We start from the raw sequence: 57,671 nt of genomic DNA, 5'->3' as shown, positions 1-57,671 counted from the left end.
AAAGTCGAGTTATAAAAAAAGCTCTGTTGCTAGTTAGCAACAGAGCCATTTTATTAAACCATATTGCTTAATGTTGAATTGGTATTACTTAACCTGAACTCAGGTTACTTATTAAATAAGGCAACAACAGCGTTACTCATTGCTTTTATTCCGGTAGGGATAGCAACTTTATAATCTGGTGCAAATTTACTAGAGTGTAGGGAAGGGAGTACCTCACCTGTTTTTATCGAATCTGCATATTGTGCTTGGTTTACGCCACCTAGCCAAAATAAGGTAATAGGGATGTTTTCATCGGTGCGTCCGTATAGGCCAAAATCTTCACCCGCCATTACAGCTTGTGTTTCAAGTACATTAGTATCGCCAATTGCGCTGGCAATAGAGTTTCTAACAATGTCTGTTTGTGCAGGGTTATTATAAGTAGATGGAATCGATTCATCTTCATGTACATATACTACAGGGTAGTTTGATTCATCCAATCCAGCGCTTTGTGCTATCCCAGCTGTAATACGTTTGATAGCAGCTATTTGAGCGCTTCTTACATCGGGGTTATAGCTTCTGAGAGTGAGTTGTAATTTTACTTCATCCGAAATCACATTATGTTTTGAACCACCATGAATAGACCCCACTGTAATAACAGAAGGCTCAAGCGGTGAAAGCTCTCGGCTTGTGATTGTTTGTAGAGCAAGTACAGTGCGTGAAGCTATAACCACTGGGTCTATAGTTGTATGCGGATAAGCACCATGACCACCTTTACCTTTAATTGTAATATCGACAGAATCTACACTTGCCATCGTGTATTCATTTTTCATTGATATCTTACCAGCGGGGACGCTAGCGCTTACATGTAAAGCAATTATATGATCAGGTTTTGCATATTTACTAAATAGTCCTTCGCTTAGCATCGCTTTAGCACCCCCACCTACTTCTTCTGCAGGCTGTGCAATCATCATTAATGTACCTTGCCACTGTTTTTTATGAGTAATTAACTGCTCTGCAGTTCCAATAAAAGAACTCATGTGGATATCGTGGCCACAGCCGTGCATTACACCTACTTTTGCACCGTGCTCGTCTGTTACTTTAACTTTTGAGGCATAGGACTTTCCTGTCTGCTCTATTATAGGTAAGCCATCGGTATCAGTACGGATCATTACTGTCGGCCCCTCACCATTTTTATAAATACCAACTACACCAAAGCCACCTACATTACTTGTTACTTTAAAACCCAGCTGAGTTAATCTATCTGCTATCTTTTTACCTGTTTCTTGTTCGTGATAAGAGAGCTCTGGGGATTGGTGTAAATCGAGGTAAAACTTTTCAATAGCTGGCATGGCTTTGCTTAAATTCAGATCGAGTCCATTTGCTTGTACTAATGAGCTTGCTAATAAAAGTATTGCACTTAGGTAAGTTAATTTCATATTTTCCCTTATTGTTGAATATGTATACCGAGTGATTTAGGTATATGACTTGTAATTATTATGTTCACCACCATATAAAAACCTAAATAGACGAATATGGCAATCAATTCAATGAGCAACATAGTTAGTATTAATGCGCAAAACCTTCAACAAGTACTCGGTGAAACATCACAACAAAAATTGGTGTTGCTTAACTTTTTCTCTCCTCAAAGTCCTGACTGCATCGGACAGGCTGCAATTTTAGATAAAGTAGCAGCAGAATATGCAAGCCATATAGTAGTAGCAAACCTAGATTGCGATGCAGAGCAAGCACTCGCTTCTCAACTTGCGCAACAAGTTGGTCTTCAAACACTGCCTACGCTTGTATTATTAAAAGACTCTGCACCAGTAGATTTACTTGCAGGTGTTCAAAGCGAAGTACAAATACGCGAAGCCCTAGCAAAGCATTTACCTGCGCAACAAGACTTACTGTTAGAACAAGCAAAGCAAGCGTTATTAAAGTCAGATTTAAATGCTGCATTTAATTATGCAAAGCAAGCTTATGAAATAGACAGCGGGAATGCACGTATCAAATTAGTGCTAGCAGACATATGTATTCAAATTCACAAGGTAGATGAAGCGCAAGCGCTTATAAATACAATAGATGCACAAGAGCAAGATGCTTACTTTAATAATATAAAAGCAAAATGCGAAGCCGCGCTTGAAGCAAAAGATTCACCAGAGATTAAAGAAAAGCAACAACAAGTAGAAAAGTACCCAAATGACCTAGAATTAAAAGAAGAGCTCAGTATTTTACTCAATGAAGCAGGCAGAAAAGAAGAAGCATTGGATGTACTATTTAAAGTGCTGCAAAAAGATCTGAATTTCAACGAAGCAAAACCAAGCTTTTTAGCCATTATTGCCTCTTTACCTGATGGCGACGCACTCGCAGCTAAGTATCGTCGCAAGTTATATAGTATTTTATACTAGGGTCTGTTGCTCTTTGCGGATTAAATTTGTTCAAACTAGGGGTTGTTTAATCGCGGCGCGAGATTTGTAACCTAGTGGGCTCGGTAACTGCTCCTGCGTTACCCTACTGGCTTACATCCATGTAAGAATAAGTAAAAACCGAGTAACAAAGAGTAAATAGCCCCTAGAAAGAACCCTTTGGGCAGCGGCTGTTTGGCATTAATGCTACGTTATCGCCTATTTATGGGGAGTAACCACACTACATAGGCTCTGCCTTGCCTGAATACCAAACAGGCTGCTGTAAATTTAACCTTGAAAGATAAACAGACCCTAGATTCTAATAACTATTACTTTTGAGAAGCACCTATATAAGGTGCTTTTTGTATTTTTAGGGTTTTAATTAAAAGCTTTAGTATGGTTTAGCTATGTAAAAACAAGAGTTATCAACAGGGTTTTGTGGGTAACTTGTGCTTATCGTGTGCGCTTGCTTGGGGCTTAATTTTAATTACTATTTTATGCAAATAACGCTTGCGTAAAATCCGCCGCTCCCTATAATGCGACCCCACTGAGACGGGAAAGGCAAACGCATAGCGAGGCACGAACTACTCAGAGAGTTAAATAAAACTTCGGTTTTGAATCTTCTAAAAAGAAAGTTTAAAACTAAGTATTGACTCGAAAAATAAAGGGTGTATTATTCGCATCCCTTGAGACGCTAAAGCGACTCAAAACGTTCTTTAACAATATAAAGCAATCATCTGTGTGGGCACTCGTACAGATTGAGTTCTAACAGCCAAACTACTTAGGTAGCGAGGCAAACAAATTAGAGTCTCAATTGAAAACTGAGTGACCAACAGAATAGTTATTTCGGTAATTATTCGGCACAGTCAATTCAATATCGAAAGATATTAAAAAATTCAGAATTCATTGAGCTGTCGAAAGACATAAAACTTTTTAATTGAAGAGTTTGATCATGGCTCAGATTGAACGCTGGCGGCAGGCCTAACACATGCAAGTCGAGCGGTAACAGAAAGTAGCTTGCTACTTTGCTGACGAGCGGCGGACGGGTGAGTAATGCTTGGGAACATGCCTTGAGGTGGGGGACAACAGTTGGAAACGACTGCTAATACCGCATAATGTCTACGGACCAAAGGGGGCTTCGGCTCTCGCCTTTAGATTGGCCCAAGTGGGATTAGCTAGTTGGTGAGGTAATGGCTCACCAAGGCGACGATCCCTAGCTGGTTTGAGAGGATGATCAGCCACACTGGGACTGAGACACGGCCCAGACTCCTACGGGAGGCAGCAGTGGGGAATATTGCACAATGGGCGCAAGCCTGATGCAGCCATGCCGCGTGTGTGAAGAAGGCCTTCGGGTTGTAAAGCACTTTCAGTCAGGAGGAAAGGTTAACGGTTAATACCCGTTAGCTGTGACGTTACTGACAGAAGAAGCACCGGCTAACTCCGTGCCAGCAGCCGCGGTAATACGGAGGGTGCGAGCGTTAATCGGAATTACTGGGCGTAAAGCGTACGCAGGCGGTTTGTTAAGCGAGATGTGAAAGCCCCGGGCTCAACCTGGGAACTGCATTTCGAACTGGCAAACTAGAGTGTGATAGAGGGTGGTAGAATTTCAGGTGTAGCGGTGAAATGCGTAGAGATCTGAAGGAATACCGATGGCGAAGGCAGCCACCTGGGTCAACACTGACGCTCATGTACGAAAGCGTGGGGAGCAAACGGGATTAGATACCCCGGTAGTCCACGCCGTAAACGATGTCTACTAGAAGCTCGGAGCCTCGGTTCTGTTTTTCAAAGCTAACGCATTAAGTAGACCGCCTGGGGAGTACGGCCGCAAGGTTAAAACTCAAATGAATTGACGGGGGCCCGCACAAGCGGTGGAGCATGTGGTTTAATTCGATGCAACGCGAAGAACCTTACCTACACTTGACATACAGAGAACTTACCAGAGATGGTTTGGTGCCTTCGGGAGCTCTGATACAGGTGCTGCATGGCTGTCGTCAGCTCGTGTTGTGAGATGTTGGGTTAAGTCCCGCAACGAGCGCAACCCCTATCCTTAGTTGCTAGCAGGTAATGCTGAGAACTCTAAGGAGACTGCCGGTGATAAACCGGAGGAAGGTGGGGACGACGTCAAGTCATCATGGCCCTTACGTGTAGGGCTACACACGTGCTACAATGGCGCATACAGAGTGCTGCGAACCTGCGAAGGTAAGCGAATCACTTAAAGTGCGTCGTAGTCCGGATTGGAGTCTGCAACTCGACTCCATGAAGTCGGAATCGCTAGTAATCGCGTATCAGAATGACGCGGTGAATACGTTCCCGGGCCTTGTACACACCGCCCGTCACACCATGGGAGTGGGTTGCTCCAGAAGTAGATAGTCTAACCCTCGGGAGGACGTTTACCACGGAGTGATTCATGACTGGGGTGAAGTCGTAACAAGGTAGCCCTAGGGGAACCTGGGGCTGGATCACCTCCTTATACGATTTAGAACTTATTTGTTCGTAGTGTCCACACAGATGATTGTTAATTAGTGCTTGTTCTTCGGAATAACTAATTAATATGCTCTTTAAAAATTTGGAAAAGCTGATAATAAAATTCTGATGAATACAGTGTATTTATCAAGAGTTTTCAAAAGTAAAAAAAACAATGGTAGCAGTACCATTGAGTGCCATTTAGTTAACTCTTATGAGTTGATTGATTGGTATCTACTTTAGTATTCAATATTGACTTCTGGCGAAGTTAAACTGTCACAAAACAAAGACCCGTTTGGGTTGTATGGTTAAGTGACTAAGCGTACACGGTGGATGCCTTGGCAGTTGGAGGCGATGAAGGACGTATTAACTTGCGATAAGCCTAGTCAAGCTAGTAAAAAGCGCTTGAGACTAGGATTTCCGAATGGGGAAACCCACCTGCTTGCAGGTATCGTTAACTGAATACATAGGTTAACGAGGCGAACGCGGAGAACTGAAACATCTAAGTACCCGTAGGAAAAGAAATCAACCGAGATTCCGAAAGTAGCGGCGAGCGAAATCGGAACAGCCCTTAAGCTTATTATGTGTTAATGGAAGGCTGCTGGAAAGCGCCACGATACAGGGTGATAGTCCCGTACATGAAAAGACATTTTAAGTGAAATCGAGTAGGTCGGAGCACGTGAAACTTTGACTGAATATAGGTGGACCATCATCTAAGGCTAAATACTCCCAACTGACCGATAGTGAACCAGTACCGTGAGGGAAAGGCGAAAAGAACCCCTGTGAGGGGAGTGAAATAGAACCTGAAACCGTGTACGTACAAGCAGTAGGAGCCCACTTGTTGGGTGACTGCGTACCTTTTGTATAATGGGTCAGCGACTTATATTTTGTAGCGAGGTTAACCGAATAGGGTAGCCGTAGGGAAACCGAGTCTTAACTGGGCGACTAGTTGCAAGGTATAGACCCGAAACCCGGTGATCTAGCCATGGGCAGGTTGAAGGTTGAGTAACATCAACTGGAGGACCGAACCCACTAACGTTGAAAAGTTAGGGGATGACCTGTGGCTAGGAGTGAAAGGCTAATCAAACCGGGAGATAGCTGGTTCTCCCCGAAATCTATTTAGGTAGAGCCTCGGACGAATACTTACGGGGGTAGAGCACTGTTAAGGCTAGGGGGTCATCCCGACTTACCAACCCTTTGCAAACTCCGAATACCGTAAAGTAATATCCGGGAGACACACGGCGGGTGCTAACGTCCGTCGTGAAGAGGGAAACAACCCAGACCGCCAGCTAAGGTCCCAAAGTCATAGTTAAGTGGGAAACGATGTGGAAAGGCCCAGACAGCCAGGAGGTTGGCTTAGAAGCAGCCATCCTTTAAAGAAAGCGTAATAGCTCACTGGTCGAGTCGGTCTGCGCGGAAGATGTAACGGGGCTAAACTATGCACCGAAGCTGCGGATTCAGAATTTATTCTGAGTGGTAGGGGAGCGTTCTGTAAGCGGTTGAAGGTGTACCGGGAGGTATGCTGGACGTATCAGAAGTGCGAATGCTGACATGAGTAACGATAATGGGAGTGAAAAACTCCCACGCCGGAAGACCAAGGGTTCCTATCCCATGTTAATCAGGGTAGGGTAAGTCGACCCCTAAGGCGAGGCCGAAAGGCGTAGTCGATGGGAAACAGATTAATATTTCTGTACTCGATATAATTGCGATGGGGGGACGGAGCAGGCTAAGCAAGCATAGCGTTGGTAGTCTATGTGAAAGTGAGTAGGGCGTTTGTTTAGGTAAATCCGGACGAACACTAAACCTGAGACACGAGACGAGTCACTACGGTGATGAAGTTGCTGATGCCATACTTCCAGGAAAAGCCTCTAAGCTTCAGATTATATGGAATCGTACCCCAAACCGACACAGGTGGTCAGGTAGAGAATACTAAGGCGCTTGAGAGAACTCGGGTGAAGGAACTAGGCAAAATCGTACCGTAACTTCGGGAGAAGGTACGCTCCTATCTGTGATGAGACTTGCTCTCTAAGCGGACGGGAGCCGCAGTGACCAGGTGGCTGGGACTGTTTATTAAAAACACAGCACTGTGCAAAATCGCAAGATGACGTATACGGTGTGACACCTGCCCGGTGCCGGAAGGTTAATTGATGGGGTTATCCTTAGGGAGAAGCTCTTGATCGAAGCCCCGGTAAACGGCGGCCGTAACTATAACGGTCCTAAGGTAGCGAAATTCCTTGTCGGGTAAGTTCCGACCTGCACGAATGGTGTAACCATGGCCACGCTGTCTCCACCCGAGACTCAGTGAAATTGAAATCGCAGTGAAGATGCTGTGTACCCGCGGCTAGACGGAAAGACCCCGTGAACCTTTACTACAGCTTGGCACTGAACATTGAACCTACATGTGTAGGATAGGTGGGAGACTTTGAAGATGAGACGCTAGTTTTGTTGGAGTCAACCTTGAAATACCACCCTTGTAGTTTTGATGTTCTAACGTTGGCCCCTGAATCGGGGTTACGGACAGTGCCTGGTGGGTAGTTTGACTGGGGCGGTCTCCTCCTAAAGAGTAACGGAGGAGCACGAAGGTTGGCTAAGTACGGTCGGACATCGTACGGTTAGTGTAATGGTAGAAGCCAGCTTAACTGCGAGACAGACACGTCGAGCAGGTACGAAAGTAGGTCATAGTGATCCGGTGGTTCTGAATGGAAGGGCCATCGCTCAACGGATAAAAGGTACTCCGGGGATAACAGGCTGATACCGCCCAAGAGTTCATATCGACGGCGGTGTTTGGCACCTCGATGTCGGCTCATCACATCCTGGGGCTGAAGTCGGTCCCAAGGGTATGGCTGTTCGCCATTTAAAGTGGTACGCGAGCTGGGTTTAGAACGTCGTGAGACAGTTCGGTCCCTATCTGCCGTGGGCGTTTGAGAATTGAGAGGGGTTGCTCCTAGTACGAGAGGACCGGAGTGAACGAACCGCTGGTGTTCGGGTTGTCATGCCAATGGCATTGCCCGGTAGCTACGTTCGGAACTGATAAGCGCTGAAAGCATCTAAGCGCGAAGCAGGCCTCGAGATGAGTTCTCACTAGACTTTTAAAGTCTCTGAAGGGCCGTTGAAGACTACAACGTTGATAGGCAAGATGTGGAAGTGGTGTGAGCCATTAAGCTAACTTGTACTAATTACCCGTGAGGCTTAACCATACAACGCCAAACGCGTTTTATGTGATAGTGAAACAAGCGAAGAAGTTAATATAACTAAAGTAGATATTACTTAGAAAGACTTAAAAAATATTATCAGATATTTTCCAAATTCAAGAGGTGACTCTTAGCGCGTAGCGTTAAAGTTGAAGCACCTTGCGCAAAGAAAATGGTAGCACTACGTGCTTGTCATTAATTCTTTGCACCATATTTGCTTGGTGACAATAGCGTTTTGGACCCACCTGACTCCATGCCGAACTCAGTAGTGAAACGAAACAGCGCCGATGATAGTGTAGCATTTGCTATGTGAAAGTAGGACATTACCAGGCTTCAAATTCAGTCGAAGGACTTTAATCTTAATAATTAAAATAAGAAAATTGAAAAGAATTTTCTTGGTGACAATAGCGTTTTGGACCCACCTGACTCCATGCCGAACTCAGTAGTGAAACGAAACAGCGCCGATGATAGTGTAGCATTTGCTATGTGAAAGTAGGACATTACCAGGCTTCAAATTCAGTCGAAGGACTTTAATCTTAATAATTAAAATAAGAAAATTGAAAAGAATTTTCTTGGTGACAATAGCGTTTTGGACCCACCTGACTCCATGCCGAACTCAGTAGTGAAACGAAACAGCGCCGATGATAGTGTAGCATTTGCTATGTGAAAGTAGGACATTACCAGGATTTAATTAAAAGAAACCCGTTACAGCAATGTGACGGGTTTTTTGCTTTTTGAAATTAGTAGAACTCTGCACACTAAGTGACGACAAGGTTAATAATCGTGTAGCATTTGCTATGTGGCTTTCCACCGCTGTGGCACTACGACATTACCAGGATTTAATTAAGAGAAACCCGTTACAGTAATGTGACGGGTTTTTTGCTTTTTGGAATTTTGTAAATAGTCCATGCCGAACTCAGTGGCGAAATAAAATAGTTCTAAGGCGAGTCCCACAGAAGGACGCCCCGGCACAAAGATAGTGTAGCATTTGCTATGTGCCTCTCCACAGCTGTGGCACTACGACATTACCAGGATTTAATTAAGAGAAACCCGTTACAGCAATGTGACGGGTTTTTTGCTTTTTGGAATTTTGTAAATAGTCCATGCCGAACTCAGTGGCGAAATAAAATAGTTCTAAGGCGAGCCCCGCAGAAGGACGCCCCGACACAAAGATAGTCTAGCATTTGCTATGTGACTCTCTACCGCTGTGGGCACTACGACATTACTAGGATTTAATTAAGAGAAACCCGTTACAGCAATGTGACGGGTTTTTTGCTTTTTAAAATTAAGAAAAACATCCCCCTTTAAATTCAACAACAAAACTAGTTGCGTCTATTCGCGCGTGCTAAAATCCAATTTTTATGAATGATGATATAGAGGTCTAGTTTGCCTACAGCTGATTATCAAAAGGTGCTTGATGAAATAGCACATGAAGTACGCCCTTTATTATCACAAGGAAAAGTAGCTGATTATATACCGGCCCTAGCAGAGGTCGATCCTGAGCAATTTTCTATTGCTATTTATACAACTGATGGTGAGACTGTGTGTGCGGGGGATTGTTCTCAACGTTTTACTATTCAATCAGTTTCTAAAGTTATGACACTTACTATGGCACTGCAACGTTATGGTGATGAGCTTTGGCATCGAGTTGGAAAGGAACCTTCAGGGACTGCCTTTAACTCGCTTACACAGCTTGAGTTTGAAAAAGGGATTCCTCGTAACCCTTTCATAAATGCAGGCGCAATTGTAACGTGTGATGCGTTGTACAGCCGCTTATCTGCACCAATGCACTCTATGCTCGAGACCTTTAGGTTGTTAGCTGGTAATAGAGGGATAGTGATTGATAAAAAAGTCGCTAATTCTGAGTATGAATTTAGGCATCGTAATGCTGCTATGGCACATTTAATGAAGTCGTTTGGTAATTTTGAAAATGAAGTCGATGATGTTTTATGGTCTTACTTTAACTTTTGTTCTATTGAGCTCAACTGTATTGAATTAGCCAAAGCTTATAATTTTTTAGCTAATAAAGGTGTTGATAATCGATCGGGCGATCGTGTTTTAAGTAGTCGTCAAAATAAGCAGCTAAATTCGCTTTTATTCACGAGTGGTTTATATGATGCTGCGGGGGATTTTGGTTACAGAGTAGGTATGCCAGGTAAGTCGGGAGTGTCAGGGACTATTTTAGCCGTGTTACCAAATAAGTTTACGGTAGCTGTTTATTCTCCAGGGCTTAATTCGTTTGGTAATTCGGTAGCAGGAATTGCGGCGCTGGAACTACTATCTAAAAAGCTCGATATTTCTATTTTTTAGGAAATCGAGAGGGAGCAATACTTGCTCCCACCGTTATTTACTGTTCCCAATAAACCTGTTCTAAGCAGTCTTCGCGTTCTGGTAAACCGCGAGATAAGCGAGGAGAGTGCTGAACTAACACTTCATAACTAGCTCGGTTAGCATATTTACTAATTTGCGATAGTGATGAGTAAGTAATAGCTTGTTGCTGATGCTTAGCAGAGTTTGCCACGTTAAGTTTATGATAAACATTTGCTGATAAGTCATGTAGTACAGCCGCTAAAGCACAATCGCCTGCACCATTGGTGTTTTTAATTGAGTCAGGTCCACCCATGAATGGGGCTGTATGGCTATATGCTCTGATAGGCTTATCACACTCGGTTTTACGCATAGCACGTGAAAATTCGTATCGATTAAAATCAGGTATTGCTCCTGGTAATAACGGGTATTCGGTTTCGCGCTTTAAACTTTCGTCAACGTAGCCGGCCATAAATAAGCCTTTTTCGCCAGCAGTACAAATTACCAAATCTACCCAATCAAGTGCTTTATCAGCAGCTAGGAGTGGGTCTTCAAAACCCGTAATAGCTAACCCTTCTTCTTCGTTCATAGCAAGAATATCAACATGCTTTTCAACAAAGTTTGCCCACCAGGTAGGGTCTTGCTCAATTAAGAACTTGGTACCGAGTGTAAGAACAACTGGCACACCTGCATCATTAGCGTATTTTACCGCTTGCATAGTCGCTTCAGTCATCGTTTCACTACCTTGCGTACGCATAAGATAGGCACTGATCACTAATGCTGATGAATTTTCAATAAGGTTTTTATCGATAGATTCAGGACGTAAGTGATTCATTAGGCCCGCACTTATTGCAAAAGTACGCTCACCGGTTTCATCAATTAATGTAAAACAACGACCTATAGGCCCATCTACTGGTTGAAGATAGTTTAAATCTACACGGCTTGAGGTATTACATAAAAAGCGGTAAGCATAGCTACCTATTTTTATATTTTCGCTCATTACGCCTAATAAAACTGAGCGATCATCTGCAAGTACAGAGTAGTTGTGCATAGTGTTACCAATGGTCCCACCGGCAAACTCAAAATCAACCATATCGTTTAATTTTAAACGATCGTATAAGGCGTTTGTTATGTCGCTATCAATAACTTGCGACATACCTCTACGTAGTTGAAATTCGTCAAGGAAAGCTTGATCAACTTTTGCCTCTATATCAACAACGATCTGATCGATACCCGTAATATAACTACGTTGTAATCGCTCTGTTGCGTTAAGTTGATTGGTAAGTGGATCTTTGGCTTCCACTGGAAAATAATGTTTATGCCTGCGGCGTCCAGGAAATTTCATTTGCTACCCGTGTTGTGAGCTAAATAAAAAAAGCGTGAGATTATAGCGTAAATCAGCACGAGTGAGCCATTACAAACGGGTAAATATTGTTTTATTTTTGCAATAAAGTAATGAATGACGCACTTTAGAGTGCTAACTAGGTATAATCACAGCATAAAAAGTTATTTAAGTAGAAAGAATGAACGAGCCATTTGATGATTCCTACTGGATGGAGCAAGCGCTTTTGTATGCAAAGCAGGCAGAGTTGCTTGATGAAATCCCTGTAGGAGCGATTGTAGTAAAAGATAACCAGCTAATTTCAGTAGGGTACAACCGTTCAATAACCGATAACGACCCATCTGCCCATGCCGAAATGATCGCAGTACGAGAAGCCGGAAAAGTGCTTAACAACTATCGTTTAATAGATTGTACACTGTACGTAACATTAGAGCCTTGTTCTATGTGTGCAGGAATGTTGGTGCATAGCAGAATAAAGCGTTTAGTATTTGGTGCAGCCGACGAAAAAACAGGGTCTGCTGGTTCAATTATGAACTTATTACAAGAACCGAGGTTAAACCATCAAGTTGAAGTGTGTGGTGGTGTTTTAGCACAGCAGTGTGGCAATACTATTTCAGATTTTTTTAAACGTAGAAGAGCACAAATTAAAGCAGCTAAAAAAGCTGCTCGTGATGCGACTAATCTTTAATTAGTCGCAGGGGATATTTCTGACTCTACCATTTGCTGCATAGCAAACATTCGGCGACGCCAGATAATCTTTTTGTGCAGTTTGCGCAACATAACACGACGACGTGTGGCCGTTGAATAAATTACATTACGTTTTAATCTTTGTGTGCGTCTACGTTTTAGCATGTTTTCTCCTAATGCAAGAGTGAGAAAGGCACGAGGTATATCTTATAAATTAATGATATACAATTAACACACATTAGTGATCATTTGATGACAAGTAAACAGATATTTAATTTACTTAAATTTCGCTTATAGATATGGTCAAAAATAAACACCTAAATTAATCTTAGTTATTTTTTTCACTTGACTGCTCGGGCTCAATTATAGGTAGTTGCTTTTGTATTTGAGCTTCACTTGCCTCAATTTTTATCTCACTTGTTACGTTTAGCTTTGGCTCGATTACAGTGCTTAGCTCTACGATTGATTCAGGTTTTTCTGTAATAGCATTATTTTCATCTAGCCAAACAAGTGCATCGTAATAGCGACGAATATTATCAACATATTTAACCGCTACATCGCCACGCGCATAACCATAGCGGGTTTTACGGTAATAGCGCTTTTTAATTAACAGTGGTAAGCGTTTTTTTACATCAGCCCATTTATCAGGGCTTGCGCCTTGCTGTTCGGTAATTATACGTGCGTCATTAACGTGTCCCCAACCTACATTGTAGGCCGCTAATGCAAGCCATGTTCTATCGGGTTGCGGGATTCTGTCGGGAATACGCTTAATAAGCTTACTTAAATACTTACCGCCACCGCGAATGTTTTGCTCTGGCTCTAATCGGTTAGTAACACCCACTTGTTTTGCTGTACTGCGGGTTAACATCATAATACCGCGAACGCCTGTTGGCGATTTAGCGCGAGGATTCCACATAGATTCTTGATAACTAAGCGCTGCTAGTAAACGCCAATCAAGACTACCTGCATATTGTTCAAACCACGGTTGGTATGTTGGTAGAGTTTCTTTTATCGCTTCTATATAAGCTAGGGTATTTACATAGTTAAATTGGCGTACATGCCCAAAATATTTTTCTTCGAGTACGTAAAGTTGATTACTTTGTTTTATATCACCAAAAAAAGGTACAAGTAGAGCATATAAAGAGTCGTCCTTAGATTTGTTGAGTATCCATGCGATTGGGTCGTTATGGGTAACTGAAAAGCCAATACTTAAATTAGGGTGATACCGACGAAACAGCGACAAGGTATGTGTATCGGCAAGGGTGTAATCTATCTCACCATCAATAACTGCTTGAAGTAACTCTTCTTCGTCAAACTCTTCGCTTTCGGTCCAAGTGAGTTCAGGATTGTTTTTTTTCATTTTTTGTAAAGTAAGCGAATGACTACTTTTAGCTATAACGGTAAAGTTACCATCTAAATCATCAAAATCACGTGGGCGAACGCGCCCTTGTTTATAAACTAACTTTTGGCTAATTGTGCGATAAGTTGGGCCATAGCGATATTGCTCTGCACGGGTTTTATTGTAGGTAAGTCCTGAGGCAATTAAGTCTAAATCCCCCTTTTCAAGGCGTTCAAACATGTCAGATAAGTTAAAGAAAGGGACTATTTCAAGCTCTACACCTAAATAATCAGCAAAGGCTTGAGATAACTCATATTCAAAACCTTGCTCTCCTTGTACTGCTTGATAATAATTACTGGCACTCGCAAGCGTACCCACACGTATTTTGTTTTGCTCTTTTATTTGGGCGAGTTGAGTTGGCTGTTCTTGCATATCACATGCGCACAACAGCATAACTAAAGTAATGATTATTATTAGTTTTTCTTTGAACATTGAGTGCCCCTTAAACTCGCCAGCCACCGTTATAGCAAAACTAAGCCATCACGTCACTTTACCTTTTATTTTATTAACTAAAACAGACTATAAATACAGCTGAAAAGTTAATTTTATGAAAAGCGTAATTTTGAGTTAAATCTGAATGCTAATTGGACTATAATGCGTGCCTAAAATATCGTTCAATCCCTAACCCCGGATGAAATTATCTATGTTGATCCTTCGTGGTGCACCAGCACTTTCAGAGTTCAGAGTTAATAAAATTTTAGCGCGTTGCCAACAATCGCAACTTCCAATCACTAACGTATATGCCGAGTATACTCACTTTGCCGATTTAACATCGCCGTTGAGTAGCGCTGAGCAAACCAAGCTTGAAAAACTATTAACTTACGGTCCAACCATTGCTGAGCATACCCCAGCTGGCAAACTTGTACTTGTTACACCTCGCCCAGGTACCATCTCACCTTGGGCATCTAAAGCTACCGACATCGCCCACAACTGTGGTTTAAAGCAGGTTCACCGTGTTGAACGCGGTATTGCTTATTATGTTGAAGGTAATTTAAACGCAGAACAACTTGCACAAGTAATTGCGTTATTGCACGACCGCATGACTGAAGCCACACACAGTGAGCTTGAAGATGCGGCTCAGCTGTTTCGCAGTGATGCCCCACGCCAAATGTCGTCTGTCGATATTTTAGGTGGCGGACGCGAAGCATTAGCAATAGCCAATGTTGAGCAAGGTTTTGCCCTTGCTGATGACGAAATAGATTACTTGGTAGAAAACTTTATAAAGTTAGGACGTAACCCTAACGACATCGAATTGTTTATGTTTGCACAAGCAAACTCAGAGCATTGTCGCCATAAAATATTTAATGCTGACTGGACAATCGATGGAAAAGAGCAGCCAAAATCGCTGTTTAAAATGATTAAAAATACGTTTGAGTTAAATCCTGAAAATGTATTGTCGGCGTATAAAGATAACGCGGCAGTAATGAAAGGCTCAAAAGCGGGTCGCTTCTTCCCAAATGCGCAAGGTGAATATGCGTATCATCAAGAAGACATTGAAATACTAATGAAAGTTGAAACGCATAACCACCCAACAGCTATTGCGCCATTCTCAGGTGCGGCTACAGGTTCTGGTGGTGAGATTCGCGATGAAGGCGCAACTGGTCGTGGCTCTAAGCCAAAAGCAGGGTTAGTTGGCTTTACTGTATCAAATTTACGTATTCCAGGTTACGAGCAACCGTGGGAAAGCGATTTTGGTAAGCCGGGACGTATTGTAAACGCACTTGATATAATGACAGAAGGTCCACTAGGTGGCGCTGCATTTAATAATGAATTTGGTCGTCCTAACTTGTTAGGCTACTTCCGTACTTACGAAGAAAAAGTAACAAGCCATAATGGTGAAGAAGTACGTGGTTACCATAAACCAATTATGCTTGCCGGTGGTTTAGGTAATATTCGCTCTGATCATGTTCAAAAAGGCGATATTCCTGTAGGCGCTAAGTTAATTGCGCTAGGCGGACCTGCAATGAACATTGGTTTAGGCGGTGGTGCTGCATCAAGTATGGCCTCTGGGCAGTCAAACGAAGATTTAGACTTTGCTTCAGTACAACGCGAAAACCCAGAAATGGAACGTCGTTGCCAAGAAGTTATCGATAAATGTTGGCAGCTAGGCGATGAAAACCCAATTGCATTCATCCATGATGTAGGTGCCGGTGGTTTATCAAATGCGTTTCCAGAGCTTGTTAATGATGGCGGACGTGGTGGTAAGTTCCAATTACGTAGCATCCCTAACGATGAGCCAGGCATGGCACCACACGAAATTTGGTGTAATGAATCACAAGAGCGTTATGTACTCGCTGTTGGCGTAGAGGACTTTGACCGCTTTGAAGCAATTTGTAAGCGCGAACGTGCCCAGTACGCTGTTATTGGTGAAGCAACAGCTGAACCTCACTTAACAGTGTCAGACAGCCACTTTGAAAATAACCCTGTTGATTTGCCGCTGGACGTATTATTAGGTAAAGCACCTAAAATGCACCGCGATGTAACGTCAAAGCAAGTTGTTGGCAAAGCGCTTGATATCACATCAATAAATGCAGCAGATGCAGCGCAGCGCTTAATGCGTTTACCAACCATTGCAGAAAAAACATTCTTAATAACAATCGGCGATCGCTCAGTTACGGGTTTAGTAGCGCGCGACCAAATGGTTGGTCCTTGGCAAGTACCTGTTGCTAACTGTGCTGTAACTGCGGCAACGTATGATACTTACCACGGTGAAGCTATGTCACTTGGTGAGCGTACTCCGGCTGCATTACTTAATTACGGTGCATCTGCTCGTTTAGCTGTGGCAGAGTCGTTAACTAATATTGCTTGTGCAAATATTGGTAGCCTTGAAAACATTAAGTTATCGGCAAACTGGATGGCAGCAGCGGGTCACCCAGGTGAAGATGCTGGTTTATATGAAGCTGTTAAAGCCGTAGGCGAAGAGCTTTGTCCTGCGCTTGGTTTAACGATTCCTGTAGGTAAAGATTCTATGTCGATGAAAACGACATGGAAAGATGAAGGTGACTCACAAGAGAAATCAGTAACGTCGCCGCTTTCACTGGTTATAACTGCGTTTGGTCGTGTTGACGACGTACGTAAAACAGTAACGCCACAACTACGTACAGATAAAGGCGATACATCGCTTATATTAATTGATTTAGGTGCGGGTAAAAACCGCATGGGCGCATCAAGCCTTGCACAAGTTTATAAGCAATTAGGTGATGTAACCCCTGATGTTGATAGCCCAGAGTTATTAAAAGGCTTCTATAACGCAATGCAAGCGCTTGTGGCTGATAGTAAGTTACTTGCTTATCATGACCGCTCAGACGGTGGTTTATTTACCACGGTTGCTGAAATGGCGTTTACGGGTCATACCGGTGTAACGGTTGATTTAGCAGCTTTAACAGGTTCAGACATTGAAGCGCTTTATAACGAAGAGCTAGGTGCCGTAATTCAAGTTGCAAATGCTGATTTAGATGCAGTGAATGCGGTGTTTGAACAACATGGTATAGCAGCAATTAGCCACAACATTGGCACGCTTAACAGTGACGATACGATTATATTTAACCGTGGCGAAAATACGGTACTTAATCATACGCGTACTGAGCTTCGTACTATTTGGGCTGAAACAACGTATCAAATGCAAGCACGCCGTGACAACCCTGAGTGCGCTAAGCAAGAGTTTGATGCTAAATTTGATGCAAAAGATCCAGGCTTAAACGTAAAACTTAACTTTGATTTAAATGAAGATATAGCTGCACCATACATTGCAACCGGTGCTAAACCGCAAATGGCTATTTTACGTGAGCAGGGTGTTAACTCTCATTTAGAAATGGCGGCAGCGTTTAATCGCGCAGGTTTTGCAGCCGTTGATGTACACATGAGCGACATTTTAGAAGGTCGTTTAACACTAGAGCAATTTAAAGGTTTAGTGGCCTGTGGTGGTTTCTCATACGGTGACGTACTTGGTGCGGGTGAAGGTTGGGCTAAGTCTATTTTGTTTAACGACATGGCACGCGATCAGTTCCAAAACTTTTTCCACCGTGAAGATACTTTCAGCTTAGGTGTATGTAACGGTTGCCAAATGTTATCAACGTTAAAAGAGTTGATCCCTGGTACTGAACATTGGCCGCGCTTTGTAACTAATAAATCAGAGCGTTTTGAAGCACGCTTTAGTTTAGTAGAAATACAAGAGAATCCGTCTGTGTTCTTTAACGGAATGGCTGGCTCGCGTATGCCTATAGCGGTTTCTCATGGTGAAGGTCATGCTGAGTTTGCAAACGATGCAGCCACTAAAGCGGCGCTTAATAGCGGCACTGTAGCGGTTAAGTTTGTAGATAACTACGGTAACCCTACAACGCAGTACCCAGCTAACCCTAATGGTTCTCCAGAAGGTATTACAGGTATTACGTCAACAGATGGTCGTGCCACTGTAATGATGCCGCATCCAGAACGTGTATTCAGAAGCGTTGCCAACTCTTGGCACCCAGATGAGTGGCTCGAGGATAGCCCGTGGATGCGTATGTTCCGTAACGCACGTAAAAACGTAGGTTAATTATATTTACGTTTATACAAGTTAGATTCATAATCTTACTGTAAAATAAAAAAGGCTGCATTGTGCAGCCTTTTTTGATTATACCAATCTGCTTATATATGGGGTCTATTTAACGTTAAGAAAATTACGCTAGAACTAGGCAAAAGTTTTTATATCTAGTTGTTCTAAATAAAAAACTTTTAACGACGTTATAGTGCAATTTAATTCGTTAAATTGATCAAAGATTTATGCAGGTTGGTATTAGTATAGCTAAAAGCACAAAGCATTTAAGGATAGTATGTTTAAGCGAATTGGTTTAATTGTTGGAGCTGTATTACTAAGTACCTTGCTGCTTGGTTATGTATTTCGTTTACCTTTATTACAGTGGGTTATAGCGCCTGAGCTCAAAAAAGCGGGTGTCACATTAAACTGCCTTGATTTTTCAATCACGTCTAGCTTAAATATTCATGCTGATAGAGTGTGTTTAAATTATCAAAATCAACAGTTACAACTTACTGGTATTACTGCAAATACAAAGCGTGTAGATATTGAAAATGCAGTGCTAACAGTTAATCCACTCCCTGAAAGTGATAATGCTAATCAGCTTGCTAAAAATCTCGATTTAGCACTTCCCTTAAATCGCCCATTAATCAATATTAAACAGCTTGTAGTAAAAAGTGATGAGCTCAATAAGCCACTTAAAATAAGCATATTAGAGCCTGAACTAAATAAATTTAATGTCTCGGGTGATATAAACGCGAGTGCAATTTTGACTGCTAATAAAGTAAGTGGTCAGTTTTTAATTAATGACACTTTTTTAAAGCAAGTTATAAACACTAAAAACACCTCAATAGCAGATGCTAATTTTAATACCCAGCAAGCGTTTAGCTTTGACGGTATAAAGTTTGAGTTAAATGGCGATATTAGATCCCAGTTTGCTCACACGTATGAGCAGTGCAAAGTTAACGTATTAACCACTGGTAAATTGGCGACGCGTTTTAATTTAAATAGCCAAGCGTTAATATTTAATACCGATTTGCTTAATAACAAAATTAATTTAACACCAAGCTGTACTGAGTTAATTCCACCAAGTGAATATGCAGGCTTTATTAGCAAACAAGTGCCTTTAAATTGGCAACTAAAACTCCCTCAATCAATTAGCTTAGAGGCTAGTGAGTTGAGTGTACCTGTAATTAATTTGGTAAGCGTGGGCGATAAGCAATTTGATATTTTAATAACAGATACAACACTAAATATTAAATCTCCATTTGAAGACTTACAGACAACTTTATCAGCTCAAATAAATACACCCAATATAAATAATATTAGCGTTAATGCTCAGTTAGCTGGCACTGCAATTAAAGGCGATTACGTCGTTATGCTTGAAAGCTTGCCTGAGTTTGCACCTGCAACAGCGAATGGGCTTAGCCTTAGTGGTCACTTTAATATAAGTGAGTTTATAGACTCAAAACCAATTGGGCTTATAAATGCTAAATTAACGCTTAATAGTGTAGATGCGTTTGATATAAGAGCAGTGCAATACCAAGGTGATTTAACAGCAAAAATGGATAAACAGTTAAACGCAGAAGTAGCGTTAACTCAGCAATTAAAAAGCGCAGAATATAAAGAATTTAAAGTCACAGATATAAGTAACACATTAACAGCAAATGCTAATTTAGGCGTAGGTGAGTTATTTGCTGATCTAACAGCAAAAACCAATATAAAGGCTGTTAATAGCCCCGACATAAAACTTAATAATATAAAAGTAGAGTCTACGGGCTTGCAAAGCCGTGCACTAAAAGCCACTCATCACGCATTTATAAACAATGTTGAGTTAGTGATAAATCATCATATGTCGTCGCAAGCTCATCCGTTTGAAGTGGTTATTCCTGAACAAAGTACTCTGCCGTTAAATGCATTTATTAGGCAATTTGAGCCACTTGCACAGCTAACTAAGGGCGAATTTAATGGCTATATTAGTGGCGATATAAACTTACAAGGTGCATCGTTCAATATGGGGATTAGTCATGTAAGTGCACTGTATAACGATTACCTTGCGAGTGATTTAAGCAGTACATTTAGCGGGGAATATAATTCAGGTAAGCTTAATGTAAAACCAACTACCTTTAACTTAAATGAGTTTAGGGCGGGTGCCGTAGTTAAAGTGATTGAAGGTCAATGGCAAGTGAGTAGTAATACCGCGCTTATAAATGATGTAAGAGGAAGTGTGTTTGGTGGCGAGTTTTCGTTAGATCGCTACACAGTAGGGAAGCCAAACCAAGTTGCTAATGTTAAGTTTGAAAATATTGATGCAAGTAAACTTGTTACACTCGACGATAAGTCGGGCATTGTATTAACGGGACGCTTGGCGGGGTCTTTACCGGTTCACTTTGATAGTGGAAAAATTGAAATAATTGACGGTAGCTTATTTAGCCAAGGAACAGGTAATTTAAAAATTACCAATAATGCCGCTTTTGATTCAGTAATGCAGCAACAGCAAGAGTTACAACCTGTGTTAGGGCTATTAACTAATTTAGATATTCAAAAACTTAATAGCAGTGTGGCACTAAAAAATGATGGTTGGTTAAAACTAGGGGTTAATTTGCAAGGCTATAATAAAGCAGAGCAGCAGCAGGTTAACTTTAATTATAACCACGAAGAAAACGTATTTACACTTTTGCGTGCACTGCGTTTAAGTGACGAAATTACACAAAAAGTTGAGCAACAATACTCACAAAAAGGAAACTAATAATGAGACAGTCGTTATTGATAAAAGTACTGCTCGCGCTGAGTGCTATTAGTGCATTAAGTGCCTGCACGCATCGTGTTGAGGTGTCTGCTAAAGAGCCCATTACTATTAATTTAAATGTGAAGGTCGATCACGAAATTCGCGTAAAAGTAGATAAAGAACTCGACAATTTATTTAGTGACGACAGTGAGTTATTTTAAGGAGCTAGAACATGAATACGAAGAAAAAATTAAACATTATTACGTTAGTTAGTGCAGTATGTATGTCGTTCTCTGCGTGGGCTATTAGCCTTGATGACGCTAAAAACCAAGGTCTAGTAGGTGAAGATAGCTCTGGTTATTTAGGGCTTGTTGTACAAAACGCAGAAGCAAAAGCCGTTGTTGATGATATAAATGCAAAGCGTAAAGCGCAGTACTTAAAGTTGGCTAAAAAGAATAACTTGTCACTTTCACAAGTAGAAGCGCTTGCTGCCGCTAAAACAATTGAAAAAACCCAAAGTGGTCATTACGTTGAAGTAAATGGTAACTGGGTTAAAAAATAAGCGTTTGTTATTGTCTTGTTTTGCACAAACCAAAATAAAACCGAGCATTTAAGCGCTCGGTTTTTTACAGCCTTCAAGTAACTGCTGCCAAAAATCAATCCCCTTACGCCTTGCTAGATTTATATTATGCTCAGGAATAGATTCAGGCTCGTTATAACTATCAAGTGCTTCGCTCATACTTGCTTCGCGGATTAAGTGCAATGTAGGAAAGGGCGCTCTATTTGTGTAGTTTGCGGCATCGGTTTCATCACTGTCAGCAAATACGTAGTCAGGATGAAAATTAGCGATTTGATACTTACCTTCAAAGCCTTGCGCGACTAAAAGTGCATTAGCTAAATCGACCAAGTCTAAAAAGTCTTCAAAGTCACTAAAGCCGTTGTCAAACATGATAAGGGTTGTTTCGCGCTCTGGTTCACGGTCAAGCTCAACACATTGCTCAAGCATATCCATTACAGCATCATCCATACTCGTTGCTGAGCTTACTATGTAATGAATACAGTTATTTTCTACTTCTTTTCGAGCAAACGGGCAAAAGTTATATTTAACAATAACAGATGATACCCATTCGCGGGTTTGGCTTATAGCTATGTTGGTCACGGTTTTGGCTCTAAATATTGATTAATAATGGTAAGTGTTTTTTGTATAGCACCTTGGTTTTTAGTTACGCATTGCGCAGCTTTAATACCTAAGGTTTGGCACGCTTTTGTGTTTTGGCTAAACGTTATAAGCTGCTTTGCGAGTTCGTCGTTACTATCAACCACTACAGCACCTTTGAGCTTTGTTAGCTCGGGATAAACATGGTCAAAATTGTATGTGTGTGGACCTGTTATTACACCTACCGAAAACGCTGCTGATTCCAGTGGGTTATGCCCACCTCTGCGAATTAAGCTGCCACCAATAAAGCTCACATTTGCAGCGCCATATAAACACTGTAATTCACCAAGCGTATCAGCAAGAAGTACTTGCTCATTATTATAGTTATTTTGGCTACGACGGCTAAAGCTAAGTGGGCTTTGCGTTAAAAGCTCTGCCACTTTGTCAAATTGCTCTGGATGGCGCGGGGCAATTATAAGTAATGCGTTCGGTTGTTTTTTTAGTAACTCTTGATGGGCTGAAAGTACCAGCTCATGCTCAACAGGATGTGTTGAGCCTGCCACCCATACAAAGCGTTCATTACTACTATAAAGCTGTTTAAGGTTGAGTACTTTAGCTAGTTGCTCTTCACTTGGTGTTATATCAAATTTTATTGAGCCTGTTACATGGCTTTTTGAAGCTTCAAGACCAAGTTCAATAAAGCGTTTAGCATCTGTTTTATTGTGACTCGCAAGTACCGTAATTGAGCGCATAATAATATGCGTTAATTTAGCGACCTTTTGATAGCCCTGCTGCGACTTTTCAGAGAGTCTTGCATTGATGACAAGTACTGGTATGTTTTTTTTGTGGCTTATCGCCATTAAATTTGGCCATAGCTCGGTTTCTAAGATACATAATGCTTGTGGCTTTATACGCTTTAAAAATCGAGCCGTCGCAAACGGAAAATCGATTGGTAAATAGCTACACGCTACAGTATTTTTAAACTGGCTAAGTATTTGCTCTCTGCCTGTTGGAGTATTACAGGTTATAAGTATATTTAAGTTTGGATGCGCTTTTTGCAAAGCTTTAATAAGTGGCGTTGCGGCAAGTACCTCACCAACAGAAGCACAATGAAAAACTAAAGGTTTAGTTTTAACCGTAAATAAAGACTTACTGACAAACCCAAAGCGCTCTTTAAAGTGTGTACGATAGCCTTGGTTTTTTTTACCTCGTAAAATATAGAGATAAAATACAATCAGTGGACTAATAATAATTAATGCAAATGAGTAAAAAATGCGTGCCATACTGATCTTTCTTAAAGGGAGGTGGCGTTAGTTTACCGTGAAATAGCCGTTTTCTAAACATACTCGTAATAAAATATGGTCTGGGTTCAGTTATAACCAGATAAAATACACACAATTAAATAAAATTATGGAATAATGAATTTAATTTTTCCTGCCATTTCAGTTCCAAGAGGAATTTTTTCATGTCAATTATCGATTCAGTGGCAACTAGCTACGTTGAAACATTAAACCGTCATCAGGCATTATTTGAAACGATGGAGGCTTATCATCAAGAATCTATGCAACTGTTAGAAGCATGCCACAGTGCATTACAAGCTGGTGGCAAGATTGTTTGGTTTGGTAATGGTGGTAGTGCAGCAGATGCACAGCATTTAGCAGCAGAATTTGTAGTGCGTTACAAATTAGAGCGTGGTCCGCTTGCCTCAATGGCATTGACCACCGACACTTCTATTTTAACAGCGCACAGCAACGATTATCACTTTGATACGGTGTTTGAGCGCCAAGTTCAAGCGTTATGTAAGCCAGAAGATTTAGTTATTGGTTTAACCACATCAGGTACTAGTAATAATATTAATTTAGCATTAGAAGCTGCAAATAAACTAGGCGCTTTTACTGTGGCATTAACGGGGCGTGATGGCGGTAAAGTAAAAGATATTGCTAAGTTACCTATTATTATAAAAAATGACGAAACAGCACGTATTCAAGAAGCTCACATGTTTATAGGTCACTGGTTATGTGAAGCCATGGATATGGTTGTTGCGGAGCAGCAGTAATGGATTTATCGTTATTAAAAAACTTATCAGCGGCACGAATATTAGTTGTTGGCGATGTAATGCTAGACCGTTATTGGTATGGCGATACTGGTCGCATTTCGCCAGAAGCGCCAGTACCGGTTGTTAAAGTAAGTAAATTTGAAGACAAAGCGGGCGGCGCAGCTAACGTTGCAAAAAATATAGCGCGGTTAGATGCAAAAGTTGGCTTATTGGGTTTAATTGGTGAGGACGAAAGCGGGCAAATTTTAGAGACCATCCTAAAAGGTGAAAAAATAAGCTCACAATTAGTCAGTGTATGTGATTTACCGACTATTTCAAAAATGCGTGTTATTAGCCGCCATCAACAACTAGTCCGACTTGATTTAGAAGAAACGTTTACCGAGCAACACAGCCAGCTTTTATTAAACCGCTTAGAGCTTGTACTTGATGAATACGACTTTATAGTGTTCTCTGATTACAGCAAAGGATCTTTAAGCTTAATTAAAGAGATGGTAAGCCTTGCTAAGGGCGCGGGAAAAACGGTTTTAATCGACCCTAAATCGCCAGATTTACATTTATATGAAGGTGCTGATTACATTACGCCTAATTTACATGAGTTTAAGTTAGCGGGTGGTCAAACCGATTCAGAAGCAGCTTTAGCAGCAAGTGCGCGTGATTTAATAAGCAAAAATGGCATTAAAGCCATGTTACTTACGCGTTCTGAGCAAGGTATGTCGCTTATTAGTGCAGATGAAAAGTTTGATTTTGCAGCGCAAGAGCTTGAAGTAAGCGATGTAACCGGGGCCGGTGATACGGTTATAGCTACACTCGCTGTTATGCTTGGTGCTGGCATGGAACCTAAAGATGCTGTCGAAATTGCTAATTTAGCCGCAGGTATCGTTGTGAGTAAGTTTGGGGCTGCAACTGTCTCGCCAGAAGAGCTAAGCCGCAAGCTTGGTCAGTATTTACATACTACGGGTGAGCATTACCAAACACCATTTGATGATGTACTTCAGCATATTGAATTTGCAAAACAAAACGGCGAAACTATTGTATTCACTAATGGCTGTTTTGATATTTTACATGCTGGGCATGTACGTTATTTAGCGCAAGCTAAAGCACGAGGCGATAGGCTCGTTGTTGGATTAAATAATGATGAATCTATTACGCGTTTAAAAGGGCCAGAACGCCCTATTAACCCGCTAGATGAGCGTGCAATGGTACTTAGTGCACTTTCATCAGTTGATTGGGTTATTCCGTTTGGTAGCCTAGATGAAAACGACACTCCAGCTAAATTAATTGAGCAAATAAGCCCTGATATTTTAGTTAAGGGTGGCGACTACACCGTAGAGCAAATAGCCGGTGCTGAACATGTGCTGCGCCATGGCGGAAAAGTTGAAGTGCTGGAGTTCTTAGATGGGTGCTCAACATCAAAAGTAATTAGTAAAATTAAACAGTAATTACTGATTTAGTTTGCTTAAAAAATACAAAAAAGGGATGAAAACACTGTTTTCATCCCTTTTTTACATTTAATACGTTACTTTATTAACAGTAACTTTAATACGTTACTTTATTAACAGTAACGTATTAAAAGTTATATTCGTACTTGGCAAATGCTGATGTATCGTTTTCAGCACCGTCGTTGTTAGATGCAAAAGCACCTAAAGTGACTCGCCCTCCCATAGAAAGCATTCTGTAACGCATTTCTAGCTGCTTAGAGTTAAACCCTATTTTAGTAATGGTGTTACCTAAGTCAGGATTATTTGGGTAACTATCTCGGTTATCGCTATTGTAATCAACACTGCGCAATTTTACCTGCCAATCGTCTCCATTAGATAACTGACCTAATAGGGTTAAAACAACTGACTGTGCATCGTTATCATAAGTAGAGCCAATAGTGCGACCGTGGTAACGGTAACCCGATTTGTAATCTGAATGCTCATAGTAGCAATTTTCAACTATTGATTCAGCTTGGCATGAAACACCTGTATCTATATACTCTACATTTATTAATAAGTTTTGATCATATACACGCTGTGTTGTCTGTACACCAAATAAGTAGGCTCTATCAGCGGGTTTAAATTGTGAACTGGCATCTTCTCCAATCGTACTGGCATATACAGCATAAGGTTGGTTGAAAAGTGTATCTGACCAGCGAATATCTATGCCTGCTAATTGATTACCTATTTTTGACTCTAATTGGCTATCACAACTATCGCTTCCATCAATACAGCTTGTTTGTCCTGTAACTACATCAATAAAGTCACCAGCAGATCCTGGTTGTCCGTCTCCTGCCCATTGTGCAGACCAGCTAACGGCAATTTCTAATTGTTGTATTGGGCGTATATTTAATCTACTGCTCCAAAGTAAAGCATCAGGAATTACACGTGTAGACTCAAGTTTAGCCATTTGTGCGGTAAAGCCCCATTGACCAATCCAGCTTAGCCACGGTGTTTCAAAAGCAGTACTTTTTTCTCTGGTTACACTTAGTGCAGGTAAAGGTTTCGCGTTACCAGACATAATTAAGCTGTTATCAACACCAGGTCCCCAAAATTGTTCAACAGCACCGGCTCTAAAAATCCAATTGCCTAAACGATAAGCTAAGTAACTATCGTCAAGTGAAGTGTCGTTACAATCTGTTAAAGCTTGCTGATCAGTAACTATATCGTCAGCCGTTTTTCCATCGGCTAAACATTTTTTACCGTCTTTTCTATAATTTACAGCGACTTTAGCAGCAAAGTTATCGCCTAAATAAGCATAAGCTGCTGAAAGCTCTGTTTCTTGTGTATTTGTTGCACCAAAGCTTGTTGCTACAATTGGATCTGTAGCTGCAAAAGCTGATAATTGAAGACTATGCGAGCTACTATTTTCGGATTTATATCGATGTTTAACACGTAACAATGCATCTTGTAGACTTGGTGTTAATTGCTCAAGCGGCATACTATCAACATCGCTTATAAAACTTTTCCACATAAGTGGGTAAGTGGTTACAGGGGCTAAAATAACGCCGGCATCGGCTAATTGTTGAATGTCAGCTCTTAATCCGTAGTCATCTGGTTTTACCCATGGTTCAGCGTTAATCGATACGCTCATTGCGCAAAAAAGAGAAGAAAGAAGAAAAATTCTGTTTCGCAAAGTTCAGATCCTTGTGATTTAGATTGCGGCTAAGTTTATCAACCTCAGGCGTCTATTGCAGCAAATAATAGACAAAATAGGGGGTATTTAATGTATAAAAATGTAACCTGTCTATCGTAATAACGATGTGGTTGATATACTGCGGGTTAAATAGGAAATTGAGAATGCAATGAGCAACAAACGACTTTTATTTATTCCAGTATCATCACCAGAAGGCATTGGTGAGTATATGCGCTCGTTGCTGTTAGCTCAAAGTTTACAGGATGAACTTCACGCTTCTATCGATATTCATTTTATATTAAATAAGCATGCTGCTTATGCAAAAAGCTGCCCATTCGAAACGACACTACTTGATCATTCAGCGACCAAAGAGCTGGATTATGTGTGCGATGTCATTGAAAAATTTAAGCCTAACGTTGTTATTTTTGATTGTGCCGGACGAGCAGGGCATATGAAAGCGGCTAAAAAGGTAGGTGCAAAAGTAGTCTTTATTTCTCAACATGCTAAAAAACGAGCAAAAGGCTTAAAGCTTAATAGAATCAATTTGATTGATGTACATTGGGTTGTCCAGCCAGACTATTGTATAGAGCCATTAACTTGGGCTGAAAATGCTAAGTTAGATATATTTCCTTTAGTGCGTCCACGTAATGTGGGCCCATTTGTTGCTTTTGCATCCAATGAGCAAAAGCAACAGATGTTGAGCCGATATAGTTTAGAACTAAAAAATTATTTTATAGTTAATGCAGGATCTGGCGGTCACACACTAAATGGTCAAAATTGCGCCGATATTTACTTTGAAGCTGCGCTTAAAATTGCTAAACAAACGGGTTTGAGGGGCGTTGTTGTATTTGGCCAAAATTATAGTAAAACGATCCCAAGTTCTGATAGCATTCTTTGTATCAAAAGTTTGCAAAATACTGAGTTTTTAGCATTAATGAGCCAAGCTAAAGTCGCATTGCTAAGTGGTGGTGACACCTTATTACAAGCAATTGCCGTGCACACACCTGCTGTTGCATGTGCAATATCTAAGGATCAAAATGCACGTTTAGACCACTGCATTAATACGGGGGTTGTATTAAAAGCAAATCTTAATATTGATGACATAGTGACTAAAGTAGAGAAAGTTATAGAGGTGGCTTTTTATAATGAGACAACTAGTAAATATGCTCAGCTTGAAAATATACACAGCTATGATGTTATTACTAATGGTGTGAAAAATATGCTTGATGGATCCTCTTTATGAATATCATTATTGTAATTGATTCACTAGTAGGTGGTGGTGCTGAAAAAGTAATGCTTACTTTGGCTGAAAAAATGGCGAAACTACAGCACAACGTCACTATATTATCTCTTGCGAGCAACGCTGAGTATGACATTCCTGATATAGTTAAAGTTGATAGCCTTTTTCCTGATAGAGCATCTAAAGTAGATAGATTCTGGCAGCGAAAAAACAGTATTTTGCGATTAGAAGCGTGGTTTGAAAAAAAACAAAGCGAGATTGGCAATATTGATCTAGTGCTTTCTAATCTTGATAGAAGTAATAACTTGCTCGCGCTTAGTAATATCAAAAATGTTCACTTTGTTATTCATAACTCCGTCAATGCAGAACTTGCCCGTCAAAAAAAGTTAGGTCCATTTTCATATTTATACCTTAAAAAAAGTAAGCAAAACTTAAATGGTAAATCACTTATTTGCGTATCAAAGGGTGTTGAAAAAGAAATAACACAAGGGGATTTAATTAACCCAAGTGCAATCGCGACTATTTATAACCCGTTCGATTTTGAAAAAATAAACCAACAAGCAAATGAGAAAAATAACGACATCCCAAATGAGCCTTACTTAATTCATGTAGGAAGGCTGGCCAAACAAAAACGCCACGATATATTATTTGCAGCATTTGCAAAGCTTGATAAAAAATACAAGTTAGTCCTTTTATGTAATAAACCTGCAAAAGCGTTAAAGCTTGCACAGCAATATGGCATAGATAAACAGTTAGTAGTGCCTGGATTTCAACAAAACCCGTACAACTGGATTCAGCATGCCAAAGCTTTGGTTTTGAGCTCTGATTTTGAAGGGCTGCCAACGGTATTAATTGAGGCTTTAGCAGTGGCTACTCCGGTAGTTAGTACTAATTGTACATTTGGACCAAGCGAGATATTAACAGGCGAGCTGAGTAAATATTTAGTACCCGTTCAACACAGTGAGGCATTAGCCAATGCCGTTAAGCAGGTGCTAGCAGATAAGCCAAATGTAGAAAACGCAGATATTTTAAAACAAGTACAGGCAGAGCAGGTTGCTCTGCAGTATTTAGCATTGGCTAATTAACTTATATTAGGTTAACTGATATTGGCGAGCGCTTTGAGGTAGTTGCTGTGCAGAGTTTGCCAGTCACTCGCTTGCCAATTGAATGGCTTGTTTCGACCTTGTTCCTTTAAAAATGAGCGCTCAAGGCGTGCCATATTACTTTGTTGCCACTGTGGGTTAGGCGCTCTTATTTCACCTCTATCAAAGTCGATAATATACACATCACCAGTATCATTAAATAAAATGTTATTAATGTTTAAATCGGCGTGATACACACCTTTTGAATGAAATAGCGCGATTGTTTTAGCAATGCGCTCCAACCCATCTTCAGTCAATGGGCGTTCAATTAATATATCAAGTACACTTTTAGCGCCTTTAACAGCCTCGGTAATAATATCACCACGGTAAATTAATCCGCTGTGGGTTACTTTAGCTGCAACAGGGGTTGGTACGTTTAAACCAAGCTCTATAAGTTTACTCATTAAGCTAAACTCTTTATACACACGGGTTTGTTCAAGCCCTGGGTATAAATATTGATCGCTTAGTAATTTACCGACTAAACCGCCACGCCAATAATGCCTCAGTACGGCTGTTAATTCGTCTTGTTTAAAAAACCACGCAGTTGCTCGGCCTTTTTTAGCGCCCACAATTTTATTTCGTTGTTGCCAATAATTTGCATCAAACCAATCGAGAGTAATTTGGCTCGTGTATTTAGGGTGGCTTAATACAGTGTGATTGCCTTGCACGTGTTGTTTAAACATAGCTCTGCGTAATTGCTAAATAATGTGCCTATATTAGCGCGTTTTAAAGCGCAGGATAAGTGCTTGCAATAGCGTGATTATAATTTAAGATCGGCTTTTGTATTTAATACCTAAGGGAATGTGTGACTCAAGCTCCTAATTATTCATCTATTTGTATATTAAGACTCTCAGCCATTGGTGACGTATGTCATGCTGTGAGTGCAGTACAAGCTATTCAAAAGGCACACCCGAATGCAAAAATCACCTGGGTAATTGGCAAAATAGAAGCCATGTTACTTGCTGACTTACCGGGTGTTGAGCTGGTGGTATTTGATAAAAAGCAAGGCAAAGCAGCGCTTAAAAGCTTAAAGCAACGCTTCAACAACCAAAAATTTGATGTGCTTCTTAATATGCAAGTTGCATTAAGGGCTGGGTTTGTAGCGCGTTGTGTTCCTGCAAAAGTAAAAATAGGGTTCGATTGGGCTCGTTCAAAAGAATTACATAGCTTATTTATTAATAAACGAATAGAGCCACAAGCTCAGGCGCACGTTCTTGAAGGCTTTAAAGGTTTTGCAAAAGCCATTGGTGTTGCTGATTATAAACCGAGTTGGAACATGCCATATACCGAGCAAGACCAAGCGGTTGCAGATGAGTTATTAACATCAGAATACCTAACTAATAAACTATTAGTAATATCGCCCGCAGCTAGTAAAGCACAGCGTAATTGGCTCGCTGATCGTTATGCCACATTGGCTGATTATGCAAGCGAGCAAGGCTTTAAGGTGGTATTGACGGGTGGTCCAACAGAGCTTGAAATTAACCTAGCAAATAGCATTATTGAGCACAGCAACACGCCGATTTTAAACTTGGTGGGTAAAACAAAACTCAAAGAGTTGTTGTGCGTGTTAAAGCGTGGCAGCTTAGTGCTTGCGCCCGATACGGGTCCTGCGCATATGGCGGTGACAGTTGGTACGCCCGTTATAGGTTTGTATGCACATTCAAATCCAGCACGCACAGGTCCTTACTTATATCAAGACTACGTGGTAGAGGTTTATCATCAAAATTTGCTTAAGCAAACTGGTAAAACGGCAAAACAAGTCTCGTGGGGGACGCGCGTTAAAGGCGATGATTTAATGAGCCAAATTACAGTTGATGATGTAAAAGCGATGTTTGATCATGTTGTACAAAAAGAGTCTTTGTAATGTATACACAACAAAAAAATAAAGCGCTTTTTTTAGACCGAGATGGCGTGGTAAATGTTGATCATGGTTATGTGTATCAAAGCGATAAATTTGAATTTATTGACGGTGTTTTTAGCTCTTGTAAAACATTTTACGATGCAGGCTATAAAATCATAATCGTCACTAATCAATCTGGAATTGGTCGAGGTTATTACAGCGAAGCTGATTTTTTAGCACTGACCGAGTGGATGAAAGACCAATTTAGTGCCCACAGCATTGAAGTTACCGATGTGTATTTTTGCCCGCATCACCCTAAAAAAGCGCGCCCTGAATATTTGAAAGAGTGCAGTTGCAGAAAGCCTGCGCCAGGTATGTTATTACAAGGCATACAAGAGCATAACATCGACCCTGCTTGCAGTATCATGGTGGGCGATAAACTCAGTGATATGCAGGCTGCGAAAAAAGCAGGCATAACGACCCGCGTTTTAGTGCGTTCAGGGCAAAGATTTGATGAAAGCGCTAAGCAAGAAGCTGATTTAATTATCGATTCTATAAGCAGTTTACCTGCACTTTTAAACACATAAATAAACTAAATAGACTTAGCTGTAAACTGGCAGGAATTACTTCCAGTTTAGGGCGTTTGCGACGAACTGCAAACCGTGCATTTTACTCATTAAACTTTTACAATACCCCGCATAATAAACAGCCGCGAAAGTGCGGTTGTTTACCCGTTCAAATAGATGGAGAACCTAGATGAGAGCATCTGCTTTTTTTAGCCAGTTACAACAGCAAATTGAAGACGTAAAAACCGAAGGTTTGTATAAAAACGAACGTATTATTAAGTCCCAGCAGCAAGCTCAAATTGAAGTTGCATCAGGTAAAGTAATCAACTTTTGTGCTAATAACTACTTAGGTTTAGCTAATAGCCCAGAGTTAATTGAAGCGGCGCAAAATGGTTTAAATAATCATGGTTTTGGTGTGGCTTCAGTACGTTTTATTTGTGGCACTCAAGATATCCATAAAACACTAGAGCAAAAAATCAGTGCGTTTTTAGAAACAGAGGATACTATTTTATATTCTTCATGTTTTGACGCAAATACAGGTTTGTTTGAAACTATTTTAGGCGCAGAAGACGCTATTATTTCTGATTCATTAAATCATGCATCAATTATCGACGGTGTACGTTTATGTAAAGCTAAGCGTTTTCGTTATGCAAATAACGACATGGCTGATCTTGAGAAACAACTTATTGCAGCAGATGAAGCAGGCGCTAAAACTAAACTAATTGCTACCGATGGCGTGTTTTCTATGGACGGCGTTATTTGTAATTTAGAAGCTGTGTGCGACTTAGCTGATAAATATGATGCGCTTGTAATGGTAGATGACTCTCACGCAGTTGGCTTTGTTGGCGAAAACGGTAAGGGTACACCTGAGTACTGTAATGTATTAGACCGTGTAGATATTATCACCGGTACATTAGGTAAAGCGCTGGGCGGTGCTTCAGGTGGTTATACATCAGGTAAAAAAGAAATTGTTGAATGGTTACGTCAGCGCTCACGCCCATACTTGTTCTCAAACTCATTAGCGCCTTCAATTGTTACTGCATCAATTAAAGTACTTGAAATGCTTGAAAATGGCGGCGAGCTTCGCGCTAAACTTTGGTCAAATGCTAAATATTTCCGTGAGCAAATGGAAGCTGCTGGTTTTACGTGTGCAGGTAAAGATCATGCAATTATCCCTGTAATGCTAGGAGATGCCAAAGTAGCCTCGTTAATGGCTGATAAGCTACTTGCTGAGGGCATTTACGTAACCGGTTTTTCATTCCCTGTAGTACCAAAAGGGCAAGCGCGTATTCGTACACAAATTTCAGCGGCGCATAGTATTGAGCAACTCGATATTGCTATCGATGCATTTACCCGTATTGGTAAAGAAATGGGCGTTATTTAATTTTATTTTAAACCGAAGCCTCGCTTCGGTTTTTTAGTTGAGTGTGGATTATGAAAGCATTATCTAAATTAAAAGCAGAACCGGGCATTTGGATGACAGATGCACCAAAGCCAGAAGTGGGTCACAACGACTTACTGATTAAAATTCGCAAAACAGCTATTTGTGGTACCGACGTACATATTTACAAGTGGGACGAGTGGGCAAGTAAAACCATTCCAACGCCTATGGTTGTTGGTCACGAGTATGTTGGTGAAGTCGTTGATATGGGCCAGGAAGTTCGTGGCTTTAAAGTAGGTGACCGCGTATCGGGTGAAGGTCATATTACGTGTGGGCATTGTCGTAACTGTCGTGCTGGGCGTGTACATTTATGCCGAAATACAACAGGCGTAGGTGTAAACCGTGAAGGTGCATTTGCCGAATATTTAGTTATTCCTGCATTTAACGCATTTAAAATTCCAGATAACATTTCTGACGAACTGGCTTCTATTTTCGACCCATTTGGTAACGCAGTTCATACCGCACTATCGTTTGACTTAGTTGGCGAAGATGTACTTATTACTGGTGCAGGCCCAATTGGTATTATGGCAGCAGCCGTTGCAAAACATGTTGGTGCTCGCCACGTTGTAATTACCGACGTAAACGAATACCGCCTAGATTTAGCACGTAAAATGGGGGCTTCACGCGCTGTAAACGTTGCCAATGAAAAGCTTGAAGATGTAATAAAAGACTTAGGTATGACAGAGGGTTTTGATATTGGCCTTGAAATGTCAGGTGTGCCAAGCGCGTTTAATTCAATGCTTAATAATATGAACCACGGCGGTAAAATTGCCATGCTAGGTATTCCACCATCTGATATGGCAGTTGACTGGAACCAAGTTATTTTTAAAGGTTTAGTGATTAAAGGTATTTACGGTCGCGAAATGTTCGAAACGTGGTACAAAATGGCAAGCTTGATTCAATCTGGTCTTGATTTAAACCCAATCATTACACATCAATATTCTGTGGATGACTTCCAAGCTGGCTTTGATATGATGATTTCAGGTCAGTCAGGTAAAGTGATTTTAAACTGGGATTAGTTCCTCACTAAATTACAAGAAGGGCGGCTCTAGGGCCTGTTGACCTTTCAGGATTAAAATTTGTTCAATTTAGGGGCTATTTAATCGCGGCGCGAGGTTTGTGACCTAGTGGGCTAAGTAAAAACCGAGCAACAAAGAGTAAATTGCCCCTAGGCAGAACCCTTCGGGCAGCGTATGTTTGGCATTTGTGCTACGTTATCGCCTATTTATGGGGAATAACCACACTACATAGGCTCAGCCTTGCCTAAATACCAAACATACTGCTGCAAATTTAACCTCGAAAGATAAACAGGCCCTAGCCGCCTTTTTTATACTATTAATTAAAGAGACTTCAATGGCATTTAAACATATTTCTATAGCGCAAACGTTAGAGCTTTTAGATAAAGAAGACGTGGTAATTGCAGATATTCGCGATCCTAATTCGTATCAAGCCGGTCGCATTCCAGGCTCAGAAGCACTTTCTAACGGTAATATCGCACAATTTATGATGGAAAAAGAATTCGATCAGCCAATTATTATTGTCTGCTATCACGGTATGAGCTCACAAGGCGCAGCTAGCTATCTAGTTGAGCAAGGTTTTGAAGACGTTTACAGTATGGATGGCGGCTTTACAGCTTGGGAAGCGGCTTATATCGAGAAAGTTGAGCGATGATAGAACTTGGCAGTTTAAATAACCCGCGCGCCGCACAGGGCTTTATAGATTATTTAAAAAGCCAAGGCCTAGATGCAAAGATACACTCAGCAGATGGCAGTAATGTCATTATTAGTGTGCTTGAGGAGGACTTTCATCAAGTTCAGCCGCTATGGGCTGAATTTACACAAAACCCTAATCATGAACGCTATCAACAAGCGTCTTGGGATGTAGGTAGCACTCAATCGCCGCTTAAATATCAAGGGCAATCACTTAATTTAATGGCGCGATTTAAAGCGCTAAGCTGGCTTAATCAAACAGTTAGCATATTGAGTATTGTTATTTATGTTGCTTTTTTATTAGGTGGATTTAATGAAATTTATACCGCTCTGCAATTTAACCCATCACAACCACTTAGTTGGCTAACCCCCGCACTCGTTCACTTTAGCGCCATGCATATAGTGTTTAATTTAATTTGGTGGATGTCGCTTGGTGATAATATCGAAAAGCAATGCGGAAAACTAAGCTTAATAGGTTTGTTTTTAGTGACTGCACTGATTAGTAATTGGGCACAATATTTAATGGTTGGTCCTAATTTTGGTGGGCTAAGCGGCGTGGTGTATGGATTGCTCGGTTTTTGTTGGATACACAGCTTTTTAAACCCTAACAAGCCAGCGCTAGTCAGTACGGCTATTGTTGGCTTTATGTTGATTTGGTTAGTGCTTGGGTTTGCTGATGTATTGTTTGTAGGTATGGCTAATTGGGCGCATTTAGGTGGGTTAGTTAGCGGTATGGCTTTTGCCTACACCGCCAAAATATTTAACGCAAAACGTTAAACACTAATGATATAAATATTTAGTGAACAAGACTTCACGGATGATCTCTTGTCCTGTTTCTTCTTTTAACAGGCTCTTAAGTTTTTCTACACACTTTGCGCGTATTTCTTCACGACCAGTGAGAGATTTTACTTTTTCTTCTGGCTCTTTAGATAAAATCTCTACTAAAGCGTCACGCAGTAATGGTGTGTGGTGTTCGACTACGGCAATATCTGAAGTATCATTAAGCATTAAATCGACAGTGACACGCACATAGCCCATTTTTTTACTTGATGCACCTATATAATTAGTGATTATATCTGGCTCAAAGCCAAAATAACCGACGGTTGATTCCGCACGTGCCGTAAAGCTTATTACGCTTACCAAGAATGTAAAAAGACCTGCGTATACTATTTTTTTCATATTTTAAGCGTTTCCTAAAACCTGTTGTAAATAGTTTATACTTAATAATAGGTAATAAACAGCGCCAAACAATTATTTATATTAGGGTATGTTGATTTTTGCGGTATGAAAAATAAATAGCATGAAGGAAAGGCATAATTGAACTCGCTAAAAAACGATACACCGAATCCTCATACCAAGATTAATGTTTATAGGCGTCATGGAATATCTTATCAAAAGTAATGTGCTTAAGCGGTCGAATTTATAATCAGCTTGATCATAGAAAAACGCTTGAAAGCAAATTATATAATATGTGCACAGGTATTCAATGGCGAGATCTGACTTCTTATTTTAGTGCATGGAGTGCCATATGGAGTCGGTTTAGCTTATGGTCTAAAAAAGATATTTTGAACGAATTGTTTCGCATATTATCTCGCGATACTTGTATGGATCAGGTCTTTATTTATGGCAGTATTGTTATGGCTCAGCAGTATAATTGCGGTGTAAGAATCGCAGAGAATGAATCAATCGGAAAAGTCGAGGTGGGTCTACAAAAAATTCACCTTGCAGTAGATAGCAGAGAGTTACCTGTTTACTATGAATTATCCTGTGTAAATACGCAGATACCTTCCATGCAGAGTCACTCGAAGCTAACTTCCCAGTAAACAGTGCAATACCAATCTGCTTATATATGGGGTCTATTTAACGTTAAGAAAATTACGCTAGAACTAGGCAAAAATTTTTGTATCTAGTTGTTCTAAATAAAAAATTTTTAACGACGTTATAGTGCAATTTAATTCGTTAAATTGATCAAAGATTTATGCAGGTTGGTATAAAGGCTACGATAGTGAAAAACTGAGAGCGTTCGTTTGTAATAACAGCGCTACACCTTTTATTCCACGTAAGTGTAACAGCTTGGTCGGTAATGAAAAGATTGACTGGTGTACGTAAAAATATAGGCACTTGGTTGGCAATGCATTTGATCGAATTAAGCAATATAGAGAAATAGCTACGAAGGTATGACGTGGTCAACTAAATTCAGTCACCCTAGTTAAGAAACCATATCTAATGTTTCGATTCGTTCTTCAAAGTCATTTGGGCTTTGATAATTTAAGTACGAATGTAAGCGACGACTGTTGTACCACATACAGATGTAATTCATTACATCCTGTTGAGCCTCATAACGCGTTGGGTAGTTTTTCCAATGCACGCGCTCTTGCTTCAAACTACCGAAGAAGCTTTCTGCAACAGCATTATCCCAGCAACAGCCTTTCTTACTCATGCTACCAATGAAGTCATTTGACTTGAGCAATTTACGATATTGGTGGCTTGCATATTGAACCCCTTGATCTGAATGGATAATTAACCCTGTTTTGGGTTGGCGTTGCCACATCGCCATAGTCAGTGCGTCACAGACAAGCTGCGCTTTCATTCGTGAGCCCATGCTCCAACCAACGACTTTGCGCGAATATAAATCAATCACTACCGCCAGATACAACCAACCTTCTGCAGTCCAAACATAAGTGATATCTTGTACCCAGGCTTGATCAGCTGCTTCAACGTTGAAGTTTTGCTCAAGTACATTGGGATAAATAGGCTTATTATGCTCACTATTCGTTGTCACTTTGTATCTCTTTTTATAACGCACCCAGACATTTGCCTCTTTCATTAGCTGTGCTGTTTTGTAACGACTCACCGGAAAACCGAGTGCATTTAAGACTTTCTGAATACGCCTTTCACCGTAAGTATTATCACTGAAGTGCGCTATGTCCTTGACACAATCAATCATTTCTTGATGTGTTGGATCCTCTGATTTAGTTGAGAATCGCTTTTGATAACTATAGTAATTGTTACTTTTTACACCCAGTATTCGGCACATTGTCGCCACAGGCCAGGTCTTCTTGTATTGGGTTATGAACGAATATTTCACTTCGTTTCTTTGGCAAAGAAGACCGTCGCTTTTTTTAATATTTCACGCTCCATTTCTAGGCGTTTCACTTGCGCTTTTAGCTCTCTGATCTCTTCTTGCTCAGGGGTTAAATTACCGTTCCCTCTAAAAGCATGCCCATCATCATTTTCAGCTTCTTTTATCCAGCGACCAAGCATGTTGGGATTTACCCCTAAATTTCTAGAGGCTTCTGCTTGTGAGTAGTTTTGCTCAACAACTAATGCGATAGCATCAAGTTTAAATTCTTTGGAATACTTTTTACGTTTTGTCATTATCGATCTCCAGTTAAGTTGATTATCTCTTAACTGGGGTAGTCGAATCCATTAAACCACGTCAGTATGCTTTTGCTGTGCTTACTTATATGGGTTGTTATGTACTATAAAGATAAACTGTATGTTGGCTTTTAGGTAAAGTTGCATGTGGTTATCCCCCATAAATAGGCGATAAAATAGTATAAATGCCAAATATACGCCGCCTGAAGGGTTTCGTCTGGGTTAAGCAAACTTTAATCCTGAAAGATTAAATGGCTCTAGTCTTTTTACCAGAGTGATTATTTTACAATCCCCCAACCTAAAACGACGTTTATTTCTCATTTTACTTCCCCAATATTGCGTCAATGATCCCAATACAAAAATGGCTAGCTAACGCTTCAGTTTTCAAATTCACTGTAAATTACAAAATGATGACTGTGCTCCGTATCGTACAGTTTTTTCACATCTTTATTTGTTCTCAAAAAGTTTGGATTTATTCAACAATAATAATAGGTTAAGTAAACAGAACAAAAAAAATAAAATTAATTCCCAATTTTATTTGTGAATTCCGCGTTAAGTTTTTATTTATTTTATGTTATTTACTTGTTTTAATTTGGTTACTAATGTAGGGTTTTATTCTTAACAGCACTTATTCGCTCGACTGTTTTAATTATTGAGTCATTGCGTTTAAGTGGAAAGGTATCTTCAAATACTTATGGAGTTAATATGAAAGGATTAAAGTCTCTTTGCGTTTTAGCATTAGCGATAAGTATGCATTGCCATGCAACAGAACGTGTATCTTTATTTAACGACACGCAAAAAATTGCGCCTACTTTACAAAAAAAACAATCCATATTTAGTGATGCTTCAGATCAAAACTATCTACTCGCGCTAAAAGTATTTGCAGCGCAATACTCAGGTCACACGCTTACATTTCACCAAAGCAAAATTAGTCAAACCAAGCAAAGCCATACAATTACCCAAAAGTACCAAAATATTCCTATTTGGAATCAAGACCTTGTTGTACTGACTGACGAGAGTGGTGTAGTTGAACAAGTTTATGGCGATCTCATTGTTAACGTTGCTAAAGATATATCAACTCTAACTCCCGCGTCAGAAGAACAGCTAAGTGTAGCTCTAGATTCAATAATTTCTCAGTTTAATAATGAACGCCCCAGAGTTTTTAGGCGTAAATCAGCAGAGGAAGTCATTTATATAGATACTCAAGGAAAAGCACGGCACGTTGCTAAAATTGCCTTTTTCACCGATTTCGAGTCAGGGCCCTTTAAACCACAAAGAATCATCTCTTTTATAGACTTAACGACAAACGAACTCATCAGCCAATCCGATGTGTTACAGCGGATCGTTTATGAGGGAGGAAGCGGCCCATCAGGCAATGACAAGGTTTCACGTCCAGATTATAAGCAAGCGGATTATGTTTCTTATCCACCAAAGACTTTTGTTGTTGCAATGGAAACTGACAATCAGCAAACCACCTGTTTATTTGATGCAAAAAACGTTGAGACTAGAAACTATAATCACGGCACAGCGCAAGTTAATAATCCTTATAGCTACAACTGCTCAGATTCAACTCGTAACAATTATAAAGAATATCACGGTGCTCGCTCTGCCTTGAATGATGCCCATCATCATGGACAAACAGCGAATTTAATGTTTGAAGCTTACCTTGGGCATAAGCCTTACTTTAATAAAAAGATAACTCAAAATGTCCATTATGGTCTTAACATGGATCAGGCATTTTACGAAAACGGCGAGGTATATTTTGGTGATGGTGACTACCTCTTCTATCCTATGGTTTCCTTAGATGTAGTTGCGCATGAAATCGCTCATGGTTTTACTGAGGAATTTGGCTCAAATACGCCAAAGTCAATGCTGACAGGACAGGCTCGTGCTATTAATGAAGCGTTTTCTGATATGGCGGGTGAAGCAGCTAAATTCTTTTACTTGGGAACCAATGATTGGAAAAGCAATCACGAAACATTTCGCCTCGATGATGCACTGCGTTATTTCAAAACACCTACGCTCGATGGAAATTCAATTGATCATGTTGATGACTATGATGACTCAGTAACTTCTCATCATGGCGCAGGGGTATTTAACAAAGCTTTTTACTATCTCACTACAACTGATTTAGATAATGAATCCTCACCTTGGAATACAAAATATTCCTTTATCCTGTTTGCTAACGCAAATAAAAACTGCTGGACCAGCAATAGTAATTATCTTACTGGCGCAGATTGTGTAATGCGACAAACCCACACGGTACGTGATCAGTTGACTCAAGATGGGGTTAAAAAGCAAGATGGTAGCCAATGGCAAATCATTGAATTACAAAACCATGTACGTAAGGCGTTTGCGCAAGTAGGTATTGGTCTGAAAGTTGACCGTGGACTCGAAAGCGAACTTGGTTATGACCGTCAATTTTTGGCCTTTGATTTTAAAAATTTGACCCGTAAAGATGGTCAGCAAGTTACGGCTGCCAACAGCGAGGGCTGGCAATGGCAGTGGAATTTTGGTGATGGCAGTTTGCAAAGTAGCGTCTTTGAGCCTAAACATAACTTTGCTATTGCAGGCGAATACAACATTGAACTTACGGCTATCGACCCTTCTGGTCAATCAGATACTTTCATGCTGCCTATTGACGTTTTTGACGACTATTGTCTAGCGCAAGGCATTAATCATAGTAAGTATTACTTATCGTCAGTTTCGTTAAATAACTATAAAAATGACTCTACTTCAAGCAATTACAGTGACTACTCATACAATATCGTCGACGTGGAGGACGGTAAAGCACTCAATGTAACGCTAACCGCAGCATCACATCCTGATACTCAAGACAAAACAAAGAACTTTTATGTCTGGTTAGACAAAGACAATGATGGTTTATTCCACAAGACTGAAGAGCTCGTTCTCTATGGAAGCACGAAGACACAATTGACTGGCGAGATATCATTGAGTGGCGAGTTAAACCAAACTTACCGCATTCGTACTATGGTGTCATTTGGTTTAGTGAAATCAGCGTGTGGGGATATGTCTTGGGGGGAAGTTGAAGATTACACCGTTAAACTAATTGAAAACAATGACCCTGCTGATTTGAGAATTACCGCTAACCAAGGTGTTAATCAAATGAGTTTTGATAACAGCACGGTAGATGCGCGTGTTAAGCGTTGGCAGTGGAAATTTGGCGACGGCACCACCAGTAGCGAAAAATCTCCTGTTTATAGATATGTGCAGTCTGGTAACTATGAGGTAGAACTAAAAGCGTATGATAGATTCAGCAAAGTGATAGGAAGTTGGAACAAACAAGTTCAGTTTGATACGACAATCACAGCAAAATTTACACCACAAAGATCTGGTAACACTATTTCTGTAAATACAGATCAAAGTATTATGCCTCAAAACAGTAAGATACAGTGGCAATTTGGTGATGGCGATAACTCTTCGGTTAGAAATACTCAGCACACCTACCAAGCCGATGGTGAGTACACTATTACACTCACAATTGAACATGACGATGGTACGCAATCGGCCAGTGAAACGGTAAAAATTGGCGAGAGCAATTTTACTCCTGAAGTGAGCTATACAGTAAACGAACAAGCAGATGGTACGTTTAAGGTAAGCTTTAATAACACTACCACAAAACCTGAAAATGCAGCTTGGGATCCCGATGTTACTCTAGTTTGGGATTTTGGAGACGGCACAACACTTACACAAAGCAGTAATTTTGGCCAAGACACAGAGCATACATATCAAGCTGCTGGAACCTATACCGCTAGCTTAACTATTAGTTACGACAAACCTTTGTGGGATGATTGGGGAAGCCGAGTTACTGGCACCAAAAATATGCTGCTAGAGCTTAAATCAGCACAACCTGTTGAATATTGCACGGCGGTGGATCTCACCGACTATGAACACATAAGTAAAGTGATTTTCAATCAAGATGGTCCGTTTAGCAATGCGCAGCAATCTGGCGTGGTTAACCCGAATAATCCAATCAAACTATATGCCACACAGAGTAATACCTACCGTATTGAAGCCGATTATGCAGGCAGTGAAATATTCGCTGAGAATTACCATGTCTGGATTGATTTAAATAGTGATGGTCAATTTGGTAATGGTGACTGGAGAAACGACAAATCAGAGCTTTTAATAATGGACTTCGACCAGACTAACCAAGACTACGGTAAAGGTTATGTTGAAGGGGAATTTAGCATTTTAAGCAATAAGTTGTCACAGCCTATCACGACGACTCGTATGAGAATTTTGCAGTATTACGGATTTAGTAGAGTAAATAGTATCAATCCTTGCTCTGACTATAGCAGTGCCGCAACCTCGGGGAGCGGAGAAATTGAAGACTACCTTGTCGAAATCTATAAAAATTAAGGAAAATAACATGAAAAAACTAAATAAAAAGGTGCTCATGCCGCTTGCAATCGCTTTAGCAATCAGTAACGCGGTAGCTGCTAGCAACTATATTAATGAACAACAAGTTACCACCGCGTCAAAACAGAAGTCTGGGCCTGCAGCAACGAAGGGCACAGCGGTAACACAGCCGGATCAATTTGGGATCCGCAAGCTAGATATGTCAAATCCACAGCACTATCAATTGGCAAAGTCACGATTGATAAAAGCAAATCGTATTGAGAGTGATTATCCGCAACTACATAAAACGCTAGATATAGCTAAAGGACAGCATTTATCAGCAAAAATGAACATGACAACGTCTGAAGTGCCACCGGTTAGTGAAGCTGAAGTCGATATCATCAAAGAAGCGCATTTCTTCTTGGATATGAACTTAGCCATTTCATCAGATACAAATGAGCCATATATTATTGTACGTGCAAAAAGCTCACGTTTTGGCGGTACAAAAGCGACTTACATCGACTTATTATTAGAAGATGCAAACGGCAATCAGCTTGCTCCTTTAGGCTCTACATTTAATGTGTTGTATGGCAAAGACACGCTTGCAACTTCGACTATTTCACTGAAATCATTGAAGGCAAACTTCCCAAATTTAGATACCATTTATGCCAGTTCATATGTGGAACTTGAGCAAGAAGATGGCACCATCAGTACAACGATGAAGTATACTGAATACCCCTTCTCATGGGAGCATTTTGAAGCACTTTATGGCTCTGCTTCACCAGCTGCAAAGGGCGACGCTCCAGTATCTGCACTTAACGTTGGGATCAGTTCATCATTGGACACACGTCCAAAATACAATGCAACTGCACCTATCGATAAAAACAATGATGCTGTTATTAAAATCTGTCTAAACCGTAGTCATGCAGACTGTGACTACGCCGCTGATCAAATTGGAGATCCTAACGAAATTACGGATGTAAACATCCCATTCAACGGTGAATTACGCATTCCTCACGAGATCACTGATATTTATCCAACTATAGGTGATTTACCAAACGGTATAGATGAGCCAACAAATATCTATTTACAAGAAGGTATCTATGGTGGCGCGACAAAGCAAAGCTACAAAGGACTCGAAAATACAGTTAAACAATTTTCTGACTATTTAGAATTTGAAGTTGATAGTGCAAACCAAGAGTCGATCATCCGTTGGAACATCCCGCGTTCAGAAGGTCGTTTTGGCAATGCCAAACTTTTCTCGAATATCGCCCAAGCAAACTGGTATATGACATTTGCTGTTAAAGGTTATCCGTACTTTAAAAAGGGACGTGGTGGCGCGAATGCATTCCAAGTATCGTTAACGTCAGAGACATCAGCGCGTTTTGGTAACTTTTATAGTGAAGTGTTGCCTATGATGAAGCTTGGTTACAGTTGTTTAGCAACCGGCACAATGATCACTATGGCCGATGGCAAGCAACGCGCTATTGAAGATATTGCGAAAGGCGATTTGGTGTTAGGTGCACTAGCTTCGAATACTCAAGTTAAAGAACCTATGCAAGTTATTGATGTGTCAGTAGGAATTGAAGCGATTAAGATGTATCGCATAAAAGGCGCTGATGGCTCTGATATCTTAACAACTGAAACCCACCCAATTTCTACCTCTAATAAAGGTCTTATTTGGGCGAAAGAACTGCAAATAGGTGATCGTATTCTTACGGAAACAGGTTCTGTGCTTGTTACTAATGTAACAAAAGAGAAGTACAAAGACAAAATCTACAATTTGAAACTGGCGCCTACAGAAAATTCGAAATTCGCTGAGTCTCGTAATTTTGCAATGTTTGCAAACGGCATGGCGGTAGGGGATTTGGCTACTCAAGACGAATTGAACTACAAAGATCAGAATATTCGCATGTCAGAAGAAGAGATTCTTCAACGCCTTCCTGAAAAGTGGAAAACTGACTACATCAACAGTTTGGATTAATCAGGCCACTAGGCCTTTCTATTCGAAAGGCCATACTTCTCTGTAAGGAATTAAATATGAAATTTACATATTCTCCATTGGCACGTGCCATGGGGGTAGCGGTTTTTTTTGCCTGTAGTTTTTCAACCGCAGCTGAGCAAATAGGCAATTTTAACTTTGCTACTCAAGCAAGTAACTCTGACTTAGATTCAGTCACGCTAGGTACCGCTTACCACAGTGAAAAAGAAGGTTTTTATGCACTGCAAAGTGTACTTGGTCAAGTAGATGAAACCTATGGTAATACTGAAATGGATTTTGTTGTCGGTGTTGACATGAGTTATAGCCAACTATCGAGTATGCTTGATGGTAACTTAGGAGCGGCCCTTGATGTTCCCGTAATAAAAGTGGGGGTTGGCGCAAGCTACGCAAAACAAAATACTGCAGATAACTACACCGGTACTTACACACTATTTCTCTCCTTAAAGCCAAAAAAACGGCTGTTAGTTGCAGATCCTCAAACAGGGTTTAAACCTACACAAGCCGCGCTTGATTTGGCCAATGCTAATCCAGGAGACAAATTCAATAATATTGGTAATGAGTTCGTGTCAGCGATTGAATATGGATCTCAAGTGATGATCAACCTCAAGTTCCAATATAAAAATGACGAAGACAAAGTAAAATGGGGGGGGCAGCTTGGTGTAGATTGGGCTGGTAAAGTCAATGTCAGTGGTAAATTGCAAAAAGTAGACGAAGACGTGAAACGTAATATCAAAATTACGGTTTCAGCATTACAGTTTGGTGGCGACCCGATAGAGCTTTTGAAGGTGATCCCAAATCAACTCGTCAACTGTACTATGGAAAACCCGACACCATGCTTTGATGTTTTTAAAAACAGCATCGATTACATCAAAACCAACTACGTTGCTCAGTTTGATACCTTGGATAAATATAACGTCGGTAGAGTATTGACACAAAGTTACACCGATTCAGGGCCAAGTCTATCTCCTTTAATACCTGATGATGTGTACCCAGCTAAAAGCATCTTGACTAAATTGGCGCTCAAAAACATGAGTGATGATTGGGTGCAGGCAATTCTCGATAATCGTCGTGCGGATAACGTACTCAATTACTACGCCAGTGAGTTGAATAACTCACATCGAACTGCATTAGAAACCATTCGCGATAATTCACTCTTTAACTCTTTTATTTTGGCGGACGCCGTTGATTTTTGTAAGCGTAATCCAATAGGCAATTATTGCCGTGATAGAGAGCTACAGACTCGTGGCCGCGTTCATCAATATGACCGTAAATGGCTAGAATTATAAGGAATAAGACTATGTTAAAAGTCATGCTAACCAGCACATTAATTACCTCGTTTGCTGCCATAATATTGCCATCAGTACAAGCGAATACGACTTTATTTGAATCTCGAGATGTACTCACACCACAGCAAGCGTTAGGTCGCTTTCAATGGTTGGAAAAGTGCTATTCAGGATTATTGGTTGAGGTCTCTGATAATATTTTCGACCCCACAACCCCCATTCCAAACGATGAGAAAATAACGGATCTTAAAAAAGTGATGTTATACGAAAATAATACCCTTAGGGGAGATGCTAAATACCTCACCTTTGGTGACGAAGATAATGCGAATCCTAAGAATTGGTTTGCGGGTAAATTACCAACTACCTCTTGTTTTCAGATCCCGTCTGACTATCGGATCAGTGCTGTTATGGTCACCCCTACAATGCCAAACTATTGTACGACAAAGTCTCGTGAGCGAACCTACGAATTCATCCAATCGGTGAAGTTTTCCAATATTGAGAACGCCAGCAGCAACACCTTTTACAGTAACTATGTTGGCGATACCGCGAAAATATATGCAGATAAAAGCTACCAGTTAACATTAACCCCGGGATTTAGTAGTGCAGAAGCATACCCTGAAACTTGGCATGTGTTTATTGATTGGAACCAAGACGGTGATTTCAACGATACAAAAGAAACCTTGTTTGCTGGTGTTTCTGAGCAAGCAACTCAGGTCGAAATTACCCCACCAACAGGTGCAAAAAAGGGCATGACGAAAATGCGCGTTACCATGGATTACTTGGGTGGCAGCAATGATGCATGTAAAGAAGTAGACTCCGGAGAGGTAGAAGATTACCTCCTTTACGTGAAGTAATAGGTGGCAACATGAACTTATACAAACAGACTATCGCGGCACTTATTGCCTGCACTACACCTTTCGCATTCGCAGATTCAAATTTTGTGAATGAAGCACAGCTAATGCAAAAAGCACTGAATGTGAATACCTTCCAAAGTGAAATACCTGGATTGGTGAACGATCACATTGTGTTGGGTACAGCCTATAACAGCGATCAAAAACGCTTTTTGAATGTTCAAACTGTCGCAGGTGAAACCATTGAAACCCTTGGTAATACTCGTGTGCAATTTGAATTAGTAAACAATGGCAGCTACGACGCAGTTCTTCGTCAGCTAAATGGTAATGTTGATGTAGATGTTGGCTTTCCTGTTATTCGTATTAAAGCGGGTGGTCATTTAGCCAAGGAAATGTCCTCTACTGAGTTTTCGAATACTTATACCTTCCAAGCATCGTTGACACCCAAAAAACGTGTTCTTATGCCAACAGATGCCAACATTGGTTATACATTGACACCTTCAGGTAATACGCTAGCAAATGAGTATCAAAGTAAACTAATGAGCATGGCTGGTGATGCCTTTATTAGTGAGATTGAATACGGTGCTCAGTTACTTATTAACATGAAAATTGAGTACTTAAGTGAGCAGCACAAAAGTGAAATTGGCGGTTATTTAGGCGTTAGCTATGGCGCAGGAAATATTGGTATTAGCGTCGATGGTAAGCTTAATTATATTGACGAAGATCTTAAGAAAAGTGTGCGTATCACCGTCAGAGCATTGCAAAAAGGGGGGGATCCTAAGCAGCTGCTAAGTATAATTCCTAACAATATTATCACTTGTTCACTTGATAACTATGAGCCTTGCTTTACTTTATTTGAGCAAGCGGTGAACTATGCGAAGAACGACTTTGGCAATCAGTTTAATGCACTCTCTGATTATAATGTTGTGCGTTACAAAGCAACTCCTTACGAGATCAGTTCACAGGATTTACGTCGCTTAGACTCCGGTAATAAAGATATTCGCTTTGAAACTACCTACCGTACTTTATGGCTTGAAGATCAATTCAAAAAGTCGGTTAATCATGAGCACCGTGCTCGTGGTGTGCTTGCACAATACGCTAGCTGGATGACTGATGTACAGCGTCAAAAAGCAGAAAGCGTGCAGGAAGCCGCTTACAATAACGCTTGGATTTATGAGCAATATGCCCGAGTTTGTCGCGATAACCCTTACGGGGCAGCATGTTCAGATGCATGGAATGATTACCTCAACACCTGTGGTGGTAGCGGTGTAGGCTGCATACAAAGCTACACGCTTGCTGATCTGAATATACCAGCGGATAACATGAGCCAATATTTCAAATGCGAAAATGCTCGAGAGGCAACCGCGAACTTTGGTATTGAAGAAAACCATGTATCGCTTGGGTTTAGACAATTAGGTTGGGCACCATCATTTGTTGATGCTAATGACCCCGCTGCGGGTGTGATGGCATGGCTACCATGTAAATCAGCCCTTCCAACCTATGGAGCTGCTTTTGAAAATTAGTGAGTAATAAAAAATGCTAAGATTCAATTAGTAAAATTGGGACGTGGTAAGTAATAAACAATCTAATATTGAGTTATTGCTTCCTCGCCCTTTGCCTCTGCAAACCATTTACAGGAATTTATGTATGCACTTAATAACCATATTAATAGTGCTCTGTGGCCTGTTAAGCTTTTACGCAAATGGACATACCTATTACTCTTTAAATACCGAACAAGAACAACTTGGACACGGGTTTGAGCAGAAATTAGGTATACCGCTTGAACCATGCCTCGATGGTCAGTGGCAATTTCAAGGCGGTAGTATGGGTGATTTGGCTTATCGTGGCGACTTTGACTCAGATACCATGATCAATACCATCACAGGCAGCGTAAAGGCTGGTATCAACTTGATTATTTTTGGAGGTTCAGCCAAATTTTCCATGCGCAGGAAAGTAACAAAAAATAGAAATTCTGCCGCCTCGGCAGTAGAATTAACCTATGAAAAAGGAAGTTATAACTTTGAAAATAGAACGACTAAAATGGCTATTCAAGGGCTACTAAATACAGATCCAAATCAAGTAAGAAGCCGCTGTGGTAACAGCTTTATCCACAATATCAAACTCGGCTCGCGTATCTATGTAACAGCCAAACTCCATTTTAAAGATCGCGCTAAATACGAATGGTTTCAGACTAAAATCAAGGTGAAGTTTCTTTTTTTTAGTAAGACTTTTACTAAAACTAAAGTATTTCAAGAAGCTACCAAAGATGCTGTATATACTATTCAGGTGAACACCGATGGTGGTATGACGCCAGAACTAGCAGGGCTAAGTAAAAATGGCACTATGCATTGTAAAACCGATAATCTAACTCCTTGTATAACGTATGCCGATAATTTGTTTAGCTATTTATTTAATGGTGGTGACTATGTTGATGATCTTAAAGACGAACATTTAAATATTTTAAAGTATGAAGTCGAAAGTTACGAGGATTCTGGCCATTATGACTTAGCCTATGCTGGTCAGGCTGCAATATCTGAGCGCTATATTGCGCTGTCCGCAAGGCTCCGAAGCTATCAAGATTTAGTTTATGACGAGATAGAGAGGTTGAGTGCGTTTAAAGCGGTATCTGAAGATCCGCTTGAAATCGAGCAACTAGCAGCGCGTATTACTGCACGCAATAGTCAACGTATCGGACTTGAGCAAGCTGGCGAGTATTGTGCAATTTTGCCCGGAACAACTCTTTGCGAAAGCCGTATTGAGTCTGCGATAGCGAACGTTGACTAGTTGAACAAATATTTGGAAGAATATCTGCGATACTGCACGGTCTTAACCCGTTGTCTAGCCACATTAGTTAGATTGTTCTTTAACTAATGGGGTTATTTAACCTGAACTTTGGATGAAAAACAGGCTAATCGAAACCTCAAGTTACTTGCACACTACAGTCTATAATTTAGCCTAATAAATTGAAAAAATAGCGTATTTGATCTAGAGTGTAAACTTAATGATAAAAAGCTAAAGTTAACTCATATTTTATTGATTTATAATGTCTTTTTATATGCCCATCGACTAAGGATAGCCAATGACTTTTTTTAAATTACTTTTATTGCCGACAAATCTTATCCAATTAAATCTTATTCGATTTAAACAATTCACCTCTATATTTATTACTTTATTCCTCGTTTCGTGTGGCGGCAGCTCTGGCTCTCCTGAGATAAAACTACCGCCAATTGAAGAACCGCTAAACTCTGTTACTGAAGTACCAACAAATCAAATATTACATGCGTTTTTTCGTGATCAAGATAGTTCTATTGGCAAACTATCTGGCACCGTAACTATTGTCGCGCCTGAAGTTATTGATAGTGACCCCGCTAGAGTCGAGTCTGTATGGGCTTATTGGGTAGATGAGCAAGGAAATAAACAGGGTGATGCTTGGTTAAAAACTATGAAAAAATCGGTTTACGATCTTAATATTCCAGAGGATACAAGTATACCTGAAAATACCAATGCGTTACTTCTTTTGCCGGTAAACACCATTGGACAGGCCACGAAAGGTACCCTTATTCCCTTTCATGATTTCATCGGTAATGCTGAATTATCGGGGCCTGGTGGAAATAAAGTTCACACTTGGGATTATGGCGTTGGTCGCAAGAAAATTTCAATTCAACGCACAGAAGAGCAAGGTGGATTATGTATTTTTGATAATGGTTTAGTTAGTATTACGCATATGAATAATACTAAGGATGAAGTTGGGGAGAGCTATAATCGTAACGAGCTCCCTAACGATATGAATGAGAATGCCTTCCCTCCTTATTCCTTTTTATGTGGTACGCAGCCAACACATTCCGAAGATATGATTTCTGATGAGACTGGGGTTTGGACGTATTCAACGCTAAATGACGCCATGTTTTACGGCACACTAGTTTACAATAGCTTTGTTAAATACCTAGGGGAGCCGCCACTGGAGGACAAAATTAGAATCCGTGTCCACTATGGTCAACAATATGAACAAAGCGCCTTTTGGGATGGCGCATATGCCAACTTTGGTGATGCGTATCCATTATTTTACTCTATGGCTTCACTTGACATCATTGCGCACGAAGTAGGCCATGGAGTTTTAAATAGAATATCTGATTTAAATCGATTCGATCATGAAATTAGTACTGATGCTCGTACCTTGCATGAAGCCTTTGGCGATATCTCAGGTGTAATGGCAAAATACGAGTTTACGGGACATTCAGATAATTGGATTCACGGCCAAGAGAATGGCGGCTTTATTCGTCATCTCGATCAGATAAAAACTGAAAATGGTGCAATTGATAGCTTTCTTGATTATGAGGAGGCTGGTGATAATTTCTATTTACGCATTGGTATGATCACCTACCCATTTTATTTACTATCAAATCAATGGGGAATAGAGCCTACCTATAAAGTGTATTTAAATTCAGCGAAGGTCTGTTGGAGTGCGTTGACCACACTAACTGAAGCTGCTGAATGTATTAAACAGCAAGCAGGTGTAGCTGGCTTATCTGAAGAAGATGTTGTTGAAGCTTTTAAGGTGGTAAAAATAAAACTTTTTGACCAAGGCGTGCTTAGCTATTTTAATGCAGAGAAAATTAAATTACGCACTCAGTTTACCGATGATAGCCGCTCAACGAGTCAAGTAGTTCAATGGTTATGGGATTTTGGAGACGGCCAAACTTCAACAGAAGCAAGCCCCGAGCATATCTTCGCAGAATCTGGAAGCTACCCAGTTAAGTTGACAGTAACTGATCAATCCGATGATCAGGATACCTTTGAACGGCTTATTCAGGTAACAGATGAGTATTGTTCAATAAACTCAGCTAGCGTCGATAAGCATATCACTCATGTTTTAATTGGTGATAACAACATTAATTATAGTTCAACAGCATGGGACTATACCCAAATGCCTATAGAGCTAATAGATCCCAGCAATACTATCATTAATATTCAAGGAGATACTGAAGTAACAGAGCGTTCTACCTCATGGAAAGTCTGGATTGACCTCAACGATAATGGAATTTATGGCGATGAGGTTAATGAGCTTGTCGTAGATGAATTTGTCGAAGAGGGGCAACCTTATGGCCTTAATACTATACTCGATTTATCAACGCTGCCAAGGAGCAGTCAGGCTAAATTTATGAGAATTATTGGTGACTATGCCGTTTTTGGTCCTTGTTCTTCGAGTATAGGGGAAGCACTAGATTTACGTGTGAGTTGGCAGTAAATTCGGTTAATACACCCTATTGAGTCGAGCTATTTATACTAGAGTGCGCTGAACTTTGAGGTATGAAAAATAAATAGCATGAAGGAAAGGCATAATTGAACTCGCTAAAAAACGATACACCTAATCTTAATACCAAGATTAATGTTTATAGGCGTCATGGATATCTTATCAAAAGTAATGTGCTTAAGTGGTCGAATTTATAATCAGCTTGATCATAGAAAAACGCTTGAAAGCATATTGTATAATATGTGCACAGGTATTCCATGGCGAGATCTGACTTCTTACTTTGGTGCATGGAGTGCCATATGGAGGCGGTTTAACTTATGGACTAAAAAAGATATTTTGAACGAATTGTTTCGCTTATTATCTCGCGCTGCGATTAAATCGTCCCTAAGTTGAACAAATTTCCATCTTGAAAGGTCAACACGCCCTCGTTATTTACGATAATAAATGATCACTTTTTCAAATGCTTTGGCAATGTTATTATCGCGTTGGATTTTATTTAATAGAGTTATCGTGATTACTTTCCCTATTTCGTTATTAGTCAATTGGCAATGCACATCACAAGTAAGTGATTTATCATCCTCTGAACGTGAGTGGCTTTTTGAGCCACATTCCTTAACAGTTAAATTAAAAAGCAGGGCGCAAGTATTTAGCGTAAAAGTGCTCAGTGAAAAATTTTTTGATTTAACACTTGAGCAAAAAGCATTGCTTGGCTGCGAAGCCTCAACGGCATTAAACCGAGAAGTACTTTTATTGTGCGATAATATTCCCATGGTATATGCACAAAGCTGGCTGCCAGATAATCAATTATCAAATCAACCAAAAAACCCTCTGCATAATATGGGGGATCGCCCATTAGGCGATGTTATTTTTCAAAATCCAGAGCTCGTGCGCAAAGAGATAGAAGTCGCTCGTTTTGATACAGAGCACCCGATACAGCAATTAGCATTACAACTAAACTTACCAATACAAAAGTTGTTAGGCCGACGTAGCGTATTTTCGCTTAAAGATTACAATTTTTTGGTCTGTGAAGTGTTTTTACCTGGAGCGTACCTTTACTCATGAAGCTAGCAACCTTAAAGTCACAGCATCTCCCTTACTACATACAACTTATGCGTGTAGATAAACCAATTGGTACACTATTGTTACTTTGGCCAACCTATTGGGCTTTATGGCTTGCTAATGATGGAATGCCTAGCTTAGTCAACTTTGTTGTATTTACGCTTGGCGTTATCGTTATGCGAAGTGCAGGTTGCGTAATAAATGATTTTGCTGATAGAGAGATAGATGGCTCAGTAAAGCGGACCGCCCAGCGTCCATTGGCTTCGGGGCTGGTTAGCAGTGGTGAAGCACTTAGTTTGTTTTTACTATTAATAGTCATAGCATTTATTTTAGTGTTGATACTCAGTTTTAATACTATTTTACTTTCTTTTGGGGCGTTGGCATTAGCCTTTTGTTATCCGTTTATGAAGCGCTACACACAGTTACCTCAAGTTGTACTCGGGGCAGCATTTGGCTGGGCAATACCGATGGCTTATATGGCCTCGATAAATGCACTTCCTTTACAGGCTTGGTTATTATTTATTGCTAATATTTGCTGGACGGTAGCCTACGACACAATGTATGCAATGGTAGACAGAGATGATGATTTAAAAATAGGCGTTAAATCGACGGCTATTTTGTTTGGTGAATACGATCGTCACATCATTTTTTTCCTTAATATGACCTTTGTAGTTATAGTGGCTTTTATAGGTTTTATTAATGAACTATCAACTGCATTTGGAGTTGGATTAAGTGTCGCTGCTGGTTTGTTGTTTTATCAGCAAACACTTATCCACAAACGTGAGCGCGGGGCATGTTTTAAAGCATTTTTAAATAATCACTATGTTGGATTAGCTATTTTTATAGGTTTATTGTTTTCGTATCCAATGGCTATTTAGTTTGAGTCATCTTTAGCGAGGCGGATCAATAATGCCGCTGATAGATGCGTTTTTTCTAAACCACCCAGCAATTGAATAACGATTATCTATGGCTGGCAATACCTCATGTACAAAACGCTCACTTTCAAATAAAACCAATGTACCGGCTTGAGGTTTTATTATTATTTCAATTTCTTTGCTTTTGGTTTTGTAGACAACGAGCTCACCACCTTGTGCTGGAGTATTTAGGTAAAGCACACTGGTAAAAACTCTGTTTGAGCGGCCTTTAAAAGCATCAACGTGTTTTTTATAAAAATCACCTTCAGTATATTTTGCATAGTGACATTCATAGTCAAATAAGCCCATGAAAAAAGTACGGTTAAGCGTTGTACGAATACTTTCCATAGTCGCTTGATAAGTTAATTGCGCTTGTGAGGTACCATCAAACCAAAAGGTCTTATCTTTGCGGATAGTATCGTCAATTTGCAAATTATTTAAACGGCCAATACCTGCGAGGCTAAATTGAGGATTTATACGATAACAGTCAGCCATTAAATCAATAATAAGCTCTTCATTTATAGCATTAGGTATAACAGTGTAGCCAAGCTCTTCGATATCATTTAAATAAGTATCGTCGGCTGAAAAGTTAATCATTCAAGTGGGTCATTTTTTGAAGGTGCGACAGTGTAGCTCAAAAGAAGTTAAAAGCTATCACTTTGTGTCGCACTTATCTCAAGACAAAACGAGGTTAGTTGATTGTCGTTGCAGCTTTTTTAATGAGAGATAACAGTTGATCTATATGTTCATTAACAGCTGTCTGTTTGTTTGTTTGTACGACTAACTGTTCGTGGCTTAAACTTTTATTTGTTTTTAGCTGAATTAACTCAGAGTGCTCAGCTACAGCATTCGTATGCTCTATGCTAGCAATAGCAAAGTGGTCTGACTTTTCTAAACCAGCTATGACCTGTTCAATACTACCCACTTTAATGCTTGATGACTTATTTAAAGAGTCAATAGCTTCATTTAGCATTGTTTGAACTTGTTTTGATTGCGAAAAGCAACCATACATCGGGTAGCTATCAAGGTCGTGCTTACTAATGTCATTTTTTTGAGCTAATGGGTGATTTTTAGATACGAATAAAATGAGTTGATCTGGTAAATGTATATCACTGCCAATACTATTAATCGCTTGTGAGTATACGCTAATATCAATTTCACCTAGTTGAAGCTTTCGACTCAGTTCGTGTTCTTCTTGCAGTTGCATTTCTATTTTTACATGTGGGTACTGTGCTAAAAATTGCCCGCAAGAAATAGGTACAACATTACTTGCTTTATTGGTGTAACCAATAATTAATTTCTCACCTGTTTTTCCACTTACGGATTGAAAAATAAGCTTTTTAGTAAGCTCTAGCTCAGATAAAGTGTTTTTTGCGTAATCAAGAAATAGCTCACCTTGCTGAGTTAGCTTTACAGAACGAGTTGAACGTTTAACTAGTTCGTATCCCATTTCATCTTCAAGTGTTTGAATACTTCGCGTAAGTGCGGAGGTGCTGATTTGGGTTTGTTCTGCTGCTTGTCTGAAATGGCGTAGTATGCCGAGTGCTACAAATTGTTCTAATTGTTCAAATCTCACTTTATAGTCCCTTTTTATAAGTAAGTCGCGGATGCCGCGAACATCAATTATATTAATTTTTAGCTAAACAAAATAGTAAAATTTAATATCTAAATGCGTTTGCAAATTTATGACAAATTTTGGTCAGGATATCCCCCTTTTAATATTTATCAAAGAGGTAAATTGTTAAAAAGTATTATCCTTTAGCCTTAAAACTCATGATTTATTACTTACCTAGTATCCTTTTTAGGGATAAGTAAATCATAAAAAAGGCTTTGTAATCAATTTTTTATATATTTTAGTAAAGACGAACATTCTAAATTAAGAAAAAAGTATGCCACATAATAGGGTATTGATTAAGCACAATTTACGAATAGTTGAATGAACATTGACACATATCAGCTTTTTATTTAACAAAGTTACGATTAACACGGTTGCTTAATGGTTTGTTTTCTATGCTTTGGAGTTCTATTTCAATAGCATCACATGATATGTGGATTTCAAATAAAGAGGTTAATAACGATAAACTTAAGCAAGTTAAGCTAACACCAAATAAAATAATGCCCGCTGTATTAAATTCAATAAATAGTGCAAACATGGATAAAGTGCATAATAAAAATGATGCCACACCATATACTTGCATAGTTCTAATTAGCTTAATACGCTTTCTCAAGTTTGTTATTTGCGCGACAACAACGGGACGAATTGACTCTCCTTCTCGTGCATTTAGTTCCCGAATTAATTGTGCTAATACTAAAAATCGGTTTGTGTAGGCAAGTAATAACAATGATATTGCAGGAAAAAGTAAACCTGGAGTGGTGAGTGTCATAATGTATCCTTAAGTGGTATTACTAGCTTTAATTTGTACAGCGTAACGCAAGATATTGTATACATAAAATAAACGAGGTGGAAATTGCAAAATACTAATAATACAAACGAAACAGTAGGCTCTTTTCAATGGGTAACAATTTATAAAGCCGAAAATACCTTTGAAGCTAATATTCTTAAAGGTTTAATACAAACAAGTGGTATTGAATGCCAAATTAAAGGAGAGATGTTGCAAGGCGCAATGGGAGAAATCCCATTTGATCAAACCCAAGTTAGCGTGCAGGTTTATGCGATAAAAGAGCGCCATGCGCGACAAATATTGGTAAACTATCAACAAGTAAAACAATCCGCTCCAGATTGGGTATGCCCTAACTGTAATGAGCATAATGGATCAACATTTGATTTTTGTTGGTCATGTGAGACATTAAAGAATGACTAAAGCAAATAATTTTCAGCGTATTAGAGAGCTAAACTATTTACAAAAAGCCGTTTTAGCGAGTGCTTTAATTGAGCGAATGCTGCCAAATTACGGTTTATTTAGCGAAGCAACAGGGTTTGGTGACGAAACCTTATTACGAAATTCGCTTAATGTTTGTTGGGAAAAAATATTACTACCTAAAAGTAAAATAGATCTCGAGAAACAAGTTGAAAAAATAGAGCCAAATGTTCCTGAACTTGCTGATTTTGATATGTTTGGTACGTATCCAGCTATTGATGCAGCAACGTCGTTACTTAGCTTAATGCACGGTTTAATGGCGCAAGACGAGCAAGAGTTCATTAGTGTAAGCAAAATATCGCAAGCGACCGTTGCGCGTTTTATTGAATACCAAATGACAGTTGAAGGTGAAATCGCAGATAATACCGCCGTTAGAGAGCACCCATTAATGCAGTACGAGATTGAAGTATTGGGTGA

44 protein-coding genes and 5 rRNA genes (2 of these 49 running past the window's edge) are annotated in these 57,671 nt (G+C 40.1%); 36 read left to right on the top strand and 13 right to left on the bottom strand.

All coding sequences use genetic code 11. The features are described 5' to 3' along the window. Positions 1–37 carry the 3' end of a DNA topoisomerase III gene (locus D172_RS14295; RefSeq protein ID WP_007377458.1) on the top strand. It extends 1,904 nt beyond the left edge of the window, so 37 of the gene's 1,941 nt are visible here — the last part of the coding sequence; its start codon lies beyond the left edge, outside the window; its stop codon occupies positions 35–37. 67 nt (positions 38–104) lie between these two features. On the opposite strand, the gene D172_RS14290 is transcribed toward D172_RS14295, so the two are convergent. After that, entirely contained in the window at positions 105–1,415 is a 1,311-nt protein-coding gene (locus D172_RS14290; RefSeq protein WP_007377457.1) for a M20 metallopeptidase family protein, read from the bottom strand. A 111-nt stretch (positions 1,416–1,526) separates the two neighbouring features. On the opposite strand from D172_RS14290, the gene D172_RS14285 reads away from it, so the two are divergent. The 7 genes from D172_RS14285 to glsB all read left to right on the top strand — a co-directional run bounded on the left by D172_RS14285 (position 1,527) and on the right by glsB (position 10,345). Then, the gene (locus D172_RS14285; protein WP_007377456.1) at positions 1,527–2,384 is read left to right on the top strand and encodes a tetratricopeptide repeat protein; all 858 of its coding nucleotides are present in this window, start codon (positions 1,527–1,529) and stop codon (positions 2,382–2,384) included. Between the two features lie 931 nt (positions 2,385–3,315). Continuing rightward, positions 3,316–4,851 (top strand): 16S ribosomal RNA (locus tag D172_RS14280). A 299-nt stretch (positions 4,852–5,150) separates the two neighbouring features. Continuing rightward, positions 5,151–8,041, top strand: a 23S ribosomal RNA gene (locus D172_RS14275). Between the two features lie 211 nt (positions 8,042–8,252). After that, a 5S ribosomal RNA gene (rrf, locus tag D172_RS14270) occupies positions 8,253–8,367 on the top strand. A gap of 62 nt (positions 8,368–8,429) precedes the next feature. Continuing rightward, positions 8,430–8,544 (top strand): 5S ribosomal RNA (gene rrf / locus D172_RS14265). 62 nt (positions 8,545–8,606) lie between these two features. After that, a 5S ribosomal RNA gene (gene rrf, locus D172_RS14260) occupies positions 8,607–8,721 on the top strand. The 16S, 23S and 5S rRNA genes sit together here, the layout of an rRNA operon. A gap of 700 nt (positions 8,722–9,421) precedes the next feature. Further along, the gene (glsB, locus tag D172_RS14255) at positions 9,422–10,345 is read left to right on the top strand and encodes a glutaminase B (RefSeq protein WP_007378792.1); all 924 of its coding nucleotides are present in this window, start codon (positions 9,422–9,424) and stop codon (positions 10,343–10,345) included. Between the two features lie 37 nt (positions 10,346–10,382). On the opposite strand, the gene D172_RS14250 is transcribed toward glsB, so the two are convergent. After that, entirely contained in the window at positions 10,383–11,687 is a 1,305-nt protein-coding gene (locus D172_RS14250; protein ID WP_033023865.1) for an inosine/guanosine kinase, read from the bottom strand. A gap of 178 nt (positions 11,688–11,865) precedes the next feature. Between D172_RS14250 and tadA the strand changes: the two genes are divergently transcribed. Next, positions 11,866–12,372, top strand: a complete 507-nt coding sequence (tadA, locus tag D172_RS14245) for a tRNA adenosine(34) deaminase TadA (protein ID WP_007378794.1) — start codon at positions 11,866–11,868, stop codon at positions 12,370–12,372. Here the strand turns inward: tadA and D172_RS21595 are convergent. Both D172_RS21595 and mltF read right to left on the bottom strand, forming a co-directional pair. Continuing rightward, the gene (locus tag D172_RS21595; RefSeq protein ID WP_007378795.1) at positions 12,369–12,536 is read right to left on the bottom strand and encodes a hypothetical protein; all 168 of its coding nucleotides are present in this window, start codon (positions 12,534–12,536) and stop codon (positions 12,369–12,371) included. The genes tadA and D172_RS21595 overlap by 4 nt on opposite strands. Before the next feature lie 163 nt (positions 12,537–12,699). Continuing rightward, positions 12,700–14,202 carry a membrane-bound lytic murein transglycosylase MltF gene (mltF, locus tag D172_RS14240; RefSeq protein WP_007378796.1) on the bottom strand — a complete coding sequence of 501 codons (1,503 nt, stop codon included), beginning with the start codon at positions 14,200–14,202 and terminating at the stop codon, positions 12,700–12,702. Between the two features lie 211 nt (positions 14,203–14,413). On the opposite strand from mltF, the gene purL reads away from it, so the two are divergent. From purL to D172_RS14220, 4 genes are all read left to right on the top strand, one after another. Further along, a complete protein-coding gene (gene purL / locus D172_RS14235; protein ID WP_007378798.1) occupies positions 14,414–18,304 on the top strand; it encodes a phosphoribosylformylglycinamidine synthase in 3,891 nt (1,296 codons plus the stop codon). A 277-nt stretch (positions 18,305–18,581) separates the two neighbouring features. Beyond that, complete coding sequence (locus tag D172_RS14230; RefSeq protein ID WP_007378799.1) at positions 18,582–21,032, top strand: intermembrane phospholipid transport protein YdbH family protein; 2,451 nt, start codon at positions 18,582–18,584, stop codon at positions 21,030–21,032. 2 nt (positions 21,033–21,034) lie between these two features. After that, positions 21,035–21,232, top strand: coding sequence for a YnbE family lipoprotein (locus tag D172_RS14225; protein ID WP_007378800.1), 198 nt, complete (start codon positions 21,035–21,037; stop codon positions 21,230–21,232). Between the two features lie 11 nt (positions 21,233–21,243). After that, a complete protein-coding gene (locus D172_RS14220) occupies positions 21,244–21,573 on the top strand; it encodes a YdbL family protein (RefSeq protein WP_002961068.1) in 330 nt (109 codons plus the stop codon). A 48-nt stretch (positions 21,574–21,621) separates the two neighbouring features. Here the strand turns inward: D172_RS14220 and D172_RS14215 are convergent, their stop codons facing one another. Together D172_RS14215 and waaA are read right to left on the bottom strand one after the other, a co-directional pair. Further along, positions 21,622–22,170, bottom strand: a complete 549-nt coding sequence (locus D172_RS14215) for a DUF1415 domain-containing protein (protein ID WP_002961067.1) — start codon at positions 22,168–22,170, stop codon at positions 21,622–21,624. After that, positions 22,167–23,450, bottom strand: coding sequence for a lipid IV(A) 3-deoxy-D-manno-octulosonic acid transferase (gene waaA, locus D172_RS14210; protein ID WP_007378801.1), 1,284 nt, complete (start codon positions 23,448–23,450; stop codon positions 22,167–22,169). The genes D172_RS14215 and waaA overlap by 4 nt, the downstream gene beginning before the upstream one ends. A 182-nt stretch (positions 23,451–23,632) precedes the next feature. Here waaA and D172_RS14205 point away from each other — a divergent pair, with 182 nt between their 5' ends. Together D172_RS14205 and hldE are read left to right on the top strand one after the other, a co-directional pair. Further along, positions 23,633–24,223 (top strand): SIS domain-containing protein, encoded by a 591-nt coding sequence (locus D172_RS14205; RefSeq protein WP_002961065.1) that lies wholly within the window; start codon positions 23,633–23,635, stop codon positions 24,221–24,223. Next, positions 24,223–25,662 (top strand): bifunctional D-glycero-beta-D-manno-heptose-7-phosphate kinase/D-glycero-beta-D-manno-heptose 1-phosphate adenylyltransferase HldE, encoded by a 1,440-nt coding sequence (hldE, locus tag D172_RS14200; protein ID WP_007378802.1) that lies wholly within the window; start codon positions 24,223–24,225, stop codon positions 25,660–25,662. The genes D172_RS14205 and hldE overlap by 1 nt, the downstream gene beginning before the upstream one ends. Positions 25,663–25,789: 127 nt before the next feature. Here hldE and D172_RS14195 read toward each other — a convergent pair whose 3' ends face one another. After that, entirely contained in the window at positions 25,790–27,295 is a 1,506-nt protein-coding gene (locus D172_RS14195) for a capsule assembly Wzi family protein (protein WP_007378937.1), read from the bottom strand. A gap of 211 nt (positions 27,296–27,506) precedes the next feature. Between D172_RS14195 and D172_RS14190 the strand changes: the two genes are divergently transcribed. Together D172_RS14190 and D172_RS14185 are read left to right on the top strand one after the other, a co-directional pair. Continuing rightward, complete coding sequence (locus D172_RS14190; protein ID WP_007378938.1) at positions 27,507–28,580, top strand: hypothetical protein; 1,074 nt, start codon at positions 27,507–27,509, stop codon at positions 28,578–28,580. After that, positions 28,577–29,662: a glycosyltransferase gene (locus tag D172_RS14185; protein ID WP_007378939.1), complete on the top strand. Its 1,086-nt coding sequence runs from the start codon at positions 28,577–28,579 to the stop codon at positions 29,660–29,662. The genes D172_RS14190 and D172_RS14185 overlap by 4 nt, the downstream gene beginning before the upstream one ends. An 11-nt stretch (positions 29,663–29,673) precedes the next feature. Here D172_RS14185 and D172_RS14180 read toward each other — a convergent pair whose 3' ends face one another. Continuing rightward, positions 29,674–30,402, bottom strand: coding sequence for a 3-deoxy-D-manno-octulosonic acid kinase (locus tag D172_RS14180; protein ID WP_007378940.1), 729 nt, complete (start codon positions 30,400–30,402; stop codon positions 29,674–29,676). Between the two features lie 122 nt (positions 30,403–30,524). Between D172_RS14180 and D172_RS14175 the strand changes: the two genes are divergently transcribed. The 6 genes from D172_RS14175 to glpG all read left to right on the top strand — a co-directional run bounded on the left by D172_RS14175 (position 30,525) and on the right by glpG (position 36,052). Next, the gene (locus tag D172_RS14175; protein WP_007378941.1) at positions 30,525–31,583 is read left to right on the top strand and encodes a glycosyltransferase family 9 protein; all 1,059 of its coding nucleotides are present in this window, start codon (positions 30,525–30,527) and stop codon (positions 31,581–31,583) included. After that, complete coding sequence (gmhB, locus tag D172_RS14170) at positions 31,583–32,146, top strand: D-glycero-beta-D-manno-heptose 1,7-bisphosphate 7-phosphatase (RefSeq protein WP_007378942.1); 564 nt, start codon at positions 31,583–31,585, stop codon at positions 32,144–32,146. The genes D172_RS14175 and gmhB overlap by 1 nt, the downstream gene beginning before the upstream one ends. Before the next feature lie 169 nt (positions 32,147–32,315). Further along, positions 32,316–33,509 carry a glycine C-acetyltransferase gene (locus D172_RS14165; protein ID WP_007378943.1) on the top strand — a complete coding sequence of 398 codons (1,194 nt, stop codon included), beginning with the start codon at positions 32,316–32,318 and terminating at the stop codon, positions 33,507–33,509. A gap of 50 nt (positions 33,510–33,559) precedes the next feature. Then, entirely contained in the window at positions 33,560–34,585 is a 1,026-nt protein-coding gene (gene tdh / locus D172_RS14160) for an L-threonine 3-dehydrogenase (RefSeq protein ID WP_007378944.1), read from the top strand. A 334-nt stretch (positions 34,586–34,919) separates the two neighbouring features. Then, a complete protein-coding gene (gene glpE / locus D172_RS14155; protein ID WP_007378945.1) occupies positions 34,920–35,237 on the top strand; it encodes a thiosulfate sulfurtransferase GlpE in 318 nt (105 codons plus the stop codon). Beyond that, positions 35,234–36,052 carry a rhomboid family intramembrane serine protease GlpG gene (glpG, locus tag D172_RS14150; protein ID WP_007378946.1) on the top strand — a complete coding sequence of 273 codons (819 nt, stop codon included), beginning with the start codon at positions 35,234–35,236 and terminating at the stop codon, positions 36,050–36,052. The genes glpE and glpG overlap by 4 nt, the downstream gene beginning before the upstream one ends. A gap of 3 nt (positions 36,053–36,055) precedes the next feature. On the opposite strand, the gene D172_RS14145 is transcribed toward glpG, so the two are convergent. Further along, on the bottom strand, positions 36,056–36,454 hold the full coding sequence (locus D172_RS14145; RefSeq protein WP_007378947.1) for a flagellar basal body-associated protein FliL: 399 nt from the start codon (positions 36,452–36,454) through the stop codon (positions 36,056–36,058). A 206-nt stretch (positions 36,455–36,660) separates the two neighbouring features. On the opposite strand from D172_RS14145, the gene D172_RS21945 reads away from it, so the two are divergent. Beyond that, positions 36,661–37,098: a transposase gene (locus D172_RS21945; RefSeq protein WP_420713811.1), complete on the top strand. Its 438-nt coding sequence runs from the start codon at positions 36,661–36,663 to the stop codon at positions 37,096–37,098. Between the two features lie 386 nt (positions 37,099–37,484). Here D172_RS21945 and D172_RS14135 read toward each other — a convergent pair. After that, positions 37,485–38,653, bottom strand: a protein-coding gene (locus D172_RS14135) for an IS3 family transposase (RefSeq protein ID WP_420713787.1) whose coding sequence is annotated in 2 segments (ribosomal slippage) — positions 37,485–38,407 and positions 38,407–38,653 — 1,170 coding nt in all. Because the reading frame shifts where the segments join, the coding sequence is not laid out codon by codon here. 705 nt (positions 38,654–39,358) lie between these two features. Between D172_RS14135 and D172_RS14125 the strand changes: the two genes are divergently transcribed. From D172_RS14125 to ubiA, 10 genes are all read left to right on the top strand, one after another. After that, positions 39,359–43,036 carry a PKD domain-containing protein gene (locus D172_RS14125; RefSeq protein WP_007377875.1) on the top strand — a complete coding sequence of 1,226 codons (3,678 nt, stop codon included), beginning with the start codon at positions 39,359–39,361 and terminating at the stop codon, positions 43,034–43,036. Positions 43,037–43,073: 37 nt separating this feature from the next. Then, positions 43,074–44,999 (top strand): Hint domain-containing protein, encoded by a 1,926-nt coding sequence (locus D172_RS14120; RefSeq protein ID WP_237113679.1) that lies wholly within the window; start codon positions 43,074–43,076, stop codon positions 44,997–44,999. Between the two features lie 56 nt (positions 45,000–45,055). Beyond that, positions 45,056–46,303, top strand: a complete 1,248-nt coding sequence (locus D172_RS14115; protein WP_007377873.1) for a hypothetical protein — start codon at positions 45,056–45,058, stop codon at positions 46,301–46,303. 11 nt (positions 46,304–46,314) lie between these two features. Then, positions 46,315–47,154 carry a GEVED domain-containing protein gene (locus D172_RS14110; protein WP_007377872.1) on the top strand — a complete coding sequence of 280 codons (840 nt, stop codon included), beginning with the start codon at positions 46,315–46,317 and terminating at the stop codon, positions 47,152–47,154. 11 nt (positions 47,155–47,165) lie between these two features. Further along, entirely contained in the window at positions 47,166–48,674 is a 1,509-nt protein-coding gene (locus tag D172_RS14105; RefSeq protein WP_007377871.1) for a hypothetical protein, read from the top strand. A gap of 124 nt (positions 48,675–48,798) precedes the next feature. Next, positions 48,799–49,935, top strand: a complete 1,137-nt coding sequence (locus tag D172_RS14100) for a hypothetical protein (protein WP_007377870.1) — start codon at positions 48,799–48,801, stop codon at positions 49,933–49,935. Between the two features lie 295 nt (positions 49,936–50,230). Further along, the gene (locus tag D172_RS14095) at positions 50,231–52,396 is read left to right on the top strand and encodes a PKD domain-containing protein (protein ID WP_007377869.1); all 2,166 of its coding nucleotides are present in this window, start codon (positions 50,231–50,233) and stop codon (positions 52,394–52,396) included. Positions 52,397–52,552: 156 nt separating this feature from the next. Further along, positions 52,553–52,795 (top strand): transposase, encoded by a 243-nt coding sequence (locus D172_RS21320; protein ID WP_237113678.1) that lies wholly within the window; start codon positions 52,553–52,555, stop codon positions 52,793–52,795. A gap of 117 nt (positions 52,796–52,912) precedes the next feature. Continuing rightward, positions 52,913–53,464 (top strand): chorismate--pyruvate lyase family protein, encoded by a 552-nt coding sequence (locus tag D172_RS14090; protein ID WP_007377867.1) that lies wholly within the window; start codon positions 52,913–52,915, stop codon positions 53,462–53,464. Beyond that, positions 53,461–54,339 (top strand): 4-hydroxybenzoate octaprenyltransferase, encoded by an 879-nt coding sequence (ubiA, locus tag D172_RS14085; RefSeq protein ID WP_007377866.1) that lies wholly within the window; start codon positions 53,461–53,463, stop codon positions 54,337–54,339. The genes D172_RS14090 and ubiA overlap by 4 nt, the downstream gene beginning before the upstream one ends. Before the next feature lie 12 nt (positions 54,340–54,351). On the opposite strand, the gene D172_RS14080 is transcribed toward ubiA, so the two are convergent. From D172_RS14080 to D172_RS14070, 3 genes are all read right to left on the bottom strand, one after another. Next, on the bottom strand, positions 54,352–54,972 hold the full coding sequence (locus D172_RS14080; protein ID WP_007377865.1) for a 2OG-Fe(II) oxygenase: 621 nt from the start codon (positions 54,970–54,972) through the stop codon (positions 54,352–54,354). A 94-nt stretch (positions 54,973–55,066) separates the two neighbouring features. Further along, entirely contained in the window at positions 55,067–55,951 is an 885-nt protein-coding gene (locus D172_RS14075) for a LysR family transcriptional regulator (protein WP_007377864.1), read from the bottom strand. 385 nt (positions 55,952–56,336) lie between these two features. Beyond that, positions 56,337–56,759: a DUF2721 domain-containing protein gene (locus D172_RS14070; RefSeq protein WP_007377863.1), complete on the bottom strand. Its 423-nt coding sequence runs from the start codon at positions 56,757–56,759 to the stop codon at positions 56,337–56,339. Between the two features lie 84 nt (positions 56,760–56,843). Here D172_RS14070 and D172_RS14065 point away from each other — a divergent pair, with 84 nt between their 5' ends. Together D172_RS14065 and D172_RS14060 are read left to right on the top strand one after the other, a co-directional pair. Next, on the top strand, positions 56,844–57,197 hold the full coding sequence (locus D172_RS14065) for a DUF2007 domain-containing protein (protein ID WP_007377862.1): 354 nt from the start codon (positions 56,844–56,846) through the stop codon (positions 57,195–57,197). Then, positions 57,190–57,671, top strand: the 5' portion of a protein-coding gene (locus D172_RS14060) for a YjaG family protein (protein ID WP_007377861.1). Its footprint extends 109 nt past the window's final position; only the first 482 of its 591 coding nucleotides appear in the window; the start codon lies at positions 57,190–57,192; its stop codon lies beyond the right edge, outside the window. The genes D172_RS14065 and D172_RS14060 overlap by 8 nt, the downstream gene beginning before the upstream one ends.

The sequence above is a fragment of the Pseudoalteromonas sp. Bsw20308 genome, assembly GCF_000310105.2.
In the GTDB taxonomy this organism is placed as follows: Bacteria; Pseudomonadota; Gammaproteobacteria; order Enterobacterales; family Alteromonadaceae; genus Pseudoalteromonas; species Pseudoalteromonas fuliginea.
This window is presented reverse-complemented; position numbering and strand designations above follow the sequence as displayed.

Bases quoted from the DNA above. Each gene is read 5' to 3' on its own strand.
- tadA (WP_007378794.1), top strand. From the start codon at position 11,866: ATGAACGAGCCATTTGATGATTCCTACTGGATGGAGCAAGCGCTTTTG.
- D172_RS14100 (WP_007377870.1), top strand. From the start codon at position 48,799: ATGCACTTAATAACCATATTAATAGTGCTCTGTGGCCTGTTAAGCTTT.
- D172_RS14285 (WP_007377456.1), top strand. From the start codon at position 1,527: ATGAGCAACATAGTTAGTATTAATGCGCAAAACCTTCAACAAGTACTC.
- D172_RS14225 (WP_007378800.1), top strand. From the start codon at position 21,035: ATGAGACAGTCGTTATTGATAAAAGTACTGCTCGCGCTGAGTGCTATT.
- D172_RS21320 (WP_237113678.1), top strand. From the start codon at position 52,553: ATGGATATCTTATCAAAAGTAATGTGCTTAAGTGGTCGAATTTATAAT.
- tdh (WP_007378944.1), top strand. From the start codon at position 33,560: ATGAAAGCATTATCTAAATTAAAAGCAGAACCGGGCATTTGGATGACA.
- hldE (WP_007378802.1), top strand. From the start codon at position 24,223: ATGGATTTATCGTTATTAAAAAACTTATCAGCGGCACGAATATTAGTT.
- glpG (WP_007378946.1), top strand. From the start codon at position 35,234: ATGATAGAACTTGGCAGTTTAAATAACCCGCGCGCCGCACAGGGCTTT.
- D172_RS14095 (WP_007377869.1), top strand. From the start codon at position 50,231: ATGACTTTTTTTAAATTACTTTTATTGCCGACAAATCTTATCCAATTA.
- purL (WP_007378798.1), top strand. From the start codon at position 14,414: ATGTTGATCCTTCGTGGTGCACCAGCACTTTCAGAGTTCAGAGTTAAT.
- D172_RS14180 (WP_007378940.1), bottom strand. From the start codon at position 30,402: ATGTTTAAACAACACGTGCAAGGCAATCACACTGTATTAAGCCACCCT.
- D172_RS14230 (WP_007378799.1), top strand. From the start codon at position 18,582: ATGTTTAAGCGAATTGGTTTAATTGTTGGAGCTGTATTACTAAGTACC.
- D172_RS14185 (WP_007378939.1), top strand. From the start codon at position 28,577: ATGAATATCATTATTGTAATTGATTCACTAGTAGGTGGTGGTGCTGAA.
- D172_RS14290 (WP_007377457.1), bottom strand. From the start codon at position 1,415: ATGAAATTAACTTACCTAAGTGCAATACTTTTATTAGCAAGCTCATTA.
- D172_RS14125 (WP_007377875.1), top strand. From the start codon at position 39,359: ATGAAAGGATTAAAGTCTCTTTGCGTTTTAGCATTAGCGATAAGTATG.
- D172_RS14195 (WP_007378937.1), bottom strand. From the start codon at position 27,295: ATGAGCGTATCGATTAACGCTGAACCATGGGTAAAACCAGATGACTAC.
- D172_RS14115 (WP_007377873.1), top strand. From the start codon at position 45,056: ATGAAATTTACATATTCTCCATTGGCACGTGCCATGGGGGTAGCGGTT.
- waaA (WP_007378801.1), bottom strand. From the start codon at position 23,450: ATGGCACGCATTTTTTACTCATTTGCATTAATTATTATTAGTCCACTG.
- D172_RS14080 (WP_007377865.1), bottom strand. From the start codon at position 54,972: ATGATTAACTTTTCAGCCGACGATACTTATTTAAATGATATCGAAGAG.
- D172_RS14165 (WP_007378943.1), top strand. From the start codon at position 32,316: ATGAGAGCATCTGCTTTTTTTAGCCAGTTACAACAGCAAATTGAAGAC.
- ubiA (WP_007377866.1), top strand. From the start codon at position 53,461: ATGAAGCTAGCAACCTTAAAGTCACAGCATCTCCCTTACTACATACAA.
- D172_RS14070 (WP_007377863.1), bottom strand. From the start codon at position 56,759: ATGACACTCACCACTCCAGGTTTACTTTTTCCTGCAATATCATTGTTA.
- gmhB (WP_007378942.1), top strand. From the start codon at position 31,583: ATGTATACACAACAAAAAAATAAAGCGCTTTTTTTAGACCGAGATGGC.
- D172_RS14120 (WP_237113679.1), top strand. From the start codon at position 43,074: ATGCCGCTTGCAATCGCTTTAGCAATCAGTAACGCGGTAGCTGCTAGC.
- D172_RS14190 (WP_007378938.1), top strand. From the start codon at position 27,507: ATGAGCAACAAACGACTTTTATTTATTCCAGTATCATCACCAGAAGGC.
- D172_RS21595 (WP_007378795.1), bottom strand. From the start codon at position 12,536: ATGCTAAAACGTAGACGCACACAAAGATTAAAACGTAATGTAATTTAT.
- D172_RS14205 (WP_002961065.1), top strand. From the start codon at position 23,633: ATGTCAATTATCGATTCAGTGGCAACTAGCTACGTTGAAACATTAAAC.
- D172_RS14250 (WP_033023865.1), bottom strand. From the start codon at position 11,687: ATGAAATTTCCTGGACGCCGCAGGCATAAACATTATTTTCCAGTGGAA.
- mltF (WP_007378796.1), bottom strand. From the start codon at position 14,202: ATGTTCAAAGAAAAACTAATAATAATCATTACTTTAGTTATGCTGTTG.
- D172_RS14145 (WP_007378947.1), bottom strand. From the start codon at position 36,454: ATGAAAAAAATAGTATACGCAGGTCTTTTTACATTCTTGGTAAGCGTA.
- D172_RS14220 (WP_002961068.1), top strand. From the start codon at position 21,244: ATGAATACGAAGAAAAAATTAAACATTATTACGTTAGTTAGTGCAGTA.
- D172_RS14105 (WP_007377871.1), top strand. From the start codon at position 47,166: ATGAACTTATACAAACAGACTATCGCGGCACTTATTGCCTGCACTACA.
- D172_RS14110 (WP_007377872.1), top strand. From the start codon at position 46,315: ATGTTAAAAGTCATGCTAACCAGCACATTAATTACCTCGTTTGCTGCC.
- glpE (WP_007378945.1), top strand. From the start codon at position 34,920: ATGGCATTTAAACATATTTCTATAGCGCAAACGTTAGAGCTTTTAGAT.